General features: G+C 61.1%; 36 protein-coding genes and 8 pseudogenes (1 of these 44 only partly in view). 12 read left to right on the top strand and 32 right to left on the bottom strand.

What is annotated here, in order from left to right:
• Positions 1-80 precede the first annotated feature (80 nt).
• From NKH28_RS22395 to NKH28_RS22380, 4 genes are all read right to left on the bottom strand, one after another.
• Positions 81-1,091 (bottom strand): D-cysteine desulfhydrase family protein, encoded by a 1,011-nt coding sequence (locus tag NKH28_RS22395; RefSeq protein WP_352980465.1) that lies wholly within the window; start codon positions 1,089-1,091, stop codon positions 81-83.
• Between the two features lie 71 nt (positions 1,092-1,162).
• Complete coding sequence (locus tag NKH28_RS22390) at positions 1,163-2,125, bottom strand: enoyl-CoA hydratase/isomerase family protein (protein ID WP_352980464.1); 963 nt, start codon at positions 2,123-2,125, stop codon at positions 1,163-1,165.
• 79 nt (positions 2,126-2,204) lie between these two features.
• Positions 2,205-2,822 carry a nitroreductase family protein gene (locus NKH28_RS22385; protein ID WP_352980463.1) on the bottom strand — a complete coding sequence of 206 codons (618 nt, stop codon included), beginning with the start codon at positions 2,820-2,822 and terminating at the stop codon, positions 2,205-2,207.
• 129 nt (positions 2,823-2,951) lie between these two features.
• Complete coding sequence (locus tag NKH28_RS22380) at positions 2,952-3,785, bottom strand: alpha/beta fold hydrolase (RefSeq protein WP_352980462.1); 834 nt, start codon at positions 3,783-3,785, stop codon at positions 2,952-2,954.
• Between the two features lie 563 nt (positions 3,786-4,348).
• Between NKH28_RS22380 and NKH28_RS22375 the strand changes: the two genes are divergently transcribed.
• A complete protein-coding gene (locus NKH28_RS22375) occupies positions 4,349-5,395 on the top strand; it encodes an alpha/beta fold hydrolase (RefSeq protein ID WP_352980469.1) in 1,047 nt (348 codons plus the stop codon).
• 44 nt (positions 5,396-5,439) lie between these two features.
• Here the strand turns inward: NKH28_RS22375 and NKH28_RS22370 are convergent, their stop codons facing one another.
• The 4 genes from NKH28_RS22370 to NKH28_RS22355 form a co-directional block, all read right to left on the bottom strand.
• Positions 5,440-6,123: a response regulator transcription factor gene (locus NKH28_RS22370; RefSeq protein ID WP_352980461.1), complete on the bottom strand. Its 684-nt coding sequence runs from the start codon at positions 6,121-6,123 to the stop codon at positions 5,440-5,442.
• 145 nt (positions 6,124-6,268) lie between these two features.
• Entirely contained in the window at positions 6,269-6,754 is a 486-nt protein-coding gene (locus NKH28_RS22365) for a RidA family protein (protein ID WP_352980460.1), read from the bottom strand.
• Complete coding sequence (locus NKH28_RS22360) at positions 6,748-7,473, bottom strand: SDR family NAD(P)-dependent oxidoreductase (protein WP_352980459.1); 726 nt, start codon at positions 7,471-7,473, stop codon at positions 6,748-6,750. The genes NKH28_RS22365 and NKH28_RS22360 overlap by 7 nt, the downstream gene beginning before the upstream one ends.
• Positions 7,474-7,498: 25 nt before the next feature.
• Complete coding sequence (locus NKH28_RS22355; RefSeq protein WP_352980458.1) at positions 7,499-8,044, bottom strand: carboxymuconolactone decarboxylase family protein; 546 nt, start codon at positions 8,042-8,044, stop codon at positions 7,499-7,501.
• Positions 8,045-8,247: 203 nt separating this feature from the next.
• Between NKH28_RS22355 and NKH28_RS22350 the strand changes: the two genes are divergently transcribed.
• Positions 8,248-9,150, top strand: coding sequence for a LysR family transcriptional regulator (locus tag NKH28_RS22350; RefSeq protein ID WP_352980457.1), 903 nt, complete (start codon positions 8,248-8,250; stop codon positions 9,148-9,150).
• 47 nt (positions 9,151-9,197) lie between these two features.
• On the opposite strand, the gene NKH28_RS22345 is transcribed toward NKH28_RS22350, so the two are convergent.
• The 4 genes from NKH28_RS22345 to NKH28_RS22330 all read right to left on the bottom strand — a co-directional run bounded on the left by NKH28_RS22345 (position 9,198) and on the right by NKH28_RS22330 (position 13,534).
• Positions 9,198-10,244 (bottom strand): NAD(P)H-dependent flavin oxidoreductase, encoded by a 1,047-nt coding sequence (locus NKH28_RS22345; RefSeq protein ID WP_352980456.1) that lies wholly within the window; start codon positions 10,242-10,244, stop codon positions 9,198-9,200.
• Positions 10,245-10,279: 35 nt separating this feature from the next.
• Complete coding sequence (locus NKH28_RS22340; protein ID WP_352980455.1) at positions 10,280-11,116, bottom strand: oxidoreductase; 837 nt, start codon at positions 11,114-11,116, stop codon at positions 10,280-10,282.
• Positions 11,117-11,241: 125 nt separating this feature from the next.
• Entirely contained in the window at positions 11,242-11,616 is a 375-nt protein-coding gene (locus NKH28_RS22335) for a response regulator transcription factor (RefSeq protein ID WP_352980454.1), read from the bottom strand.
• Positions 11,579-13,534, bottom strand: a complete 1,956-nt coding sequence (locus NKH28_RS22330; RefSeq protein WP_352980453.1) for a PAS domain-containing sensor histidine kinase — start codon at positions 13,532-13,534, stop codon at positions 11,579-11,581. Before NKH28_RS22330 ends, NKH28_RS22335 begins: the two co-directional genes overlap by 38 nt.
• Before the next feature lie 310 nt (positions 13,535-13,844).
• Between NKH28_RS22330 and NKH28_RS22325 the strand changes: the two genes are divergently transcribed.
• Positions 13,845-14,033, top strand: coding sequence for a hypothetical protein (locus NKH28_RS22325; protein ID WP_352980452.1), 189 nt, complete (start codon positions 13,845-13,847; stop codon positions 14,031-14,033).
• A 251-nt stretch (positions 14,034-14,284) separates the two neighbouring features.
• On the opposite strand, the gene NKH28_RS22320 is transcribed toward NKH28_RS22325, so the two are convergent.
• The 12 genes and pseudogenes from NKH28_RS22320 to NKH28_RS22265 all read right to left on the bottom strand — a co-directional run bounded on the left by NKH28_RS22320 (position 14,285) and on the right by NKH28_RS22265 (position 26,403).
• Positions 14,285-15,091: an enoyl-CoA hydratase/isomerase family protein gene (locus NKH28_RS22320; RefSeq protein WP_352980468.1), complete on the bottom strand. Its 807-nt coding sequence runs from the start codon at positions 15,089-15,091 to the stop codon at positions 14,285-14,287.
• Between the two features lie 824 nt (positions 15,092-15,915).
• Positions 15,916-16,683, bottom strand: coding sequence for a molybdopterin-dependent oxidoreductase (locus NKH28_RS22315; protein ID WP_352980451.1), 768 nt, complete (start codon positions 16,681-16,683; stop codon positions 15,916-15,918).
• Positions 16,680-17,303 carry a cytochrome b/b6 domain-containing protein gene (locus NKH28_RS22310; protein ID WP_352980450.1) on the bottom strand — a complete coding sequence of 208 codons (624 nt, stop codon included), beginning with the start codon at positions 17,301-17,303 and terminating at the stop codon, positions 16,680-16,682. Before NKH28_RS22310 ends, NKH28_RS22315 begins: the two co-directional genes overlap by 4 nt.
• Before the next feature lie 97 nt (positions 17,304-17,400).
• The gene (locus NKH28_RS22305) at positions 17,401-17,703 is read right to left on the bottom strand and encodes a putative quinol monooxygenase (protein ID WP_352980449.1); all 303 of its coding nucleotides are present in this window, start codon (positions 17,701-17,703) and stop codon (positions 17,401-17,403) included.
• A gap of 45 nt (positions 17,704-17,748) precedes the next feature.
• A complete protein-coding gene (locus NKH28_RS22300; protein WP_352980448.1) occupies positions 17,749-18,453 on the bottom strand; it encodes a metal ABC transporter permease in 705 nt (234 codons plus the stop codon).
• Between the two features lie 339 nt (positions 18,454-18,792).
• Positions 18,793-19,258, bottom strand: a pseudogene (cueR, locus tag NKH28_RS22295) (Cu(I)-responsive transcriptional regulator).
• Between the two features lie 45 nt (positions 19,259-19,303).
• Positions 19,304-19,545, bottom strand: a pseudogene (locus NKH28_RS22290) (hypothetical protein); the annotation flags it as partial.
• Positions 19,546-19,903: 358 nt separating this feature from the next.
• Positions 19,904-20,251, bottom strand: coding sequence for a hypothetical protein (locus tag NKH28_RS22285; protein WP_352980447.1), 348 nt, complete (start codon positions 20,249-20,251; stop codon positions 19,904-19,906).
• A 337-nt stretch (positions 20,252-20,588) separates the two neighbouring features.
• The gene (locus NKH28_RS22280; RefSeq protein WP_352980446.1) at positions 20,589-20,966 is read right to left on the bottom strand and encodes a hypothetical protein; all 378 of its coding nucleotides are present in this window, start codon (positions 20,964-20,966) and stop codon (positions 20,589-20,591) included.
• A 423-nt stretch (positions 20,967-21,389) separates the two neighbouring features.
• Positions 21,390-24,572, bottom strand: a complete 3,183-nt coding sequence (locus tag NKH28_RS22275) for an efflux RND transporter permease subunit (RefSeq protein WP_352980445.1) — start codon at positions 24,570-24,572, stop codon at positions 21,390-21,392.
• Positions 24,569-25,999: an efflux RND transporter periplasmic adaptor subunit gene (locus NKH28_RS22270; RefSeq protein WP_352980444.1), complete on the bottom strand. Its 1,431-nt coding sequence runs from the start codon at positions 25,997-25,999 to the stop codon at positions 24,569-24,571. Before NKH28_RS22270 ends, NKH28_RS22275 begins: the two co-directional genes overlap by 4 nt.
• On the bottom strand, positions 25,996-26,403 hold the full coding sequence (locus tag NKH28_RS22265; RefSeq protein WP_352980443.1) for a FixH family protein: 408 nt from the start codon (positions 26,401-26,403) through the stop codon (positions 25,996-25,998). The genes NKH28_RS22270 and NKH28_RS22265 overlap by 4 nt, the downstream gene beginning before the upstream one ends.
• A gap of 199 nt (positions 26,404-26,602) precedes the next feature.
• Between NKH28_RS22265 and NKH28_RS22260 the strand changes: the two genes are divergently transcribed.
• Complete coding sequence (locus NKH28_RS22260) at positions 26,603-26,959, top strand: hypothetical protein (protein WP_352980442.1); 357 nt, start codon at positions 26,603-26,605, stop codon at positions 26,957-26,959.
• A 104-nt stretch (positions 26,960-27,063) separates the two neighbouring features.
• Here NKH28_RS22260 and NKH28_RS22255 read toward each other — a convergent pair.
• Positions 27,064-27,435 (bottom strand): annotated as a pseudogene (locus NKH28_RS22255) (heavy metal translocating P-type ATPase); the annotation flags it as partial.
• 329 nt (positions 27,436-27,764) lie between these two features.
• On the opposite strand from NKH28_RS22255, the pseudogene NKH28_RS22250 reads away from it, so the two are divergent.
• From NKH28_RS22250 to NKH28_RS22220, 7 genes and pseudogenes are all read left to right on the top strand, one after another.
• A pseudogene (locus NKH28_RS22250) lies at positions 27,765-27,938 on the top strand (DUF411 domain-containing protein); the annotation flags it as partial.
• Between the two features lie 42 nt (positions 27,939-27,980).
• Positions 27,981-28,420: pseudogene (locus tag NKH28_RS22245) on the top strand (DUF411 domain-containing protein).
• A gap of 48 nt (positions 28,421-28,468) precedes the next feature.
• Complete coding sequence (locus NKH28_RS22240) at positions 28,469-28,612, top strand: hypothetical protein (RefSeq protein WP_352980441.1); 144 nt, start codon at positions 28,469-28,471, stop codon at positions 28,610-28,612.
• A gap of 328 nt (positions 28,613-28,940) precedes the next feature.
• A pseudogene (locus tag NKH28_RS22235) lies at positions 28,941-29,642 on the top strand (tyrosine-type recombinase/integrase).
• Between the two features lie 10 nt (positions 29,643-29,652).
• Positions 29,653-30,867 carry an IS91 family transposase gene (locus tag NKH28_RS22230; protein ID WP_352980440.1) on the top strand — a complete coding sequence of 405 codons (1,215 nt, stop codon included), beginning with the start codon at positions 29,653-29,655 and terminating at the stop codon, positions 30,865-30,867.
• 1,129 nt (positions 30,868-31,996) lie between these two features.
• Positions 31,997-32,272: a hypothetical protein gene (locus tag NKH28_RS22225; RefSeq protein ID WP_352980439.1), complete on the top strand. Its 276-nt coding sequence runs from the start codon at positions 31,997-31,999 to the stop codon at positions 32,270-32,272.
• Positions 32,273-32,685: 413 nt separating this feature from the next.
• Positions 32,686-33,435 carry a sigma-70 family RNA polymerase sigma factor gene (locus NKH28_RS22220; RefSeq protein WP_352980438.1) on the top strand — a complete coding sequence of 250 codons (750 nt, stop codon included), beginning with the start codon at positions 32,686-32,688 and terminating at the stop codon, positions 33,433-33,435.
• Between the two features lie 581 nt (positions 33,436-34,016).
• Here NKH28_RS22220 and NKH28_RS22215 read toward each other — a convergent pair.
• Positions 34,017-34,205, bottom strand: a pseudogene (locus NKH28_RS22215) (MerR family DNA-binding protein); the annotation flags it as partial.
• A gap of 718 nt (positions 34,206-34,923) precedes the next feature.
• Between NKH28_RS22215 and NKH28_RS22210 the strand changes: the two are divergent.
• Positions 34,924-40,374 carry a trifunctional serine/threonine-protein kinase/ATP-binding protein/sensor histidine kinase gene (locus NKH28_RS22210; protein WP_352980437.1) on the top strand — a complete coding sequence of 1,817 codons (5,451 nt, stop codon included), beginning with the start codon at positions 34,924-34,926 and terminating at the stop codon, positions 40,372-40,374.
• 218 nt (positions 40,375-40,592) lie between these two features.
• Here the strand turns inward: NKH28_RS22210 and NKH28_RS22205 are convergent.
• From NKH28_RS22205 to NKH28_RS22180, 6 genes and pseudogenes are all read right to left on the bottom strand, one after another.
• Positions 40,593-41,090, bottom strand: a pseudogene (locus tag NKH28_RS22205) (substrate-binding domain-containing protein); the annotation flags it as partial.
• A gap of 52 nt (positions 41,091-41,142) precedes the next feature.
• Positions 41,143-41,532: a cytochrome o ubiquinol oxidase subunit IV gene (gene cyoD / locus NKH28_RS22200; RefSeq protein ID WP_352980436.1), complete on the bottom strand. Its 390-nt coding sequence runs from the start codon at positions 41,530-41,532 to the stop codon at positions 41,143-41,145.
• Positions 41,529-42,143 (bottom strand): cytochrome o ubiquinol oxidase subunit III, encoded by a 615-nt coding sequence (gene cyoC, locus NKH28_RS22195; RefSeq protein WP_352980435.1) that lies wholly within the window; start codon positions 42,141-42,143, stop codon positions 41,529-41,531. The genes cyoD and cyoC overlap by 4 nt, the downstream gene beginning before the upstream one ends.
• On the bottom strand, positions 42,140-44,113 hold the full coding sequence (gene cyoB / locus NKH28_RS22190) for a cytochrome o ubiquinol oxidase subunit I (RefSeq protein ID WP_352980467.1): 1,974 nt from the start codon (positions 44,111-44,113) through the stop codon (positions 42,140-42,142). Before cyoB ends, cyoC begins: the two co-directional genes overlap by 4 nt.
• A gap of 2 nt (positions 44,114-44,115) precedes the next feature.
• The gene (cyoA, locus tag NKH28_RS22185; RefSeq protein ID WP_352980434.1) at positions 44,116-44,994 is read right to left on the bottom strand and encodes a ubiquinol oxidase subunit II; all 879 of its coding nucleotides are present in this window, start codon (positions 44,992-44,994) and stop codon (positions 44,116-44,118) included.
• 300 nt (positions 44,995-45,294) lie between these two features.
• On the bottom strand, positions 45,295-45,494 hold the final stretch of the coding sequence (locus tag NKH28_RS22180) for a thiamine pyrophosphate-dependent enzyme (RefSeq protein ID WP_352980433.1). It continues 1,513 nt past the right edge of the window; only the last 200 of its 1,713 coding nucleotides appear in the window; its start codon lies beyond the right edge, outside the window; the stop codon is at positions 45,295-45,297.

Here is a 45,494-nt window from a genome sequence, read left to right as displayed (position 1 = left end):
GCGTCATCCGATGCTGGCCTCCACTCCAGCCAGCATCTTGAATCACAAAACCGACTGATCCGGAATCCCCTTCGATTCCGTCAAATCAGGAACCGCTCTAGGAAATCGCTTGCATAGGCGTAGAGGCCGGGGATCCCGCCGGTCATGATGAAGAGGACGCTTTCGCCGGCCGCGTATCGTCCGGCCGAGATCTCCGCCAGCAAGCCGGCAAAGGCTTTCCCGCCATAGACCGGATCAAGCAGCAAACCCTCTCGGCTCGCCATCAGCCGAACCGCATCGACCATGGCGGGTGTTGAAGCGCCATAGCCTGCACCCAGCTGGTCTCCCGAGACACTGACGTCGTTCAAACTCAGCGATGCCTCAAACCCCAGGAGGGAGAGCGCGGCATTGGCCCTCTCAACTGTTGTGGAGGTGGCGCTGGCGACGGGTGCGAGCACCGAGTAAGCCTGCACCCGCGTGGTATCAAGCCCGAGCGCCCGATATCCCGCAACCAGTCCGGCGTGGGTTCCTGAACTTCCATTCGGGACCACGACCGCGGCGAAATCGATATCGAGATCCTTGGCTTGCGCCTGGATTTCGAGCGCGCAGGCTGCGTAGCCAAGGCTTCCAACCGGCGAGGAGCCGCCGAGCGTGGCCATATAGGCGGTGCGGCCGGCCAGACGCAGTTCCTCGAACCGCTCCTGCGCGAATCCTGTCGAATTGACGCCGGCCGGCAGATGGTGGATTCGAGCGCCGAAAAGATCGTCGAGCAGAATATTGCCGTTCCGATCATATTCGTCTCCGCCACGCGCAACCAAGGGTGAGAGAACCACTTCGCAGGCCAGGCCAAGCCTGGCTGCCGCGGCAGCCGCCAGGCGTGTGAAATTCGATTGCCGGCCGCCAGTTGCGATGATTGTGTCGGCGCCTGCGGCAGCGGCGTCGCCGAGCAGGAATTCAAGCTTCCGCAGCTTATTGCCGCCCCCGCCCAGCGACATCAGATCGTCGCGCTTGACGTAGATTCGAACACCATTCAACGACGAGCCCAAAGCATCCTCGATACGGTGCAGGCGCTGGATAGGAGTCGGCCCCTCCAACAAATCGCGACGCGGCATGCGTCTCAGGGAATCGGAAAGAGACATGACTACACCTCGGAAATGAGCGACATCGCGCTCGCCTCTGTTGCCTATTCCTTGAACTCGGCCGTGGATTGATTGAGGTGGCTCTCGATCTCGCCGGACTGACCCAGTCCCTTTTCGATGAGCGCTTGCACGCGCGCCTGAGCCCCGGGTCGCTGCACCGAGGTCAGGAAGGTGTCCCATCCCGTTTGGCTTTCCGCATCGGGCGGCAGGCTGGCGAGGTCGACCAGGTTCTTGGTGTCGACGATTGTCTGACGATCGAACGACGCGATGCGGGTCGCCAGGGCATCGACAAAGCCGTCCAACTCGGCATCGGGCAGCGCCCGATTGACATAGCCATAGCGCTCCGCCAACTCGCCATTGAATTCGTCAGCGCCAATCAGGATCTCCAGGGCGCGGCCACGCCCGACCAGGCGTGGCAGCCGAGCCATAGGCCCGCCGCCCGGGGCAAATCCCGCGCCGACTTCGAATTGGGAAATAAGCGCCTTTTCGCGGCTGGCGAAGCGCATGTCGGCAGCGAGCGCCAGTTCACTGCCGATACCGCTGGCCCGGCCGCGAATCGAAACGATCGTCACGGCCTTGAGACGGCTGAGCCGCACCATGAAGTCGGGAACAGGATGCATGCCAGTGGGGCCTGGCGTCATCTCCGTCGAGTCCGTGAGTGGCTTCAGGAGATCATAGTGCGCCATGAAATAGTCGGGCAACGCGCTGTCGAAGACGACGACCTTGACCTTCCGGTCAGCTTCGATCTTGTCGAGGATCTTGGCCAGATCGCGTACCTCGGCTGGGCCGACGATATTGAATGGCGGGTTGTTGAAGGTCACTTCCCAGTACGCGGCGCTTTTGCGTGTCAGTCGGATCTTCGCGGTCGCCGCGCTCTCTGCCCCCTGAGACTGGGTGCCGGTACCATCCGCTGCTTTCGTGGTCTGCGCGAAAGTTTGAGTTGAACAGCACAACGCCGCGGAAATGGCGAGCAGAATGGCGGCTCTGCTCGGACTTAAAACTTTCATCGTCGAATTCCTCGTCACTTAGCGCGCCGCCTTGATATTTGAGCGTGCGCTTGTTTGGTTCGGCAGCTGTGTTGCGTGTTCAGACAACACTCAGAAGTTCGGTCACTGAGCGGCGCGGCTTCTGTGGCCAATTGCCCTCGGCGGCATAGCCGACCGTCACCAGGACGACCGGGACTTCATCGCTGGCAAGGCCAAATTCGCTGGCGACGCCGGCGGCATCGAAGCCGATCATCGGCGACGAGCCCAACCCTTGAGCCTGCGCTGCGAACATCAGTTGGCCCGCGCCGAAGGTCGCGGTGCGAACCGCTTCGTCGCGCTGCCGCTGCGGCTGTTCGAAGTACAGTGCCTTTCCAGCACCTTCCCAGCCGGTCACGACCTCGGTCGGCATGAAGCCGGCAGCGACCGACGATGCGAGCCGCTCAGCCATGAGAAGATGCGATGCAAGCTGCCCAACGACGATGAACGTCACAGCCGCTTCCGTGACCTTCGGCTGATCGAACGCGAGCGCCCTCAGGCGCGCCTTTGCCTGCGGCGTCTTGACGGCGATGAACCGCCAGTTCTGCAGATGAAATGCCGTGGGTGCCCGTGTTGCCAGGCGCACCAGTTCGTTGATCTGGGCGTCGTCGATATCGCGTGAGCTGTCGTATTTGTTGGTCGTGCGCCGATTTTCGATCGCGTCGAGAATTGCATTTTTCATGGTCGTTCCTTTGTTTACATGCGGCAGCCTTCGCGCCTGCAGCTGCGGCTGCCGGGCTCAACTTCCATGGGTTGCGGATTCAGAATTGCCGTGGGCTCACGGCGGCAGCGGCCGCCGCCGCATTGGCAATCAGGATTTGATGAATGCCAGGATGTCGGCGTTGATGATTTCGGGATGCGTGGTGGCCATGCCGTGCGACAACCCCGGATAGGTCTTCAGCGTCCCGGTCTTGAGCAGCTTCACTGACAGCAGGGCGCTGTCTCCGATCGGGACGACTTGGTCGTCTTCTCCGTGCATGACCAGCATGGGGATGGAAATCTTCTGGAGATCTTCCGTGAAGTCCGTCTCGGAGAAGGCCTTGACGCAGTCGTATTGGGCCTTGGCGCCGCCCGCCATGCCCTGCCGCCACCAGTTGTCGATGGTCCCCGGCGACACCTTAGCCCCAGGCCGATTGGCGCCGTAGAACGGGCCCCCGGCAACGTCCCGGAAGAACTGCGCGCGGTTAGCCGCCAGGCCGCCGCGGAGGCCGTCGAAGACCTCCATCGGAAGTCCGCCTGGATTGGCGGCGGTCTTCAACATGAGCGGCGGCACCGCGCCGATCGTCACGGCCTTGGAGACCCGGCCGCCGCCCCCGTGCCGCGCCACATAGCGGACCACCTCGCCGCCGCCCATAGAATGGCCGACGTGGATGGCGTGCTTGAGATCAAGGTGGGCGACCAGCGTCGCCACGTCAGCGACGAAAGTGTCATAGTCGTTGCCCTGATCGGTCTGGGTGGAGCGGTTATGGCCGCGCCGGTCATGCGCGATAACCCGGTAGCCGTGGGACAGAAAGAAGAGCATTTGGCTATCCCAGTCGTCAGCCGACAGCGGCCAGCCGTGGTGGAACACGATTGGCTGACCCGTACCCCAGTCCTTGTAGTAGATCTGCGCTCCATCCTTGGCGGCAAAGGTTCCGCTGCTCATGTGTGCTCCATTGGTTTGAGTGGGTTGCGCGGCCGAAGTCCGCGCCAGCGAAAGTGTCGGTGCCAGAGCGGCAAGGCCCACACCGGCGATGAGGACATCGCGCCGCGAGAAGCCAGAGCCTTGGAAACCTGGGGGGCTTGGGGTGCCGGCTGCCGACAAGTTTGCGGGCCCGGATGGATCTGGCAGGAATGTTGTCTTCATAGCGACGCCTGTGTTTTTCCGATCCAGTTGGATCACGCACAGGGTCCTCCGACGGCGACCCTAAATCCATTGTACGAAGATGTATCCGCTGACCGTCTTTGCTCCGTCCACGCGAGTGATAGGGGACACCAAAGCACAATGGACGATCGCAGGCCTGTCGCAGCTCTGCGTGTTTGCAAGGGACAGAGATGAGGACGGAAGCTAGTGCAACTCTCCGGGTGCGCGCACCGATGCCGACCTGAGCGATACCTTCGTCCAATAGATTGTCACACGGGAAATCCGGATCATCGGGGCGGTATGCGAGTAAAATCGGCAGGACCCCCAACGATAGACTTTCGCTGCCATTGAGGGAGGAGGTTCCAATGGATGTTGTGGACGAGATCGACCAACACCGCCGCAGTTTCGTATCCGCTGCCGCGATCGCCCTTGCTGCCGCCCAGCTCGGTTTCACGGATTCTGCGATTGCCGAAGAGAAACCAGCAACGCTCGCAATCAAACCTGGAACAGACGTGTCCTTTGGCCCGCTGAAGCAGATTGATACCGAGATCCTCAATGTTGGCTATGTCGAGGCCGGCGCCGAGAGTGACCCTGCGGTCATTCTCCTGCATGGCTGGCCTTACGACATCCACAGTTTTGTCGATGTCAGCCCGATGCTGGTCTCGGCAGGTTATCGTGTGATCATTCCATACCTGCGCGGCTATGGAACAACGCGATTTCAATCGAGCGAAACTCTCCGCAACGGCCAGCCGACGGCACTCGCCGCCGATCTGGTCGCCTTGATGGACGCTCTCAAGATCGACAAGCCAATTCTGGCCGGCTTTGATTGGGGTGCTCGAACCGCCGACATCGTTGCCGCACTCTGGCCGGAGCGGTGCAAAGCGTTGGTATCCGTCAGCGGCTATCTGATCGGTAACCAGAAGGCCGGCAAGGTGCCATTGCCGCCGAAGGCTGAGCTGCAATGGTGGTATCAGTTTTACCTCGCCACGGAACGCGGAAGAGCCGGCTATGAAAAATACACGCACGATTTCGCCAAGCTGATCTGGCAGCTCGCGTCGCCGCAGTGGAAGTTCGACGATGCCACCTTCGATCGAAGCGCAGCAGCCTTCGACAATCCCGACCATGTCGCGATCGTAGCCCACAATTACCGCTGGAAGCTCGGCCTCACGGAGGGCGAGGCAAAATTTGACCCGTTGGAAGAGAAACTCGCCGCGGCGCCGGTCATCGGCGTTCCGACAATCACTCTTGAGGGTGACGCAAACGGCGCCCCACATCCGGAAGCCAGTGCTTACGCAAAGAAGTTCTCAGGCAAATATTCGCACCGGATCATCGCCGGGGGGATCGGCCACAATCTGCCGCAAGAAGCGCCTCACGCTTTTGTCCAGGCGATCATTGATGTTGGCGTTTCGTGAATCTGCGTGGCGAACCGGGCACGAGCCTGGTTCGCCACCTGCGGTCATCCAATCTTGCGCTGGTCGCGAAAGCTGTTTGCCTCGCCATAAGGTGACGTTATCCCCAGTCTCGCCGCCATGTTCACCAGGTCGGGGAGTGAGCGCGCATCCATCTTTCGCGTCACCTGGCCTCGGTGCGCCTTCACGGTGATCTCGCTGATGCCGAGCTCGAAGGCGATCTGCTTGTTCAACAGCCCTGAAACGACCAAGACCATGACCTCTCGCTCGCGTCGGCTGAGCGTCTTGTGACGGTCACGTAACGTGCGAACTTCGAGGTCCAATGCAAACGCAGCCCTGCTCAGTTCCAGCGCATGCTCGACTGCGGTAAGCAGAACGTCTTCGCTGAATGGCTTCATCAGGAACTCGACCGCGCCAGCCTTCATTGCCTTGACCGTCATTGGCACGTTGCCGTAGCCGGTCACGAAGATGATTGGCATGTCGGCGCGGTCGACGGAGACCAGCCTCTGCAGGTCGAGCCCGTTCAGGTCGGGAAGATGGACGTCGAGGATGAGGCAGTTCGGGACAAGCACCGGGGAGCGGGAGAGGAACTCCCGCGCGGATTTGAATGTCTCCGGTTGCCATCCGGCGTGCCTGATGAGCAACTCCAGCGATTCGCGGATAGAGACGTCGTCATCGACGACGAACACCACAGGCGTTTCGTTCGACGTCGACGCCGGCTTTTCCCTCATTCCCATAGCAGCCGCCATACCCTCCCACCATTGACATGCCGGGTGGGCTCCACTTGGCTGCAGGACTTTTCGATCGAAGTGCCCCGCAAGGCGCGTCGGTATTTCATCGCTACCTCCTTAGACTGCAAGGCACTGGCTTGTTTGCTTAGGCCGCGATCTCGAAAACGAGCTCGACTTCGATCGGCATGCCGAGCGGCAGGCTGGCAACGCCGAGAACGATACGACCCGAAAGCATCCCGGTGCCAAAGACCTTGACGAGCAGCTCCGACGCTCCGTCGGCGACTTTCGGATGGTCCCGGAAGTCGCCTTCCGTGGCGATATAGACGCCAAGCTTCGCCACGCCGGTTATCTTGTCCAGCGAGCCGAGATGCGCCCTGGCGGCGGACAGGGCGTTAAGGCAAGCGATCTCCGCCGCCTTTCGCCCCTCCTCTGCCGACAGTGCGCCACCGACGCGTCCGGTATATTGTGGCTCGCGCCCGACGACCGGCAGCATTCCGCTCAGATAGAGCAGATTGCCGATCTTCACTGTCTCAACATAGGCGCCGAAGGGCGTTGGCGACGGCGGCAGCGCAATGTCGAGATCGCTGAGGCGCTGTTCTGCGCTGGCTTGCGTGCTCATCGCGGTCACCATCTTCCCAGATGTGCGCCGCCATCTACGTTCAGCACCTCCCCCGTTATGCGTGGCGCCTCTGTCAGGAAAAAGACCGCATCGACGATTTCCTGGACGCTGGAGATGCTGTGCATAGGCGAAAGCGTGTTCAAAAAATCCTTCGGGTTGTCCTTGTGCAGCGGCGTGTCGACGACGCCAGGTGCGACCGTGTTGGCGCGGATATGCTGCTTGGCATATTCCATGGCGATGTTCTTCGACATGGCTTCGATGCCGCCCTTGGTCAGCATGGCGACCGAGGCGTTCACGCCGGCGATCGGGCGATCCACCATGGGTGTGGTGATGCTGACAATGCTCCCACCGCGCTTCTGCGCCAGCATCTGCCGCACGACGCGCTGCGTGAGATGCAAAAACCCTTCGAGATTCGTTGCCGCGAGGCGACGATAGTCTTCGATCGTGTAGTCGATGAAGGGCTTGGTGAAGAAGATCCCGGCATTGTTGACCAGTGCGTCAATCGAGCCGAACCGCGCAAGCGCGGTTTCGACGACCGACTTGGCCGTCTCCGGGTCGGCGATATCGCCATCGACGCGGACCAGCCGGTCGGATGCGTCGAGCTCGGTAGACCGGCTGACCTGCCGCGAGGTGGCGACGACGTTGTAGCCCTTTTCGAGGAAGCTGTTGGTGAGGCCGGCACCGATGCCTTGGGAGGCGCCGGTGATGACGACCGTTTTATGCGTCTGCATGTTCATCTCCATTGGAAGAGCAGTGTCACTGCTGCGTTTGGGCCTCGAAGGCCGGGTCGATCGAGATAGGGTTCAGGTGGTCGAGGTAGTTGCTCATTGTCTTCAGGGCGACGCCGGCCAAGATTTCCATTAGCGCGACGATGTCGTAGCCTGCCTCGAAGAAGGCCCTCTTCGCTGCCTCCGAGACGTAACCGCGCTCGGCGGCGAGTTCCCGTGTCACCGTTACAAGCGCGTGCTGTTTCGGATCTGCCAACAGGGATCTGTTCCGGATTGCGTTGATGGTAGCCACATCGAGGTGCATTGCCTCCAGCGCCGTCGCATGCACGGCGATGCAGTAGCGGCATCTGTTTGCCACCGACGCCGCCAACAGGATCATCTCCCGCTCATCGGCGCCGAACGATGAGTTTTCCCACGCCCTTTCGAGGGCCAGGTAACCATTCAGCATCGCCGGAGAATTGGCGAACGTCGCCAGCAGGTTCGGCACGAAGCCGAACCGTTCCCGGATCGCCCGCAGGTTTTCTTTCGAACCTTCCGGGGCTGTTTCGTCCGTCTGCGGCTTGAGCGTCTTCATGGTCACGATGGAGCCTTAGGCGAACAGGCTCCCCAAAGTTCCGCCGATCCCCTTGCGATCGCCGGTGCTAACGACAATGTTGTCGGTCATGTTGCCTCTCCGTCGGCCGGATTGCCTTGAGGCGCTACATATGGCGCAAGTCCGATTGCTCGATTAGGTAGAAATATCTGGAATGTCTTTTCCACCTATGCAAAAATCGAGACATGGCCGATCTCAACGACATCGCCGTGTTCGTGAGGGTGGCACAGTTCGAGAGCTTCAGCCGCGCGGCGCAGGCACTCGGCATGCCGGTCTCCACAGTTAGCCGTAAGGTGACGGCGCTGGAGGAGCGGCTGGGTGTGACTCTTCTCCAGCGGACAACGCGCAAGCTCAGCCTGACCGCGCAGGGCCGTGCCTACTACAATCAATGCAGCGAGCCCTTGAGTGACCTCTTCGACGCGGAACGGGTGCTCACCCAGACCCAGAAGAAGCCGGAGGGCCTTCTGCGGATCTCGGCGCCGGTCATCCTTGGCCAGGAAGCGTTCTATGAATTCCTGTCCTCATTTCTGAAGACCTATCCGCGTATCCAGGCCGACCTGTTCATCACCAACCTGTTCCTGGATCTGATAGCCGAAAATGTCGACGTCGCCATCCGCTTTGGCGAACTGCGAGATTCGAGCTTGGTCGCCCAGCGTATCGGAAAGAGCGTGCGCTATGTCGTCGCCGCGCCGGAATATCTGCGCGATCGGGTTCCGCCATCGCGGCCCGAGGACCTGCGCCAACATCAATGCGTCCTCCTGCAGGCGCGCAACAACGAGGTGGAATGGCATCTGGTCAGCGGCAAGAAATCCATCAAGGTCCACGTCACCGGGCCTGTGGCGGCGAGAGATTTCCAGGCGGTGAGCGCCTTCACCTATCGGGGCCACGGCATCGGCCTGCTGCCCTCGACCTATTGCGACGCTCAGATCGCCAGTGGTGAACTCGTCAGGCTTCTGCCTGATTGGTCGTCGCCGGAAATCTTCGTGCATGCGGTCTATCCGACGCGCCGATTTCTGCCGGCGAAGCTTCAGGCATTCCTGGAGGAGCTGAAGGCCTGGAAGAGTCCCTTGTGGATTCCCCTGCGATGACCATGCGGCCGACCGCGATCGTGTGGTCAGGCCCCAAGGTTTCTAACTTAGCCCGACAGCTCGGCAATCAGTTCAGCCATCAGTTTTCCGGTTGAGAGCGAACGCGCGAGAGGCGCCCCCTGACCGGCCCATTGAGCACCATAGCCAAACACGCCGACCAGCTTTGCCGCGGCGTTCAGTGATTTTCCCGCGTCGTATGCGATCGGGTATTCGGGGATATCGCTCGGCGTTGCACTGGCACCGATCGCCGTGAAGCGGTTTGCGAGACAGCGCGCTGGACGCCCGGAAATTGCACGCGTCATGACCGTATGATTGGCGGCTTCACTTTGCAACGCGGCGCGATACCCTCGATCGGCGGCGGATTCGTCCGTCAGCACGAACGCCGTGCCGAGCTGTGCAGCGCCAGCTCCCAACCGGAGCACGGCCGCGATACCGGCGCCGTCCATGATCCCACCAGCAGCAATTATCGGGACAGCCAGCTCACGCACGAGCAGCCGCGTGAGGGCTATCGTTCCGAGTTGGATGTCTTCACCATCTGGATCGAAGATACCGCGATGGCCGCCTGCTTCGTAGCCCTGAGCAACTACGGCATGTACGCCGGCAGACACCAGGAGCCGCGCTTCACGAAGGCTCGTCGCGGAGCCCAGCAGGACGATGCCCGCCCCCCGCATCGCCCGGATCCATTCGGGGGATGGCACGCCGAAATGGAAACTCACGACCTGCGGCTTGGTCGCGAGCAAGGTTGAAAGCATCTCCTCATCCTTGAGGAAGCTCTTGTAAATTTCGCGGATGGTTGTGGGGGGCTCCGCACCGATCTGATTGAATGCGGGACGCAGACGCCCGAGCCATGCAGCCTCGCGCGCCGCATCCGCTCTCGCCGGTTCATGGCAGAACAGATTGACGTTGAACGGTCGGTCGGATCGCTCGCGCACGGCGGCGATCATTTCGCCGGCACTCGCCGCGCTCACTGCGCCAACACCGATCGAACCCAATCCTCCTGCATTCGAAACCGCCGCCGCCATGGCCGGCGTCGACGTCCCGGCCATGGGGGCCTGTATGATCGGCCACTCGATATTGAGGAGTTTGTCAAGCATTTGTGATTAGAACCTCCCGGCCGATCAACTGCGGTTCAATCAAAGCTTGTCGATCGAGACAAGCTCTCCCACGCTGCGATTTCAGCCTTCATCGCCTCGATTTTTTCCTCGACAAGCTTGAGAGCATCGCCGCCGAGATAAAGCCTTGCAGGTGGGTTCTCTGCCTCGACCAGTTTCAGCAGAGCGTGCGCAGCCTTTGCAGGATCGCCAGGCTGGTTCCCGCTCTTGGCCTCCCGCGCCGCGCGGATCGGATCCATCACCGCATCATACTCGGCGATTTTGCGCGAAGCCCGCACCATCGAACGCCCGGCCCAGTCCGTTCGGAATTGGCCCGGAGCCAGCGCTGTAACGCGGATGCCGAGATGTTTGACCTCCTTGCCGAGCGCCTCCGAGATACCTTCCAGCGCGAACTTGCTGCCGCAGTAGTACGTGATCCCCGGCATAGTTATGAAACCAGCCATCGAAGTGACGTTGATGATATGGCCGGTTCGCCTTTCGCGCATCTTTGGGAGCACGGCCTTCATCATCGCCACGGCACCGAACACGTTGGCGTCGAATTGACGGTGCAGGTCGGCGAGCGACGATTCCTCAAGCACGCCTTCATGGCCGAAGCCGGCGTTGTTGACGAGGACATCGATAGGACCGACCTCGCGGACTGACTTTGCGATCGCCTCGGGAATTGCAGGGAAGTCGGTGACGTCAAGCAGGATCGCGCGAGCGCGTCCTGGTGCGAGACCGATGAACGCCGATGCCGCCTCGTCGCTGCGTACCGTGCCGATGACGTTATGCCCTGCCTCTAAGGCGCACTCGGCAAACGCCTTCCCCAGGCCGGAACTGACGCCAGTGATCAGAAAAGTTTTGACTTTTGTCATGCTTCGTTCCTTTGCGTGCGCGAACGCCGGGCCGAGACAACCCGGAGGCCGCGTGTGTCGGCTCAAGTGTTTTTTTTTCGCCGGCTTTGGGTGTTCGGCGCAGCGGGGGGCCGTAGTCTAAAAGATCAGTTCATGCGAAGCGCCAGGTTAAGCGCTTCCTGCAGCGCTGCCTCGCTGAACGGCTTGAACAGGCATTCCACCGCACCCTGTTCGATGAGATGTCGTCGAATGGTGGCGTCTCGTCGAGCTGTTATGAAGACGGTGGGGATTGATTGCCCGCGACGCGCCAGTTCCTGCTGCAATTCAAGTCCCGTCATGCCAGGCATGGCGACGTCGAGGATCAGCCCGCTGGTCCTGCCCACGGAATCGGATGCCAGAAACTCTTCCGCCGATGAGAACGCCTCAACGCGAAAGCCCAGCGCCTTGACCAGGTCCGGGAGAGACTCTCGAATGGAATCATCGTCATCGACAACTGAGACGAGCGGAGACGCGCTGGTCATGAAAACCTCCTGCATTATGGGCACTTCCGTCGGGCGCTCGTGAAACACTGATCTCAGGCAAAGGTGCTTCATCACCGGAGTACACGGGTATGGCGAAGGAGAACGTCGCCCCCGGGCCGTCATTGGATAGCGCCCATAAACGGCCGTTATGACACTCGATGATGGACCTGCTGACAGACAGCCCGATTCCCATGCCGTCGTTTTTTGTGGTGTAGAACGGCTCGAACAGCCGCTCCAGGCAATTGGGGCCGAAACCGGTGCCGGCGTCCTGCACCGAAAGGCGCACGCAGTTGTCGTTGTCGAGTTCGGTCCTGATCTGCAGCCGTCTCTGCCGATCCGTTACGGCGCTCATCGCATCGGCGGCATTTCGCACGAGGTTCATGACCACCTGTTGCAGTTGGATACGATCTCCAGCAACGAACGGAAGCCCGCAGGCCAGCTCGGTGCAAAGTACAACACCGTCGCGCTGAAGTTCGCCCGAAGCCAAAGCGATGACCTCGCGCACAGCTTCGTTCAGATCCAGCCGTTCGATCATAGCCGTCCGCTTGCTGAAGAGCGCTCGCAAACGCCCGACCACGTCGGCTGCGCGATTGCCGTCGCGAATAGTACGTCGCGCGGTTTCCGTTGCTATTTCGATGTTCGGCGGGTCTGCGGCCAACATGCGAAGGCAGGTGCTCGCGTTCGTGATGATGCCCGACAACGGCTGATTAACTTCATGCGCGATTGAAGCAGTCAGGACACTAAGGCTCATGATCCGAGTGACTTTTGCAAGTTCGGAACGTACCTTCTCGAGTGCATCTTCCGAAAGGCGGTGTCGCGTGATGTCGAGCACTGCCCCGATGTACTCCGTCTGGACACCACGGTCTTCAATCCTGTGCGCAACCACATGCAAGTGCTTGACTGACTGGTCAGGCAGCACGATCCGAAGTTGGTATTCGAAGTGGCCATCGCCACGTTCGGCCGCTTCCAGCATGTCGGCCATCAATGGGATGTCTTCGGGATGGACTCGACTGGCGATCAGATCGAGCGTCACGACACTGTCAGGCTCGAACTCGAAAATGCGGTAGAGCGGTTCCGACCAAACAATCTCCCCCTTCGCGACGTGCCATGAAAAATTACCCATTCGGGCAAGATGCTGGCCTTCAGCCAGGAACGCTTCACTGCGTCGCAATTTCTCCAAAGCCTGCTTTCGAAATTCGATACCGATGTAAACCCCGTACCATTTGATGACGTTTCCGGTTTCGTCCCGCGACGGGTCAACGCGGAACAGGAACCATCTGTATTGGCCATCGAAACGGCGCATCCGCACTTCACATTCGCCACTGCTTCCCGAGGCGATCGTGGCTTGCCATGCAACCTCGAGCTTAGTGGCATCGTCCGGATGCACCGCGCCCGTCCAGCCCTGATTTCTGGCTTCTTCGGCTGAAAAGCCGACATAGTTGAGATAATACTGGCTAAGGAACTCCGCTTTGCCATCCGGATCTGCTGACCATGCCAGCACTGGGATCGTGTCGATCATGAGCTTGAGATCGCGCTCACTCTCGGTGATGGCTTGCTCGGCAAGTTTGCGGTTATCGATATCGATGTTGACGCCATACCATTTCACAAGGTCCCCTGACTTATCGCGAAGGGGACTGACGCGAACCAGAAACCACCGATATTCTCCATCGAAGCGGCGTAGACGCGCCTCCATTTCACCCGGCTCGCCAGATGCCAAAATCGATTGCCAGCGTTCAACCAGCCGGGGCAGATCATCCGGTTTGACCAGCGCCCGCCACTCCCAGCTACAGATTTTGCCTGGCCGGACGCCTGTGAAATCGGACCAGGCTCCATTGACATAGTCGATGCTGCCGTCAGGCAGTGCAGTCCACACCATAGCCGGTAGGGCATCCAGAACGCGGCCCAGATTGTTCTCCATCGCTAGCCTTTCCGCATGCGCCCGCGCGGCCACAACCCTGCACCAGGCGGAATGCGGATTCTATTATGCCTAGGTGTCGGTCGCGACGAAGGCCACCGACTCTTGTACTCAAGACCACCTAAGGTATCGCCGACACCATCGCACAATGGATTTGCCGTGACTTGGCGCAGTATGACGAATTGCCCTCGCGGCAGTCAGCAACAAATGATGAAGGTCAAAACTAGTGAGAAATATTCTTTTGGCGTGTACAATAGCACTGGCGACACCAAGCGGTTCTGCTCTGGCCGGCGCTCTCGATGAGCCTGACAATATGGCACCGTTCTTCACCGATGCCACTATGACGAAGATGAAGTCGCATGCGGAGATGAAGGCGGCGTGGGACGCCATGGCGCCGGCGACGCAAAAAGCCATGATGCTGGAGTGTCAGGATGCCGCCATGAGCAAGCCTCACGCGGAATTCTGCGCTGACCTGATGCCCCTCGGCGGCGCCAACAAGTGAGTTTTAGGCCCGCTGCCTGACGATTGCAAAAGCCTGTTCGCTCAGCGGACGGCGGCTGGTGGCCGCCGTCCCGTTGCCGCCATAGGCACATGGCCAAAGTGGATCGGTGAAGCAAACGAGCTTGCCGAGAGCTTTGAAAGGCCAGCCGTGGAGACGTGTTCCGAGTCAGGGACGGCCAACGCCGCCGCCCAAGCCCGTTTGGAATCGCGTGCTTCTGTTTCACGCACTATCGGCGGACGGCTCCCCGGGACTTATTGTCCAAACTGTCCCGCGTAGAAGCCGAGACGATCTTCCACGTCGCCGACCTTCTGAAAACCCTGCGCTAAGAGAGCCTTGATCTTCGCCTGCGCGGCGGGCCGCATGATTGAGGTCATGCAAGCTTCCCATCCCGCGCTGAGTTCGACATCAGACGGCAGATCGGCAGCGTTCACAAGACGCTTGGTATTAGAGATCGCCCACTTGTCGAACGAGGCGATGCGACCCGCGAGTGCATCGACAAAACCGTTGAGCTCGGCGTCCGGCAACGCCCGGTTCACATAGCCATAGAACTCCGCAAGGTCGCCTCTGATGTCGTCGGAGCCCAACAGCACCTCAAGCGCGCGACCCCTCCCGATGAGCCGCGGTAGCCGAGCCATGGGTCCGCCTCCAGCCACCAAGCCCACGCCCACTTCCCACTGCGATAGAATGGCCTTTTCCCGGCTCGCGAAACTCATGTCGCAGGCAAGTGCGATCTCACTCCCGTTTCCGGTCGCCCGCCCGCGGATCAAGGCGATAGACACGAAGGGGGCTCTGGTCAGGCGCGCCAGAATATCCGGCCACGCCTCCAGGCCGGTAGGGCCTTGCGGTATGCCGGTGAGATCCTCGAGCTTGCCGAGAAAATCGGAGTGATTCAGGAAGAAGCCGTCGACAGCGCTTTCAAAGACCACGACCTTGACTTGCTCGTCTGCCTCGAGCGCCGCCATGATTTCGCGGAGCGCCAGAACAATTTCCGCACCCATGAGATTGAGCGGCGGGTTATCAAATATCACACGGCAATATGCAGGAGACTTTCGCGTCATCCTTACCTGGGAGATTTTTGCAGTTGAATCCACGAGGGCCTCCTGTGTGTGGATACGATCGGAGTATTGAGGGTATCGCGCGACCACCCCAATGCTGCCATTGGACCATGGTATCGCCTGAACCTTGGTCTTGATTGGCGCGGTGCCGATCATGCTGAAAACAGCCGTTCCGGCTTGGCTTAGCCGACGCCAGCCATGATTACTTGGAAGCTGCAGAACATGGCCCCAGGTTCGGCTGCGAGCGCTGGTCAGGCTCGGCCGGGACGCCGCGTTGTGACCTCCTGGACGATGCACCCATTGCCGTCGGGATCACTGAAGGCGAAGGAAGGCCCGTAAGCTCGTGCGTTTGGGGGCCGGACCCGGGGTCCGCGCCTCCGCAGGGACGGAGCGCCATGCCACATGTCGCTCGCTCGAATGCCACGGCGGATGAGATCGGCATGGGCCGCGACAAATGTCGGAGTTAGACCGCTCGACATTGGCCCCAGGGATGATGTCGACCTCAAGGCGCGTATCGACCATGTATGTCTCCTCTGACGCTTCTTGCAGCGTCGCTGCAGCGCCTGAAAAGTGGATGTCTCTTGGTGCTTGCGCCTGTTTCAAAAGCCAGAAATAGGCAGTCCTTGGTTCTGATGCGCCATTGCACCTATTATCTCCGATACCTATTGGTTTTGGCCCGGGTTCATCGCTCGACCGCGTTTTCAGAAACGGCATGTGTTGAGGAAGCAGCCCACAAGAGAGATCGTTGACAGATCGTGCCAACGACCTGCGCCTCGAGGCGGCGAAATCGACTCAATCTGCTTCACGTGCCGTCGCCCGGCGATCGACTAAGACCCCGAGAACCAGTTGTAGCCTTGGTCCTCCCAGTAGCCACCTGGATTGGTGTTGGTGACGGAAATGGTTCTGATGTTCTTGGCGCTTTTGAAGCCGAGTTTGGTCGGTATCCGCAACCGCACCGGAGCGCCCCATTCCGGAGCAAGCGGCTTGTCCAGGAAATCGAGCGTCAGGATGGTTTGCGGATGCAGCGCGCTCGGCATGTCGATGCTTGTCGAATAGCCGTCGAAGCATTTGAAGGCGACATAGCCGGCCCTGAGGTCCGCGCCGATACGTCTTAGAAAGGCATGAAGCGGCACGCCGCTCCACTGACCGATCTGGCTCCAGCCCTCGATGCAGATATGCCGCGTCACCTGCGGCTCCTGCGGCAGCGCGCGCAGCTTGTCGATCGTCCAGGGCGCCTTATCGTCGATGAGACCGAACACTTCGAGCTGCCAATCCGGGGGCGTTTCCCGGACTTGCCATTCCTCGTAGAACGCGTTGAAGCGGAACGGCTTGGTCACCGCGCTCACCGGATAGGTGTGGGCAAGATGCGTGCGGGAGAACAGGCCCGCCTGCACCCGGTCGTTGAAACGCATCATCGCCCAAAGGGCCGCGTCCACTCCCGAATGGGTCGACAGGTCGCAACCAGTGAGCAGCGCCAGACCGCCAAGCGAGAGACCTCGTGTAACCAGGCCGCGGCGGCTGATCCGGATCAACTCGGGCCGGATCTCTTCCATCGTGACAGCAGGCTTCCGGCGCGGCTCGCGGGTACGGCTCATGGCGCGCGCTCCTCAGGCTCGGCCGGGGTGTCCACAACCATGGCGACAAGGGTGCTGGGGAAGATCACCACCAGGGTAAGATGGACGATGAGGAACAGCACGATGCCGATCATGGCGGCTAGGTGCATGCCGCGGGCGACGGGATAGCCTCCAAACAGATCGGTGAGCCAGCCGAGCTGTACCGGCTTCCAGATCGCGAAGCCGGTCACGACCTGGCAACAGATCAGTACGATGACACCGGCGTAGAGCAACCGTTGCACTGCATTGTAGTGACCCAGGCTGTGGCCAAGTCGGCCGGTCAAAGCAGCGACCATCGTTCCGATCACCGCACGCGGGCTGGGCGGGAAGAGGTCACGACGGAAGTGGCCGCTGGCGAAGCCATAAACCAGATAGGCAATCCCGTCGGCGAACAGCACCCACATGATGCTGATATGCCAGGCGATGCCGCCGGCCAGCCATCCGCCCAGGATCATCCACCGCGGAAAGGTGAACGGCAGGCTTGGCGACGCGTTGTAGATCGCCCAGCCGCTGAGCACCATACAGATGACCGCCGATGCCCCGATCCAGTGCATGATCCGGATCGGAAGCGGATGCGCGGGGCGCCTGGGCGTCTTTGTCATCGACACACGAGCCTCGTGATACTGAGTGGCCACGTGATCAATGGCCAGATTGGGCTAACCGCCGTTGCTTCGTCATGCCCTCTGAGCCCCACCGGACCTAGACGAGCGTCGGGTCGAGCGACGCGTCGTAGATCGTCCGCTCGGGCGGCGTCACCAGGGACTCTGGCAACATCGCCATGACCCTGTGCACCTCGGGAAGTGACTCCTGTCGTTCAAGAGCGGCACCGTCTTCATAAACTGCCGTCGCGATGAACCGATTGGGGTCGCGCAGGACCCGTGCGATGTCGAAGTTGATCACCCCTTGGGTGGCTCGTGCCGGAGTGATGATCTCGGCCAGCGCAGCCACCAGCTGGTCGCTCTTGTCGGGTTTTGAATGAATCTTGAAACGAAGAATGACCATGGTGTCTCCAATGGTTTGAGCGATGAAAGGTTAGGAAATCGCTGGTTAGAACGGCGGTGTGAGACCATGGCTGCCGACCGCCACCAGGCCGGCGGTGGTCTTCCCATCGGCCTGGTCGGCGTTCACGAAGACGGCTGCGCCAGGCGTGACGATGGACGCGTCGCCCGGCACGAAGGCCACGATCGGGGCCGTCGGGGGAATGAGGATGTTCTGCTCGCCGCCATTGTAGGTCACCGTCAACAGCTTCACGTTGCCGTTAGCCGTCGTGGTCGCGACGCTGCCGTTGGTCGTTGAGCTGTTGACTTGCGGAGCGCTCTCAGGCGTTGCGATGGTCTTGACGTTGGCGTTGGTCATGCTGCTGGCGGTGCGGGCGCCGCCGGCCAATGTCGTGTCGGGAAGGACGTCGTAGTCGGCATGTCCTTCGCTGGCGCCCTTCAACGCAGGCGGAAAAACGATGACTGACAGCGCAATCAGCTTGTTGCCGACACTCTTGCTGGCCACACCGACATAACCGCCGGTCTCCACGTGACTGAGATCTGAGGGGACGACCGAGACAAAAGCCGTTTTGGCCTGGAGCGACGCGGAGACGTCACCGCTCGCCGTGTGCACGGTCAGCGCGCTGGGCGATACCGAGACGACAGTGCCGCGAATGCGCAGCGCTGCCGCCCCCGCCGCCGTGGCGAGTGCAAGGCTAGCCGTGGCCGCGAGAGCCAGTCCGAGGAACCGGTTCATGATGTGATGTGGCTTCATAGTGGTGATGCATCCTCGTCCATGTGGGCAAACCCGCCTGCCGAGGCATCGCACCAGAATCATCTCTGACGATCTATTGCACCATGGTGTCGGAGATACTTTTCCTCGCGTAGCTCGGCGGGACGATGCCGCGCGCCGTGAGGTGATGTCTCTTCAAGGTGTGATGCCTCCCATGTCGTGGCCTGCGTGGCCGCCCATATCCATGCCGGGCATGTTGTCCATCTTCATCTGGGCGATGGCGCGCTGACTCACAAGAAGCGTCGTAAGACCTGCCGCCAGAAACCGCGTCGATGCATCTGTCGTCTCCTACGTTACATACTGGGGCGCGTCTTCACGCAGTCAGAAAGCTTGCCGGTGTCTAGCGCTGTCACCGACGAGCCTCTGACGTTTGAGCGGCCTAGCTGAACCAGCTTCGTGGCCACTGGAAAGCTGTTCGATAATCGGGCAATGGGGGCGAGCATCGCCCTGGCAATTTTCCGCCAGATGACGCAGCGTTTTTGACATGTCGCAGAGTTCTCGCATTTTCCGCTCGAGTTCCGCGACATGTTCCATGGCGATCCGCTTGACATCGGCGCTCGCCGGCGAGCGATCACTCCACAGCGCAAGCAAATCGGTCATCTGATCGACCGAAAAGCCGAGATCGCGCGCCCTGCGGACGAAGCGCAGCGTGTGGACATCATCGTCCGAGTAAAACGCGGTAGCCGGCGCCGGTCCTGGCAACGTTCGAGATAAGCCCGATCGACTCGTAGTAGCGGATCATCTTGGCCGAGACGCCTGACTCCGCGGCAGCTTCACCCATGTTCATGATTGCATTCCTGGTTGGGGTGAAACGGATCGGGCATCAAATCGATCATACGACCTGCGTCGCGAAATGGCTGGCTTGTACCCTTTCGTCAATCGGTGCCCGGAAGCGCCTGAGGCGCAAAGCATTGGTGAGAACGAAGACGCTGGACAGCGCCATTGCCCCTGCTGCCAACATCGGCGACAGGAGCATGCCATCAAGAGCACGCCAGCGGCGACAGGTATGAGCGCGATGTTGTAAGCAAACGCCCAGAACAGGTTCTGACCAATATTGCGGAGCGTCGCCTTGGTCTTCGATCGTAAGGCTCGCGCCTAGGTTCTATTGCTGGCATCAGGTTGTGGATCATTTCTGCTCCTGTTTCCGTGCTGCCTCGACGGCATCGTTGGAACGGTCGCTTTCGATCTCATGAGGTTCCTCGGGGTTTCGCCTTCGAAGTTTCTCGATTAGCGGCCCGATTTTTTCTCGATAGATTTCGGGCGTGACGGCCCCGACCTGTCTGAAGGCGATCCGGCCTTCGGCCTCGTCGGCGGATGATGTGCACAGTTCCGGCGAGGATCTTTCTCCGGTGGCCGCGAGGCGATCGATTCCAAGCGGCGGGCGAGCCGCCGCTTGGAAGTCGGATGTCGACCGTGCTGGGCGACCTTGTTGTCAGCGCCCCCATATCCCCCGTCCATAACCGGGTGCGGGTTTATCGAAGCCCGAATTTCCCCCTGCGGTCGGTGCGCTGTCGACAGTGCTGATACTCGCTGTGCCGCTCAGCCCGACCGGGTAGGAGTGGTCGGACGCGGCAGAAGGCTTGACCGTCGAATAGTCGTGACCGGAGCCATAGTTGTGGTCGGTGCCATAATGGTCGCTGCCGGCAAAAGCCATGCCGGAGACAAACAAGAACGCGGCAGTGGTAAGAACGATCTTCTGCATTTCAATTTTCCATCTTTGAGGGTTAGCATTAGGCCTCAACGCCGTGCTCCGCACCGCGTTGATGAAGCCGTCTTTCATGCTCTTTAGGCGAAACCGACCAACCGGTATCCTTCTGGATTTGCGGCGGCAGGTTGTTCAGCGCACGGTCGTCTTGGTGTGTTCGTGCGCTGTTCTGAGGGCTGCTTCATAGCAGCCGATATCCTCGAGAACGTTGGCCCTCCGTCGCTTCGCTGGCGAAGGACGGAAGATTGCTCGCATCAAGGCGAGTTCTTTGAGAACTGGTGAACATCCCATCCTCTGGGTCTGGCCTTCCGCACGGAACATGGGGCGGATGACGTCCAGAAGGGCGCCGAGACGCAAAGCGCATCGGCCGGACAAGGGACAGAATCAGCCGCGACGTGCAGCCAGACCTGCCCTAAGCGAGGATGTAAGGTTTGGGGGGAAAGGGTTCGGGTGAAACACTGAAGCCGCTGATGTGCTCAGCAAAATACATAGGGGAAATGTTACATGGCAGCCGCACAGTAGGTCCGACCGTGGCAATCATGCCCTGCACGCAGGTTCCCATGGACGAACATGCAGATGTCATCATCATCGCCATGTCTCCGCAGCCGCAGTCATTACGACCGTTTAGCGTTATTTGATGTACGGAGGTTACAGTGACCGGCTTAGGCATTTGGCCCGCCTGCGCTGAAAGCACAGGCATTCCTGCCCCCAGAACGAGGAGCAGCAGACCAATAACAAGGCGACGAGCGTAGTTCATCGTTCTCTCAGAATAGGTGATTTGAATCCGCATGCAATCTCCCTCCGAAGTGACCGAACGCCACACCAAGGAACGACACGAGCAGAATCGGTTGCGGGTTCAACGCAGGGGGTGTTCGCAACCGGGCGAGCTTCCGTGAAGATCCTGCCCGGCGCGGCCGAGGAGGGATCGCATCGGGACGTGGATGAGCTGGCAAATCTAGTTCGCGCGCTCGAATGAGCTCTTCACAATGAGCCCGGTCGGCACCAATTTGAGCCTCAAATATGGGACCTGCTACCGCCCATGTCGGGTCCACAGATGGGCATCCCGGCAAGCGTGATAGCCTCAACGAAAGAAGACGTATTTGATGAGGGCCGCAATGATCAGCAGCACGACGACGACCAAGAGCAAGCCTGCAGCGCCCATGCCCCACATCATCCCGCTTCGCATCGTCTCGTTCATCATTGCGGCCTTCCATCATTCAGCAGCGAGGTCAAACGTTGCAGGTTCCCTGAGCGCAACCTCTTCGGTCGTCGTCGATGTAATGCCCTTCGGCAATCGCCATCCCTTGACCAACCCGTAGATCGCGGGGATCACCACCAGGGTCAGGATCGTAGATGAGGTCATACCACCGATCATCGGTACGGCGATGCGCTGCATCACTTCCGAGCCGGCGCCAGTGCTCCAGAGGATCGGGATCAGACCAGCCATGATGGCAACGACAGTCATCATCTTCGGCCGGACACGCTCCACTGCGCCAAGCATGATCGCCTCATAGAGATCTGCCCGACTGAACGACCGATTGTGTGAGGCCCGCTCTGCCTTCACTTCGGCCATGGCCTGCTCCAGATAGATTAGCATGACGACACCAGTCTCTGCGGCGACGCCGGCGAGCGCGATGAAGCCGACGGCGACCGCGATCGACATGTTGAAGCCGAGCCACCACATCAGCCAGACGCCGCCGACCAGCGCGAACGGCAGCGACAACATGACGATCAGCGTCTCGGTGAGCGCCCGGAAGTTGAGATAGAGCAGCAGGAAGATGATCAGCAGCGTGACGGGCACGACGATCTTCATCCGCGCCTCGGCCCGCTGCAGGGATTCATACTGACCGCTCCAGCCGACCGAATAGCCCGGCGGCAGCTTCACCGAGGCTGTGACTGCTTTCTGGGCGTCCGCGACATAGCCGCCGAGGTCGCGGCCATCGATGTCGACATAGATATAGGTCGCAAGTTGGCCGTTCTCGGTGCGGATCGTGGTCGCCCCGCGCGTGAGTTCGACATTCGCGACCGCGCCGAGCGGAACGGCGCCGCCGCCAGGCAGCGGCACCTGCACGTCGGTCGCGATCGCCTGCGGGTTCGAACGCAGGTCGCGCGGATAGCGGATGTTGACGCCATAGCGTTCGCGGCCCTCGACTGTCGTCGTGATAGTCTCGCCGCCGAGTGCTGTTGCAATAACGTCTTGCACATCGCCGATGGTGAGGCCATAGCGGCCGAGCGCCTCGCGATCGGGGACGATATCGAGGTAATAGCCGCCAATGACGCGCTCGGCATACGCGCTCGACGTACCGGGCACGGTCTTGAGCACGGCTTCCACCTGGCGAGCGATCTTTTCCATCCCGGTCAGGTCGTTTCCATAGACTTTGACGCCAACCGGCGTGCGGATGCCGGTCGCGAGCATGTCGATGCGGCCACGAATCGGCATGGTCCATGCATTGGAGACGCCGGGGAATTGCAGCGCCTTGTCCATCTCGGCCTTCAAGCTGTCGATGGTTACGCCCGGCCGCCATTGCTCCTTGGGTTTCAGGTTGATGATCGTCTCGAACATTTCCGAGGGTGCCGGATCGGTCGCCGTCGCTGCGCGTCCGGCCTTGCCGTAGACCGAGTCGACTTCCGGGAAGGATTTGATGATCCGGTCCTGCATCTGCAAAAGCTCCGTCGCCCTGGTCACGGAGATCCCCGGCAGTGTCGTCGGCATATAGAGCAGCGCGCCTTCATTGATGTTCGGCATGAACTCGGAACCGAGTTGGCGCGCCGGCCAGATGCTGACGGCAAGCGCGGCAAGCGCGAGGACGATGGTGAAGGTCTTGGCCTTCAGCACGCCCCGAATGAGGGGGCGATAGATAAAGATCAGGAACCTGTTGATCGGGTTCTTGTGCTCCGGAATGATCCGGCCGCGCACAAAGATCACCATTAAGGCCGGCACCAGCGTGATCGACAGGATCGCCGCGGCCGCCATCGAGAAGGTCTTGGTGAAGGCCAGCGGACCGAAGAGCCGTCCTTCCTGCGATTCCAGCGTAAAGATCGGCAGGAACGAGACGGTGATGATCAAGAGGCTGAAGAACAGCGCCGGGCCGACCTCGCTTGCCGCGTCGATCAGGATCTGCACGCGCGGCTTATCGGGCGGCGCGCGCTCAAGGTGCTTATGGGCGTTTTCGATCATGACGATGGCGGCGTCGATCATGGCACCAACTGCGATGGCGATGCCGCCGAGACTCATGATGTTGGCGCCGAGCCCGATCAGCTTCATCCCGATGAAGGCAATGAGGATGCCGACTGGCAGCATCAGGATGGCGACGAGCGCGCTTCTCAGATGCAGCAGAAAGATCACGCAGACGAGCGCCACGATGATGCTTTCCTCGGTCAGCGTTTGTTTCAGCGTGTCGATCGCCGCTTCGATCAGATGCGAGCGGTCATAGACCGGCACGATCTCGGTGCCCTTCGGCAGGCTGCCGGCGATATCGGCCAAGCGCTGCTTAACGTTGTCGATCACGTCCAAGGCATTGGCGCCGAAGCGCTGCAACACGATGCCGCTCGCCACCTCGCCCTCGCCGTTAAGCTCCGTGACGCCGCGCCGCTCGTCCGGCCCGATCTCGACGCGGGCCACGTCCTCGATGCGCAGCGGCACGCCTTGAGCGGTCTTCAGGACGATGTTGTCGATATCGGCCAGCGATTTGATGTAGCCTCGACCACGCACGACATATTCGAATTCGGAGAGTTCGACCGTGCGTCCACCGATATCCTGGTTGCTGTTGCGCACGGCATCGCGCACCGCCGCTAGCGAAATGCCCTGGGCGCGCAGCCGCTGCGGGTCAACGACAATGTTGTATTGCTTGACGAAGCCGCCAACGCTCGCGACTTCGGCCACGCCCTCCGCCTTCGAGGCGGCGAAGCGGATATTCCAGTCCTGCAACGAGCGCAGCTCGGCAAGCGTCATGTCCTTGGCGACGACGGCGTATTGATAGACCCAGCCGACGCCGGTTGCATCCGGCCCAAGGCCCGGCGTGACGCCGGCCGGCATGCGCTTTGCGGCGGTGTTGAGATATTCGAGCACGCGGCTCCTCGCCCAATACGGATCGGTGCCGTCCTCGAAGATCACATAGACGAAGGAGACACCGAAGAAGGAGAAGCCGCGCACCACCTTCGATTTCGGGACCGTCAGCATCGCCGTCGTCAAGGGATAGGTGACCTGGTCCTCGATCACCTGCGGCGCCTGGCCCGGATATTCGGTATAGACGAGGACCTGGATATCGGAGAGGTCGGGAAGCGCGTCGAGCGGCAATGTCTTGACGGCGTAGACGCCGGCGGCGACGGCGAAGACCGTGCCGACGAGGATCAGAACAAGATTGCGGGCGGACCACGCGATGAGACGGGCGATCATGGTGTGCCCTCCGTTGTTGCCATGCCGGTCAGGGCGGCCTCTAGGTTGCTCTCGGCATCGATGAGGAAATTTGCTGCGACCACGACGCGATCTCCGGACGCGATTCCCTTCCGGATCTCGGTGAAGCCGCCGCCCTGGGCGCCGATCGTGACCTCACGCGGCTCGAAACGGCCTTCGCCCCTGTCGAGGATCACCACCTGGCGGGTGCCGGTGTCGATCACGGCGCTGTCTGGAACCGCGACGACCGGACGGCTGCCGCTCGCGGCGATCTCCACGTCGGTGTACATGTCGGGCCGCAGGCTCCCGTCTGGATTGGGGAGTTCGATGCGCACTTTCGTGCTACGCGTCTGGCTGTCCACTTGCGGATAGATTTGCGCCACGCGACCCTGGAAGGTCTGCCCCGGTAAGCTGCGGACGCTAATCGTCGCGGACTGGCCGACACGCACATTGGCCAGATCATATTCTGGCACGTCGGCGAGCACCCATACGGTCGACAGATCGGCGATGCGGAAGAGGACGTCGCCGGCGGACATCTTCATGCCTTCGGTCGCATTGCGTTCCAGCACCACGCCGTCGCGCGGCGACGACCAACCAAACGCCAGTGGAACCTGGCGGGTCCGCTGGATCTCGGCGATCACCTCCGCGGGCACGTTGACGTTCTGAAGACGGCGGCGGAAACCTTCCGAGCCGGGGTTGATCACGAGCTGGGCGGCCGCCGCGGCGAGCTCCGGCGAATAGAGCTGCAGCAGAGGCTGGCCTTTGCGCACCCGGTCTCCGGTGGTGACGTTCTCCACCTTGGCGATGAACGAATCGCTCGGAACCGACACGACCGAGACGCGACGCTCGTCGAGTTGCACCGTTCCCGGCACGCGCACTTGCCGGACGATCACGCGATCGGAAACAGCCTCCGACCGGACGCCGGTCCGCTGCAGTTTGCCTGGCGCGACTTTGACGGTCGAACCGTCGTCGTCCTCGCCGGCATAGACGGGGAGGTAATCCATCCCCATCGAATCCTTCTTCGGCGCCGGCGAGGTGTCCGGAAGGCCCATCGGATTGCGGTAGTACACGATCTTCTTGGGTTCGCCGTTCACGGGGGCAGCGGCAGCTGTCGCAACGGTGGCTGGCGGCTTGCCCTCGAAGCTCAGGTCCTCCCCCGCCCGAACCGGCAGGAAATCCCGCCCATCGGCTGTCTTCTTCGGAGTTGCCGAATAGGCCGGGGGGCCGTCCGGGTCTCGGTAGTAGATCACGGGTCCGGTGGGCCCAGGGCTGGCGCTCGCCGGGGCCGTCGCAGTGCCTTCGAGCCAGGCGACAGTTTGCAACCATGAAGTGGCGGGCAGCGCGAGATTGCGATGCCCCGCCCAATAGCCTCCAGCCCCCGCCGCCAAAATGGCGGCGAGGGTGAGGCCAGTACGGCCTGCGCGTTTCATGGCGTGGCCTTGAATTCGAGCTTGTTTTCGAGAGAGCCGGTTTCGCCCTGCACCTTGGCGCCGAGCGACAGTCGCCAACCACCTGGCGCCATCAGATTGGCCTTGAAGCGATAGATGCCGGGCTCTTTCGACGGCAACGGCTCGATTGGGGCCGTCATCATCTCCATACCGTCCGGCGCCATGTCGACGCGCTGGGCAAAGATCACCGCGTCTGGCACCACCTTGCCGGAGCGCTTGTCGATGAGGCGGACCGCGACAACAGCGGCGTCGCCTTTCTTGATCGCGTTTTGAACGAGTTGAAACTCGTAATCGTCGATCCCAGCCCAGGCCTTCGAATTGGCCCCGACCAGAGCAAGACCGATCAGCGCCGCGGCTGCGACGTGTTTCACATTGCAAAAGTTCATTGTCAGATTTCCAAAAGTTCATCATTCGACCGCGCGGAATGCACGGCAGGCTAAGTGGCCAGGCGCATGCCAAAGCCACGGGCTTTCGCTGCAAGGCCGTCAGCCATGCGGCGACAAACAGCGGCTCCGATGGAGCCGTTGATGAACTCAGGTTCGTGGAGGTCTGGGAGGTGGCGGACTGGGCAGGACATCCCGTCCAATGTCGTTGCCAGGCGCGATCACGTCAGCACCAGATAAGTGGGTCAGCGTGATTGCCGCGGTCATCGACGCACTCGGAAAGCACTTGGCGACACATAAGGTCGCGAGCGGACAGGACTTCTGGCAATCAGGTAATGGCTGTTTCTGGTCCGAAGGGCACGGCATGCCGTCCGACATCGACGCCATATCCGCGATTGTCGTCGCCGGATCGACAACCATCATCATCGCAGCGGATGGCGTCACCATCGGCGCGGTCAGAAGGCTCAAGACGGCCAGAATCGAAAGCAGGCGGGGGAATACGGTCCAGAATTTCACACCGGCTACATGGCATTTGGTGCAGTGCAAGAAAAGCCCCTAAGCGCTCACATTTCCGTCAGGCGATGCGGCCAATCGCGCAAGACCTGCGCTGCTGTCTCCGGCAACAATCGAGCATCCTGATTCAGAGGGCCCGGCCTTACACCCACCCTTCCAACGCAGAAGCCGCATGGCGTTGGCCGTCACCAGCACAGTCGGCCCGGTATCGGCCAGGATGGCGCTCGGCAGGCCGGTGATGCCTGCTATGGTCGTCACCAGGAACACCGCTTTCAGCCCTAGCGTCATCGTGATGTTCTGCTTGATATTAGCCATGGTCGCTTGAGACAGCTTTATCATCGCAGCGACGTCTCCGACCCAGCCATGCAGGACCGCGGCGTCGGCGATTTCCAGGGCAACATCGGTGCCGCCGCTCATGGCAATGCCGATGTCAGCGGCGGCGTGCGCCGGCGCGCCGTTGATGCTGTCGCCCACCTTGGCGACCGTCAGCCCCTGCCCTTTCAACTCGCCGACAATGCGCTGCGATGAAGATGCAGCCGGCGTATCCATGGCCGATATATTCATGCAACTACAATGCTTGTCGAGAACTGATGGGAGATCGTCGGATCGCGCCTGAGGGTGGTACCGCCTGTTGCGCAACCACCCGCTTGCCGACCTCGTTCCTGCACGGCGAAGTTCGCTGCCCGACCCATACCCTCCCAGATCCAGCAATCTGATCTGACGCCAAAGTCCCTGTCCCAGGCAGGCGGCTTTCGCGTCTAATCGTCTTTGCACGCATTCCGCGTGCCGGGACAAATTCGCAGATCGCAATGACGAGAACCGATGCCGCTGCGCTCCATCGGCCTCGCGTCGTACCGGTCGATCTGATCAAGAAGATGCTTTCCGAACATCCTCCCATCACCGGTATCGCCTTGGCTGGCATGCCGATGGGTTCGCCGGGAATGGGCGGAGAGAAGACCGAGACCTGGACGATTTATGCCTTCACCAAGGATGGCAAGGCGCCGACCGTCTACGCGACCGAGTGACGGCCGACATGATCTCTCATTTTTCATTCAAGGAGAACTGCAATGAAACTGACCTACTCCCTCGCCGCCTTCGCGGTCGCGATCGCTATACCGTTACCTGCTGTTGCGGCGACCATTAGCGCGGTGATGTACAAGAACCCGCAATGCAGCTGCTGCGAATCCTATGCCAGGTATCTGGAGCACAACGGTTTCAAGGTCGACATCAAGCCCGTCAACAATTTGTCCCAGATCAGCAGCGATGCGGGCGTGCCGGCTGACCTAGAAGGCTGCCACACGCTGATGGTCGACGGCTATGTGTCGACGGCCTGGTGCCGGTCGATATCGTCAAAAAGCTTTTGACGGAACGGCCCGCGATCACCGGCATCACGCTGGCCGGCATGCCGACCGGCGCTCCCGGCATGGGTGGCGAGAAGTCTGGTCCTTTCATCGTCTACGCCTTCACCAAGGACGGTAAGGCGCCGACCGTCTACGCAACGGACTGAAGGCAACCGCGATGTCTGCCGATATCGACTCTTCGCAACTGGCGTTGCATGCGGATCGGGCCATCGTTCCTCAAGATCGGCAAAGCAATCCTCTATCCGAGCGGCGAGTTGGATCGCTGGGACAAATCGATCCTTGTCGTCTGCAGACCCACACGCGAAATGCCGCGGGAAAAGGCGGCACCGCCAGAGTAGCAGAGAGGCAGTTCAGTCGTTCCGAGGTCGCTGGCTAGATAGATAAGCGTTCGGAATCCGTAGTTGATCGGGACGTCAGAGTACTGAGCAAATGCGATCATGCCCAAGCGCGCACGATCACAGGTGGTCACTCGATACATGCCCCAGTTAACGGCACCACCTCTCCAGAGGCGCATTGCAAGTCTTTGATAGATAACATGAATCATGTCGTGTTGTCTGATCCACAATAATCCCGTTCGATACGTTTGCAGCCTTCATCGGGCGCTCGCCTGATACCACGACGGCTGAGGATCTGCGGCGTTTCCAACTGCACCAGACGCAGGCTGGCATGCGGCCGCCGGGGATCAACAGCTCGGTCTCGGCGCTGCGCTTCTTCTTCACCGTGACGCTCGACCGGCCGATCTTTCCCGTCGTCTGACGATCATCCACCAGCCGCGCAAGCTGCCGCTGGTACTGAGCGTCGAGGAGGTGGCGCGGCTGCTCGAAGCCGCACCTGGGCCCAAGTACAAGGCCGCCCTCGGCACGGCCTATGGCGCCGGCTTGCGGGTCTCGGAGATCGTGGCGCTCAAGGTGGCCGACATCGATTCGACGCGCATGCCGATCCGCGTCGAACAAGGCAAGGGCCGCAAGGACCGCCACGCCATGCTGTCGCTGCAACTGCTCGGCCTTCTGCGCCTGGTAGCGTGAGGGCAAACGCCGCGGCGTGATGTTGCCGCGGGGCTGGCTGGTTCCGGGCCGCAACCCGATCACGCCGCTCTCCACGCGGCAGATGAACCGCGCCGTTCATGCCGCAGCCGAGGCCGCCGAGATCAAGAAGCGGGTGACGCCGCACACGCTGAGACATTCCTTTGCCACCCATCTGCTGGAGCAGGACGTCGACATCCGCGTCATCCAGGTCCTGATCGGACATGCCCGGCTCAATACCACCGCGCTCTATGCCCACGTGGCCACGAAGACGATCCACACCGTGATAAGCCCGCTCGACCGGATCAGGCTGCAGGCAGACGAGGAGACGAGACCGGACAGCTGACGCGGCGGCGGTGCGCCGCCCGTCCCTGGAGGTCGCCGACATCTTCCATCGCCATGGCGCCGCCTGGCGCGCAGCCCATGCCGGCCACTTGAGCCTCGGCCAGCTGAAGGTGATGTCCGCGATCGAGACCTGCCGCACCGCAGCCCTCGGCGGTCATGTCGAGGCCTGCGAGGACTGCGGCTATCGCCGCGTCGCCTTCAACAGCTGTCGCGACAGGCATTGCCCGAAGTGCCAGAGTGCGGCGGCAAGGGAGGGGCTTGCCGCGCGCCAGACCGATCTGCTGCCCATCGGCTACTTTCATGTCGTCTTCACCCTGCCGGCCGAGATCGCCGACATCGCCTATCAGAACAAGGCGGTGATCTATGACCTTCTGTTTCGCGCCGCGTCCGAGACGATGCTCACGATCGCCGCAGATCCCAGGCACCTCGGTGCCCGCATCGGCATCACCGCTGTGCTGCATAGCTGGGGCTCGGCGATGACGCATCACCCGCATGTCCATATGATCGTGCCCGGCGGCGGCATCGCTCTCGACGGTGAGCGTTGGCTGTCCTGCCGGCCCGGCTTCTTGCTGCCCGTGCGCGTGCTCTCAAGACTGTTCCGGCGGCTCTTCCTCGACAAGCTCACTGAGGCCCACGCCGCCAGCCGGCTGAAGTTCTTCGGTGATCACATCGGCCTAAGCGAGCGCGGTGCCTTCGCTCAATTCCTGGCACCGCTCAAGAAGAAGAACTGGTTCGTCTATGCCAAGCCGCCCTTCGCCGGGCCCGAGGCGGTGCTGGCCTACCTGTCGCGCTATACCCACCGCGTCGCCATCTCCAACAGCCGGCTGATAGCGCTCACCGAGGCCGGCGTCACGTTCCGCGTCAAGGATTATCGTCGCAACGGGGAGGAGCGCTACCGGACCATGACGCTCGATCCGGGCGAGTTCATCCGCCGCTTCCTGCTCCATGTCCTGCCCAAGGGCTTCCACCGCATCCGCCACTATGGGCTGCTGGCCAGCGCGCACGCCAAGCAAGACATCGCGCGCGCTCGCGAACTGCTCGCCGCACCCCAGCCCAAGGTCGAATGCGGCGGATCCAATAGCGCCGATGCTGCCGCCCCGACCGATTGGCGGCCGCCATGTCCATGCTGCGGCGGTCGCATGATCATCATCGAACCCTTCGAGCGCCGCGGCGATGCCAGAGCGCCCCCGTCCGGCAGCTCGACAAGAGGAGCCCGAGCATTATGACCGGGCCCCGCTCATCACCGCGCATCATCTCTGCCGAGGGACCTTATCGTCCCCGGATGGACGGCTTCGCGCGCCGCCGCCCAAGCGCACCGAAATCGCCCGCTTTTCAACCGCTACACCGCATCATGCGCCGCCTCGGCCGGCCGCGCGCGCCCGTCAACCTGAGCAGTCCTACCTGTCAGGCGCATCAGTGCACCCACCGCGGACCAAGCGAAACCGTCAAATCCCCATAGCGCCGAAACCGAGCCTCCATCCCGCGGGTTCTTTCCCTGGAGGCTTTCGGACGCCGGCCCTCGCGCCAAGCCAACACCTTGTTGGCCGGCATCCGTAACCCTACACAGAAGCGGCCAACACCGAGCCGATATCTTGATGTCACTTTTGGGCCCTTAGAGGACCGGCAGCTTCAGGATGCAAATCTTCAGGAGCGTACATTACGGCCGGCGCTAGCATCGTCGTGACCTGACATCTCGGACGTTCACAGGGGTGCCTCAATCGGCCGGTTCCGGATCCGATTTGAGACGTTTAGTACATCGCAAATATTCGCTGAATTTGATTGCGGTTCTGATGTTAGTGCCAACGCCAGGCGAAGCAGAATCCGCGCCTTCTGGCCTCAGATTGTCCGCCGCGATGATCCAATGGCGCGATGTCTGGCGCTATCTAGGGCGCAGCCGCTGCTGTGGGCGTGGCTGCTTATCCGCTACAGTCAGTGACCCGGCCCGGAGGACCAAGCCGAGCCGCTATCGGGTTGCGACGGAGGACAAGATGATCCCACCTTCCGTCCAGCGCCGGATGTCACAGCGGACCGGCGCAACTGTTGCTGAAGTCAAGCGTTGCCACGCGATCTATGAAATGCAGCCAATGGGAAGTGACAACCCTCGTTGAGAGAGCTGTGCGAAGCGTGAATTAAAAAATGTGAGCAGACAACTAACCCTGCATAGTTCCGCCGCCGCCTCGTGCGCGGTCGGCGGGGTTTCCCCAGAACGAAACGGCGCGCTTGTGGCCGCCTTTCAGGCAGAAATAGACAAAACGTGCGCCTACAGGAAATACGACAGCCGGAATGATATCTATTTCATCGATACCAACGTTGGCTGTCGTTGGGGAAACCGCTTATCTCAGAAGGAAGACATCCATGAACATCAAAGCTATCTGTCTCGGCGCAACACTTGCGCTTTCCACTTTTGGTGGTCAGGCGCTGGCCGGCGCACTGAAGGAGCCGAACACCATGAGGCCGTTCTACACTGATGCCAGCATGAAAACCATGAAGCCGCTCGAAGAATTTAAGGCCGCCTTCTTTGGCATGCCGGCCGAAAAGCAGGCACAGATGAAGGGTGAATGCGCGGGCGAGATAGAGCAGCCGTTCACGGCCTTCTGCGCGAACGTGAATACACTCGGAGGCCACAACTAAGACTGCGTTCATAACCGAACAAAATGGCGCGGCCGGTTGGCCCGCCATTGCCCCGCTACGTACCTCTTTTTTTTTTACGTGTGAATGCCTCCTAGTCGCTGAAAAATCCATGTTAGTATCTGCAGGTATCTCCTCCCAGGCGTTTCAATCTGTGCCTAGACAGCGGGGGGGCTTGTGGGGCCCAACACTCCTAAGTCGAAGCCGCACTGGCAGTGGTGATTTTCATTCGATGTGCCGTCCTTCGTGTAATCCAAAGTTCAGCGCTGTGAACCATGACGCTATTCCGCGCCACACGAGTGCAATTGATCGCGGCATTCCAAATCGTCAAACTGCACGTCACCACGGCCGACACCCGTGTTTCGTTTCTCTTTGAGTGCGGCACATGAAATTCGGAATGTTTGTGAGGTTTCGATATGGAAAGGCCATACGGCGATGCTGCAGACGTTTCTTCTTCGATCGATCTCGAGTTTGGCTCCCTGGCAAACAACCTTGTGCGGCTCCTTGAAGCAACCGAAGCGAGCTCGAGCATGCCCAGGAGGCGTAGACATCGCCGGCCAACGCGTCAAGACCGCAACCTGCACCGAACCATCCATGAGCGACCTCAATGCCGATGCGAGGCGGAGCACGGCGGAGCGCGAGATCCTGTGGCGTCACTGAGGCACGCCATCATCGAGGAGATCCCTCGGCTGCGCCGCTATGCGCGCTCGCTCCTGCGTGACCGCGACGCGGCGGACGACCTCGTGCAGGACTGCTTGGAAAAGGCGCTGACTCGTCTCGAGAGTTGGAGATCGGGCGATTCGCCGAGACGCCGGTTGCTCACGATTATGCACCAACTCTTCGTCGATCGGCTGCGTCGCACCAAGCGCCATGTCCATGCCGAGGCGCTGATGCCCGAGACTATTGACGCGGTCGCCGGTCCGGCGCGGCAGCCCGATAAGATTACCTCGGCCGAGATGCTGTCGGCCCTGCAGCAGATTGCCCCAGAGCGACGCGCTGCGCTGACGCTGGTTGCTGTTGAGGGCCTTTCTTATGCCGACGCAGCGAACGTGCTTGGCATTGCGCTCGGCACGCTTGCGTTGCGGATTGCAGGGGGAAGAGAGGAATTGCGATCGATTCTGGACGACGTCTCGCGTCGCAAGATGATCACGGTGACGACGGAATGAGCGAATGTCAGAGCACGACCAAGACGGCTGGCATCCTGATTAGGCACGACAAGCGCATAGCTCCATTCCTCTATGATGAAATCTGTCTTGGCGCGGGCGACTCTGCCCGGTGGTCCACCGTGGAGCCATTGACGACAGGCGCAGCGCCTCTCCCCGAGGAATCCAGCGCGTTGCAGGGAGATGGCGGACTGGCGGCGCCTCAGCGCGGAGGAAGTCCAACAAACTGGCGAAGCCGCGCATATTTTCTAGTTCCCCTAAGTTGGAATCCCATGGAAGGAACCCATCTGTTGGGTTGTAAAGTCGCATCCACTGAAATCAGGCCGAAGTACGGGAAGGTAAGAAGTTACTCAGAGCTTGGATCTTCGATTTGGCGGATCGTAAGGTCCGGAAATGGCCCAACCGCGACCTCTAGCGTGATCACGGGCAAATGTCCGCTCCCGTGCGGATGTGAAGTTGACCTCAACGGCCGACATGGGGCAGCACGAAGTGCATGGCCAAAACATATTAGCATGGACGAATTTACTTATACGCGAAGCGAGAGTGGGCGCGCAGGCAAGCGACAGCATTACCGCAAGGCCGCCTCACTGCACCATAGCTTCTCCGGCTAGTTCGTCGATGATCGGGCAGTCCGGTCTGTCATCGCCCTGGCAGTGCTCGACCAAGTGGTGAAGCAGATGGCGCAATCCGACTAACTCGGCGATCTTCCTGTCGATCTCCACCAGCTTGGCTTCGGCGATCGCCTTGACGTCGGCGCTTGCGCGCTCCTTGTCGCGCTTCGCTGACCTGTCCGCGATAGCGAACGATGACTTCTTCAGGGGTGAGGTAGGTCGGGTCAGGCATGGGCGTTATAGATAGCAGAGTTGTGCAACAGCTTGTTGCACCCGCGACCCCGTCGGATCGGAGACCTGGGGAGAATGCCGGCGCCGTCACCGTGGACTGATCGTCGTGGCCCGAAGCCGCCATTGAAGGCTCAGGGCTATGATGACCGCTTTCCGCCAAAGAACGAATCCGCTCGCGGGAGGGGCGCGGGCTTTGGGGGGGTGTGCTTCGTCGGCAGCGTCGGTGAGGCTTTGATCGATCAGGGGTGACGGACGGCATCGGCCTCCGAGCGTGAAGTGTCAACCTTCAGCTTGAGAGGAGCATCCGATGACCGTCCCTACGCATCCATCCAGCAGCGCGCTTCGCGAGCGCATGATCGAAGACATGTCCATGCGCGGCTTCACCGAGGATACGCGCCGTGACTATATCCGTTGCGTGAAGGCGCCCCACGGGCAAGCTGAATCGCAATGTTCGACGCGTCGATCTGGGCGATTAGTCTCTCCCCGTGTGGATGGCCAAAGGCGAAACCGCACGAATGTGCAAATTACGGCCGATCCAGAAAAGCCGGCACTCCCGTGCGCGATAAGATGATTCCAATGCTAAATCCGATCTAGAGACGCCGCCGCCCGGCACGGGCGGTGATCATGGTGCCGGGACAGTCAAGCCTTCATGAACGAGATCTCGGGCTACGTATTCTCGTTGCTGCGGGAGGGCGACATCGCTCTATACCGGGGCTCTGGCAACGGCTTGACGCCGATCCTGCTTGTTGCCGCAGAAGGAACCTCGCCCGGTTGCGTCGAGCGACTTGAACACGAATATGCGCTCAAGTCCGAACTTGACTCCGACTGGGCGGCGCGACCCGTTGCACTGATGCACGATAACGGTCGTATGAAGCTGGTACTCGAGGATCCCGGCGGTACGCCGCTCGATCGACTGCTTGGCCGGCCACTGGACGTATCGCACTTCCTGCGCAGCGCGATCCCGCTCGCGGGCGCGCTTCGCCATGTACATGAGCGTGGCGTCATTCATAGGGACATCAAGCCGGCAAATATCCTGGTGGATGGGGCAAGCGGCGGCGTGTGGCTGACGGGGTTCGGCATCGCTTCGCGTCTGCCGCGCGAGCGCCAAGCCCCCGCCCCGCTAGAGGTGATCGCGGGCACGCTCGCATATATGGCGCCGGAACAGACCGGCAGGATGAACCGCTCGGTGGATTCCCGCAGCGATCTCTATGCCCTGGGTGTCACCTTCTACGAAATGTTGGCCGGGCAGCTCCCCTTCACTGCCGCTGACCCGATCGAGTTGATCCACTGTCACATCGCGCGAGAGCCCGTTCCGCCAAGCGAGCTTGCAAGCGGGATTCCGGCTCCGCTCTCGATGATCGTCATGAAGCTTCTCGCGAAGGCAGCCGAGGGGCGCTACCAGACCGCAGCAGGCGTCGAGGCCGATCTCCGCAAGTGCCTGACTGCCTGGGAGTCGTTCGGGCGGATCGAACCCTTCCCGCTTGGTCTGCAGGACGCGTCGGACCGGCTGATGATCCCTGAGAAGCTCTACGGACGCGAGGGCGAGATCGCCACTCTGCTCGCTGCCTTCGACCGCGTCGTGAAGCATGGCTGTTCGGAGCTCGTTCTGGTCTCCGGTTACTCGGGCATCGGCAAGTCGTCGGTCGTCAACGAGCTGCACAGGGTCATCGTGCTGCCTCGCGGCATCTTCATTTCAGGAAAATTCGACCAGCGCCTCCGCGATACCCCCCATGCGACCCTGGCTCAGGCGTTTCGGGGACTGACTCAACAGCTGCTGAACGGTCACGCGGACGACATCGCCCGCTGGCGAGACGCGATTAAGGAAGCTGTCGGGAACCAGGGGCGTCTGCTGACCGACCTCATTCCCAACCTCGTTCGACTGATCGGCCCACAGCCGACCGTGGCAGTCCTCTCGCCGGTCGACGCCCAACTGCGGTTTCAGACCGTATTTCAGCGGTTCGTCGGCGTGTTCGCGAGGGCGGAACACCCGCTCGTCATTTTCGTCGATGACCTGCAATGGCTCGATCCGGCGACGCTGACGCTCATCGAATATCTCCTTCTCCATCCTGACACGCGACACCTTTTGGTGATCGGCGCATATCGCGACAATGAGGTCGACTCGGCACATCCGTTGATGCTCAAGCTGAGGGATCTGCGCCGAGCCCGCGCGAGAGTCGACCAGATCATCCTCGGCCCGCTCTCAGTCGCCGACATCAACCAATTGCTGTGCGACACCTTGCGGCGTGCTCCCGACGAGATGCGGCCGTTCGCTGAGTTGATGCACAAGAGAAGCGGCGGCAATCCCTTTTTCGCCGGGCAGTTCCTCACCAGCCTAGCCGAAGAACGGCTCGTCAAGTTCGATAAGCGCTCGCGGTCGTGGACGTGGGATTTGGACGCTATCGTCGACAAGAGGTTCAGCGACAATCCAGCGGACCTAGTGATCGGCAGGTTGCGCCGTCTTGCTCCGGAAGCGCAGGAAGCGTTGAAACTGCTCGCCTGCCTGGGTAATCACGCTGACTTTGCGACGTTGTCAAGGCTACGCAGCGAATCTGACGAAGCGATGCATGCAAGTTTTCGCGACGCGGTTCACGCCGGCGCCGCCATCCCCATCGAGGGAAGCTACTGGTTCTTTCATGATCGAGTTCAGGAAGCCGCCTATGCGCTCATTCCGCCGGAAGGTCGCGCCGAACTCCATCTGCGGATCGCACGCCTCCTTATCGCAGAGACCGTGCAGGAGAGGATCGCAGAGAAGATCTACGACCTCGTCAACCAGCTGAACCTGGGCTCAGCGCTCATTTCCGAGTGGCCCGAGAAGATGCGCGCGGCCGAACTCAATTTTGTTGCAGGGCGCAAGGCGAAAGCCTCGACCGCCTATGCTGCGGCCTCCACCTATCTCGCAGCCGGCTTCACCGTTCTGTCGGACGACGGGTGGCAAAGATCCTATGACTTGACGTTGAACCTGTTCCTGGAACGGGCGGAATGCGAGATCCTTAGCTCGAACCAGGAGCAGGCCGCGGGACTCGTGGAGGTGCTGCTCATCAAGGCGCGGTCTAAGATCGATCATGCTGAGATTTGTCGTTTGCGTATGCTTCTGCAATTGAGGCAAGGCAACTACGCTCCGGCGATCCGCACGGCACTCGAATGCCTGCGAATGTTCGGCGTCGACATGCCAGACTCTCCTATACCGGAACAAATGCGAGAAGTATACGCGGAGATGTGCCGGACCCTCGGCGAGCGGCCAATCGAGAGCCTGCTCGACCTGCCTATGATGGACGACCCGGAGATGCGGGCGGTCATGAAGCTCTTTAGTGGCTTGGGTAATTTAGCCTATCATGTTGACCTAGACCTGTACCAGATGATTTCCTGCTGGATGGTCAAGCTGACCTGTCGCTACGGCACAAGCGAGTATGCCGCGATCGGCTATGGTGCGGTCGCCACAGTCCTTGGTCCGGCGTTCCATCGCTTCGCTGACGGGGAGGCATTTGCTCGGTTGGCGGTCGCGGTTGCCGAACGATACGGGTTCACCGCGCAAAAGGCGGGCGCACACTTCCTCATGCAAATGGCGGTCCTCTGGACGCGTCCAATCGAAGACGCTCTGACCTGCCTCGAGGCGGCGATCCGATCCGTCGGGGAAACCGGCGAGATGGTTTACGCCTGCTTCACCCGTCAGCATCGCCTCACCGATTTGATGGCGCGCGGTGATCCTCTCGACCAGGTGTGGCTCGAGTCGGCAGGTGCGCTGGATTTCGTCCGCAAATACAAGTTCGGCCAGCTGGTCATTTTGAGCATCCAGGGTTTCGTGCAAAGCCTTCGCGGCGGAGTGGGGAGCGGTGCACTCCTCGACGAGGCGGCGCTCGAAGCGCGGGTGCTCCGGGGCGGCGTTCCTCTCGTTGCCTGCTTTCACTGGATCCTGCAATTGCAGCGGCAGTTCTTGCTGGGCAACGCGGAGAGAGCCCTTGAGTTTGCCGCCAAGGCGGAGCCGATTCTCTGGTCGGCGCGCCTCAATCTTCAGTCGATGGATTACTGCTTCTATCATTCTCTCGCTATTGCTGCGGTCTTTGAAGCGGCCTCGCCCGAGAGGCGGGCAGCGCTTCGCAAGGATCTTACCGAACACCTGGCATCGTTTCAGCGATGGGCGGAGAGCTGCCCGGCGACGTTCACGCATAAACACGTCCTGATTTCGGCGGAATGGGCACGCCTGGAAGGACGAGACATCGAGGCCATGCGGCTGTACGAGCAGGCAATCCGCTCGGCCGCGGAGCACGGCTTCCTCCAGGACCAGGCGCTCGCCAGCGAATTGGCAGCTCGATTCTACCGCCTGCGCGGTCTCGAAAAGGTGGCAGATACCTATCTGGACGAAGCCCGCGACTGCTACGCCCGGTGGGGAGCCCTGGCTAAGGTCACACAGCTCGACCAGAGCCACCCCCGAGTCCGACTACAAGCACCATTGGCTCCAAGGCCGACCATCGAGACGCCTGTCGAGCGGTTCGATCTCGCCACGGTCATCAAGATGTCGCAGGCCGTGGCCGGCGAGATCGTCCTCGAGAAGTTGATCGAGAGGCTGATGGTTATTGCCGTCGAGCATGCGGGGGCCGACCGCGGCCTGCTGATTCTTCCGGTTGGTGACCAATGCCACATCGAGGCGGAAGCGAGGAGCGGTCGCGATGGCGTCAGGGTCCGTCTTCTCGGAACGCCGGTAACGCCATCGGAATTGCCCGTCCTGATCCTTGAGCAAGTCATCCACACTCAGGGCCAAGTGATCCTGGATGACACCTGCAAGGAGAACGCGTTTTCCGAAGATGAATATATAGACCGCAAACAGAATCGGTCGCTTCTATGCCTGCCGTTGCTGAAACAGGCCGAGCTGATAGGCGTGCTGTATCTCGAAAATAGCCTGGCGTCGCATGTGTTCACGCCGGCGCGGATCGCCGTGCTGAAGCTGCTCGCCTCACAGGCGGCAATCGCACTGGAGAACGCCCGATTATATAGTGACGTCGCAGAACGCGAGGCGAAAATCCGGCGCTTAGTCGACGCTAACATCATCGGGATTTTCATCTCGAGTAGGAAGGGTGAAATCATCGAAGCTAACGACGCTTTCCTCAAGATGGTGGGATACGACCGAGAGGATCTCGCCGCAGGAAACATGCGCTGGACCGATTTGACGCCGCCGGAATGGCGCAACAGAACCGCCAGCGCCCTGGACGGTGTGGACACGACCGGGGCGGTCCAACCCTATGAAAGCGAGTACGTGCGCGAGGACGGCAGCCGGGTGCCCGTGTTAATCGGCTCGGCCGCGTTCGACGAACAACGAGATCAGGGTGTGGCGTTCGTGCTCGATCTGACCGAGCGTAAGCGCGCCGAAGAGGCCTTCCGCGAGGTGCAAATGGAGCTCGCGCACGCCAACCGCGTCGCCACCATGGGTCAGCTCTCGGCCTCGATTACACACGAGGTCAAACAACCGATCGCCGCAGCACGTAACAACGCGTGTGCCGCCCTGAATTTTATGGACAAGAACCCGCCAGATCTGGGGGAAGTCAGGGATGCGCTCGGCTGTATTGTGGGCGATGCCGATCGAGCGGGAGACATCATCGACCGGATGCGAGATCACATCAAGAAGGCGCCGCCCAGGAAAGAGTGCTGGGACATCAACGCGGGTATCCGCGAAGTGATTGAGCTCACCCGCGGCGAATCGGTGAAGAACGGCATCTCAATGCAGGCAGACCTCGCGGACGGCTTGCCGCTCATCGAGGGCGACCGGGTACAGCTGCAACAAGTGATCCTCAATTTGATCGTGAATGCCGTCGAAGCTATGAGCGGCGCCAGCGACGGGACGCGAGAGTTGCTTGTCAGCAGCCGGAGGACTGACCTCGGCGACGTCCTCGTAGGGGTCAGAGATTCTGGTCCGGGACTGGCGCCGGAGACTCTCGATCACGTTTTCGAGGCCTTCTACACGACGAAGCCCAGTGGTTTGGGGATGGGACTGTCGATCTGCCGCTCGATCATCGACGCGCACGGCGGCCGATTGTGGGCGAGCGCGGACCTGCCCCGCGGCGCCAGCGTTCAATTCGCCCTGCCGGCGATCGCAAATACTGCGTCGTGATGCTAAAGAGACAGGCAACCGACCGCGAGTTCAGAACGAACCCGCTCGCGCAGCAGGGGGCGAGTTTCGAGGATGGCGCGCGCAGACGGCCGCGTCAGTGAGGCCGCGAACGATCAGGGGTGGCGGACGGTGAACCTGGACGGCATGCGCTCGTCGCAGCCGCGCTAAAGCCACGATTTTACCGACCGAAGGACCCAGGCTTCACCGTCTTTCGTGAATCAGCCTTGATCGGGCCGCCCTGCATCGGGCGGACACAAAGCCGCGGTGGGAACTCCCTCGACAGGCGCCAGCCTCGTTTGACAACTCTTCAGGCGCTCAATGAGCCAACGGCCAGCAGGCCCTGGCGGCGCAGATGTCGGATACACTGCGGACATGGGCAATATGAGCCCGCCCGGCGGAACGTCCTCGATTGATAGCTCCACCAGCCTCCCTTCAGCGATATCACGCTGGACGGCATGCAGCGGCATGCCGCCCCAGCCAAGGCCACTGAGGAGAAAGGAGTGCTTGGCGAAGAGATCCGCTAGCCGCCAGGTTGATGACGACATCACCCCGAACTCGCGGCCAGCTGACAGATCGGACCGATCGGTCAGCACGAGCTGCACGTGTTTTGCCAGTTCCGATTTCGGAACCGTCCCCTTGATCTCCGCAAGGGGGTGATCGCGCGCTGCGACCATCATGAACGCCACCCCGATCAACCGCTCTCTTGTGAGGGACGGTGCATCGACTTGAAGGCCCGCCTTCAATTCAAGGCCCGCTCGGGCAAGTGGATCAGTAGTGCATCTGCATATCCATGACGTCGGCAGGCATCATGCTGCCGTTCAGATTGGTCATGATCACGAGGGAACCAGCCATCACCAGCAGGACGATGAGTACGCCAAATGCGAGCGCCAGCACGTTGTTGGTGTTGTCCGGGCCGGTTGTGATGTGGAGGAAAAACACCAGATGGATGCCCATCTGGGCAATGGCGAGAACCGCAAGCCCAAGTGGGATACCCGGTGCCCAGATGAGCGAGGTACTGGCGACCCAGAACGAGATCGCGGTGAGGATCACGGCGAACAGCAGGCCGATGCTGTAGACGAGGATTCCGGAGGACGCCGCTTCCTGCTCGGTCGCAATCGACTGGTCGCCGGGGGCGCGATCGAAGCGTGCTTCAGTCATTGGGTCACTCCCATCAGATAGACGACCGTGAACAGCCCGACCCAGACGATGTCGAGCGCGTGCCAGAACAGCGAGAAGCACTGCAGCCGGCGCTGGACGGCAGGCCGAAACCCCTTCGATGCGACCTGCCCCATCATCACCGCCAGCCAGATCAAGCCGGCGGTCACGTGCAGCCCGTGGCAGCCGACAAGGGCGAAGAAAGCCGAGAGGAAGGCACTGCGTTGCGGGCCGGCACCTTGCGCGATCATGTCGGCGAACTCGCGGATCTCGAGGGAGAGGAACGCGGCACCGAGCACGAATGTGAGCAAGGCACCCAGATATGTAGCGAAACGTCGCCTCGCCTTGGCCGCCAGGCTCATCAGCCCGCATGTGTAGCTCGAGGCTAGAAGACACGCCGTTTCGATGGCTACCCTCGACTGATTGAACAGCTGGGCACCGGCTGGACCGCCCGCATTGGCATGCTGGAGCACGGCGTAGCTGGCAAACAGCGCGGAGAACATCACGATGTCGCTCAGCAGGAAGATCCAGAAGCCGTAGGCAACGACAATCCGCTTCGGCGCCGGTGCGCTGTGCAGCGCTTCGCCAGACTCAACAGCAACAGTGACGTTCATATCGCGACCCCCGCCTGGTGAAGCCGATCGAACTCCGCGATTTGCTCTGCCAGCACCTCGGTTTCGTCCCCGTCGCGGAAGGCGAAGACGAGGATCGCCAAAAACGCGCCGATCAGGCCGAGCCCGGCCATCCACCAGATGTGCCAGATCAAGGCAAAACCGATGACGACGGCAAAGAAGGCGTTGACGAACCCGACCGGACTGTTCTTCGGCACGTCGATCGCCTCGTACTGGCGCGCCGGCTGCGCGTGCTGTGTGCTGGCTCGCTGCTTGGCGACCCAGAAGCTGTCGCGCTCGGCCACTTGCGGCAGGATCGCAAAATTCCACGCCGGCGGGGGCGACGCCGTGGACCACTCCAGCGTGCGGCCGTTCCACGGATCTCCGGTCACGCGAAGCCTGTCGCGGTCGCGGATCGAAACAACCAGCTGAACGATCTGGCAGAGGATGCCGCCCAGAATGATGACGGTGCCGATCGCCGCCACCACCAGCCATGGCTGCCAGGCGACATTGTCGTAGTGTTGCATGCGCCGGGTCATGCCCATCAGGCCGAGAACGTAGAGTGGCATGAAGGCGACGTAGAAGCCGATCAGCCAGCACCAGAACGATGCCCTGCCCCAGCGCTCGTCGAGCTTGAAGCCGAATGCCTTGGGGAACCAGTAGTTATAGCCCGCCATAACGCCGAACACGACGCCGCCGATGATGACGTTGTGGAAGTGGGCAACCAGGAAAAGGCTGTTGTGCAGCTGGAAATCGGCTGGCGGCACAGCCATCAGCACGCCGGTCATGCCGCCGATGACGAAGGTCACCATAAATCCGATCGACCACAGGATCGGCACTTCGAAGCGGACGCGCCCGCCATACATGGTGAACAGCCAGTTGAAGACCTTCACGCCTGTCGGCACGGCGATGATCATGGTCATGACGCCGAAGAAGCCGTTGACGTCGGCGCTGGCGCCCATGGTGAAAAAATGGTGCAGCCAGACGAGGAAAGAGAGGACGCAGATCGCCATCGTCGCGGCCACCATGGAGCGGTAGCCGAACAGCGGCTTGCCCGAGAAGGTTGCGACGACCTCGGAAAAAATGCCGAATGGCGGAAGGATCAGGATGTAGACTTCCGGATGGCCCCAGACCCAGAACAGGTTGACGTACATCATCGCGTTGCCCTGCCCGTCGACCGTGAAGAAATGAAAGCCGAGATAGCGGTCGAGCAGCAGCATCCCCAGGGTGGCGGTCAGGACCGGGAAGGCAGCGACGATAAGCAAATTGGCGGCAAGCGACGTCCAGCAGAAGACGGGCATGCGCATATAGCCCATTCCCGGCGCCCGCAATTTCAGGATCGTGGTGACGAAATTGATTCCCGTCAGGAGCGTGCCGACGCCGGAGATCTGCAGCGACCACAGATAGTAATCGACGCCCACACCTGGGGAGAATTGCAGCTCGCTGAGCGGCGGATAAGCGATCCATCCCGTCTTGGCGAACTCACCGACGACCAGAGAGATGTTGATCAGCAGCACCCCCGAGGCCGTCAGCCAGAAGCTGACCGAGTTCAACGTCGGGAAGGCGACGTCGCGCACGCCAAGTTGCAGCGGCAGGACGAAGTTCATCAGGCCGATGACGAACGGCATCGCCACGAAGAAGATCATGATGGTGCCGTGCGCCGAGAAGACCTGATCGAAATGCTCCGGCGGCAGATATCCATGTGCGCCGCCGGCAGCGAAGGCCTGTTGCGCCCGCATCATGATGGCATCGGAAAAGCCGCGCAGCAGCATGACCAGCGCCAGCAGGAAATACATGACGCCGATCCGCTTGTGGTCGACAGAGGTGATCCATTCACGCCAGAGATACGGCACATATCCTTTCAGCGTGACCCAGGACAGGAGGCCGACTACGGCCAGGACCATGAAGGCCCCTGCCCCCATGATGATCGGTTGGTCGAACGGGATGGCGCTCCAGTCGAGCTTGCCGAGCAGGTTCATTTATTTGTCCTTTGTGACGCCAGGTCTGCGAGCCGCGGGGGATCATTCGGCTGCATTGCGAGGCTCTGCACGTGGTTGAACAGGTCAGGAGCGACGTCTCCATAGGTGAACGGCGCTATCGACTCGCTTGGCCTGGCGAGTTCGGCATAGGCCTGCGCGTCGAGCATCGGTCCGGCGTCGTGCGTCGTATTCACCCACTGCGTGAAAGCCGCAGCCGGCACAGCGTCGACGGCAAATCGCATGTCGGCGAATCCCTCGCCGCTATACTGGGCAGACAACCCACGGTACCGTCCGGCGTGATCGGCCAGCAGTTGAAGGTGCGTCACCATGCCGGCCATGGCGTAGATCTGGCTGCCGAGCTGCGGTACGAAGAAGCTGTTCATCACGCCTGACGACGTCAATTCGAAGCTGACCGGGGTACCAACGGGGATGGTCAATCGATTGACGCTTGCGATGCCCTGGTCCGGATAGATGAACAGCCATTTCCAGTCGAGCGAGACCACCTGGACCCTGACAGGGTTGACCGTGGAGGCAATCGGCTTGCGCGGGTCGAGGTCATGCGCACCGACCCAGGCAACGCCGCCAACCAGCAGCACTGTCATGGCGGGGATCGACCAGACGAGCAACTCGAGACGGCCTGAATACTCGAAATCGGGCCTGTAGCGAGCGCGCCCGTTCGACGAACGAAACCAGAAAGCGACACCCAGCGTGGCGAGGATCGTGGGGATCACGATTGCCAGCATGATGCCGAGGGAGTTGAACAGAATCTGACGCTCGGCGGAAGCGACAGGTCCTTGAGGACTGAGAACGCCCTCCGAACAGCCTGCAAGGATTACCAGGCCGATCAAGGTGGTAGTCAGCAGCCTTAGCCGCATGTCAGGTCTCCTCATGATCAGCGTCCATCCCTCAAATTTGCATCTGCCAAAACAATTATGCTTGTACGGTGCTGCTCAGCCGGGGCCGATCATGCTCATAGAAGTGCTCATCAGCGAGACAGGCGCATCACTTCGGTTGCCTCGCCGATGAGCTTTCGACGCGCGCATGCCATTCGGTGCAGTGACGATTTGTGGAATGAAACGCTGAGCTTTAAGCGCGGTTCCGTGAACCGCCGGGCTGCGAAAATCCCAGTCCACAGTCGCGGAACCGTCTTTGCTGCGAAACAGATCGGCGGCAGGTTAAAGGAAGTTTTCCCTCACCATTTCCCAGACGTCCCCTCCGCGACCGTGCAAAACGGCGCGCGCCGAATAGAGTGCCATGCCGACTGCCGGCGCCGCTGCCATGAAGGGTGGCATGACCAGCTGCAATGGGCTGACATGCACGTGCAGCAGAGCAGGCCCCGGTTGCGCAAGCCAGCCTTTGACGCCTGCCTCGAGGT

Origin of the sequence: Mesorhizobium sp. M1227 (assembly GCF_040318315.1) — a bacterium.
Lineage (GTDB): Bacteria > Pseudomonadota > Alphaproteobacteria > Rhizobiales > Rhizobiaceae > Mesorhizobium.
Note: the sequence above shows the minus strand (reverse complement) of the source record. Positions and strands in the feature narration are given on the sequence as shown.

What these genes read in the sequence shown, in the direction of transcription:
- NKH28_RS22395 (WP_352980465.1), bottom strand. Translation starts at nt 1,091, where the DNA reads ATGCCGCGTCGCGATTTGTTGGAGGGGCCGACTCCTATCCAGCGCCTG.
- NKH28_RS22340 (WP_352980455.1), bottom strand. Translation starts at nt 11,116, where the DNA reads ATGACAAAAGTCAAAACTTTTCTGATCACTGGCGTCAGTTCCGGCCTG.
- NKH28_RS22375 (WP_352980469.1), top strand. Translation starts at nt 4,349, where the DNA reads ATGGATGTTGTGGACGAGATCGACCAACACCGCCGCAGTTTCGTATCC.
- NKH28_RS22355 (WP_352980458.1), bottom strand. Translation starts at nt 8,044, where the DNA reads ATGAAGACGCTCAAGCCGCAGACGGACGAAACAGCCCCGGAAGGTTCG.
- NKH28_RS22365 (WP_352980460.1), bottom strand. Translation starts at nt 6,754, where the DNA reads ATGGTGACCGCGATGAGCACGCAAGCCAGCGCAGAACAGCGCCTCAGC.
- NKH28_RS22310 (WP_352980450.1), bottom strand. Translation starts at nt 17,303, where the DNA reads ATGACAAAGACGCCCAGGCGCCCCGCGCATCCGCTTCCGATCCGGATC.
- NKH28_RS22275 (WP_352980445.1), bottom strand. Translation starts at nt 24,572, where the DNA reads ATGATCGCCCGTCTCATCGCGTGGTCCGCCCGCAATCTTGTTCTGATC.
- NKH28_RS22370 (WP_352980461.1), bottom strand. Translation starts at nt 6,123, where the DNA reads ATGAGGGAAAAGCCGGCGTCGACGTCGAACGAAACGCCTGTGGTGTTC.
- NKH28_RS22320 (WP_352980468.1), bottom strand. Translation starts at nt 15,091, where the DNA reads ATGACGCGAAAGTCTCCTGCATATTGCCGTGTGATATTTGATAACCCG.
- NKH28_RS22350 (WP_352980457.1), top strand. Translation starts at nt 8,248, where the DNA reads ATGGCCGATCTCAACGACATCGCCGTGTTCGTGAGGGTGGCACAGTTC.
- NKH28_RS22380 (WP_352980462.1), bottom strand. Translation starts at nt 3,785, where the DNA reads ATGAGCAGCGGAACCTTTGCCGCCAAGGATGGAGCGCAGATCTACTAC.
- NKH28_RS22260 (WP_352980442.1), top strand. Translation starts at nt 26,603, where the DNA reads ATGTCGTTGCCAGGCGCGATCACGTCAGCACCAGATAAGTGGGTCAGC.
- NKH28_RS22360 (WP_352980459.1), bottom strand. Translation starts at nt 7,473, where the DNA reads ATGCAGACGCATAAAACGGTCGTCATCACCGGCGCCTCCCAAGGCATC.
- NKH28_RS22325 (WP_352980452.1), top strand. Translation starts at nt 13,845, where the DNA reads ATGGCACCGTTCTTCACCGATGCCACTATGACGAAGATGAAGTCGCAT.
- NKH28_RS22335 (WP_352980454.1), bottom strand. Translation starts at nt 11,616, where the DNA reads ATGACCAGCGCGTCTCCGCTCGTCTCAGTTGTCGATGACGATGATTCC.
- NKH28_RS22265 (WP_352980443.1), bottom strand. Translation starts at nt 26,403, where the DNA reads ATGAACTTTTGCAATGTGAAACACGTCGCAGCCGCGGCGCTGATCGGT.
- NKH28_RS22220 (WP_352980438.1), top strand. Translation starts at nt 32,686, where the DNA reads ATGGAAAGGCCATACGGCGATGCTGCAGACGTTTCTTCTTCGATCGAT.
- NKH28_RS22305 (WP_352980449.1), bottom strand. Translation starts at nt 17,703, where the DNA reads ATGGTCATTCTTCGTTTCAAGATTCATTCAAAACCCGACAAGAGCGAC.
- cyoD (WP_352980436.1), bottom strand. Translation starts at nt 41,532, where the DNA reads ATGACTGAAGCACGCTTCGATCGCGCCCCCGGCGACCAGTCGATTGCG.
- NKH28_RS22345 (WP_352980456.1), bottom strand. Translation starts at nt 10,244, where the DNA reads ATGCTTGACAAACTCCTCAATATCGAGTGGCCGATCATACAGGCCCCC.
- NKH28_RS22390 (WP_352980464.1), bottom strand. Translation starts at nt 2,125, where the DNA reads ATGAAAGTTTTAAGTCCGAGCAGAGCCGCCATTCTGCTCGCCATTTCC.
- NKH28_RS22300 (WP_352980448.1), bottom strand. Translation starts at nt 18,453, where the DNA reads ATGAAGCCACATCACATCATGAACCGGTTCCTCGGACTGGCTCTCGCG.
- NKH28_RS22225 (WP_352980439.1), top strand. Translation starts at nt 31,997, where the DNA reads ATGAACATCAAAGCTATCTGTCTCGGCGCAACACTTGCGCTTTCCACT.
- NKH28_RS22315 (WP_352980451.1), bottom strand. Translation starts at nt 16,683, where the DNA reads ATGAGCCGTACCCGCGAGCCGCGCCGGAAGCCTGCTGTCACGATGGAA.
- cyoC (WP_352980435.1), bottom strand. Translation starts at nt 42,143, where the DNA reads ATGAACGTCACTGTTGCTGTTGAGTCTGGCGAAGCGCTGCACAGCGCA.
- NKH28_RS22210 (WP_352980437.1), top strand. Translation starts at nt 34,924, where the DNA reads ATGAACGAGATCTCGGGCTACGTATTCTCGTTGCTGCGGGAGGGCGAC.
- NKH28_RS22330 (WP_352980453.1), bottom strand. Translation starts at nt 13,534, where the DNA reads ATGGAGAACAATCTGGGCCGCGTTCTGGATGCCCTACCGGCTATGGTG.
- NKH28_RS22240 (WP_352980441.1), top strand. Translation starts at nt 28,469, where the DNA reads ATGCGGATCGGGCCATCGTTCCTCAAGATCGGCAAAGCAATCCTCTAT.
- NKH28_RS22385 (WP_352980463.1), bottom strand. Translation starts at nt 2,822, where the DNA reads ATGAAAAATGCAATTCTCGACGCGATCGAAAATCGGCGCACGACCAAC.
- NKH28_RS22285 (WP_352980447.1), bottom strand. Translation starts at nt 20,251, where the DNA reads ATGAAAGACGGCTTCATCAACGCGGTGCGGAGCACGGCGTTGAGGCCT.
- NKH28_RS22270 (WP_352980444.1), bottom strand. Translation starts at nt 25,999, where the DNA reads ATGAAACGCGCAGGCCGTACTGGCCTCACCCTCGCCGCCATTTTGGCG.
- NKH28_RS22280 (WP_352980446.1), bottom strand. Translation starts at nt 20,966, where the DNA reads ATGCGGATTCAAATCACCTATTCTGAGAGAACGATGAACTACGCTCGT.
- cyoA (WP_352980434.1), bottom strand. Translation starts at nt 44,994, where the DNA reads ATGCGGCTAAGGCTGCTGACTACCACCTTGATCGGCCTGGTAATCCTT.